The sequence below is a fragment of the Blastococcus sp. KM273128 genome (assembly GCF_021698975.1).
Lineage (GTDB): Bacteria > Actinomycetota > Actinomycetes > Mycobacteriales > Geodermatophilaceae > Blastococcus.
Genome location: NZ_SSXA01000006.1, coordinates 1 through 56949, shown reverse-complemented (window position 1 = coordinate 56949; position 56949 = coordinate 1). Strand labels below are relative to the sequence as shown.

The window sequence follows — 56949 nt, the reverse complement described above, 5'->3', positions numbered from 1 at the left end:
GGTGTCGGCCATGAGGTGGCCGTTGCGCCGGTAGGACTCGATGACCTCGATGACCCGGGCTTCCTTGTCGATCTGCCCCTCGCGCGTGATCCGCACGTCCGGCATCCAGCGCACCGGCTCGTAGGGGATCCGCAGCGAGCGGAAGACCTCGTCGTAGAAGCCGTCCTCACCCAGCAGCAGCGCGTGCAGCTTGCGCAGGAAGTCGCCGGACTCGGCGCCCTGGATGATCCGGTGGTCGTAGGTCGAGGTGAGCGTGATGATCTTCGAGACGCCCATCTCGGTGAGGACCTCGGGGCTCATCCCCTGGAACTCGGCCGGGTACTCCATGGCGCCCACGCCGATGATCGCGCCCTGGCCGGCGGTGAGCCGCGGCACCGAGTGGTTGGTGCCGATCGTGCCGGGGTTGGTCAGGCTGATCGTGGTGCCGGAGAAGTCGTCCATCGTCAGCTTGCCGTTCCGCGCGCGGCGGATGATGTCCTCGTAGCCGGCCCAGAAGCCGGCGAAGTCCATCTCCTCGGCGGCCTTGATCGAGGCCACCACCAGCGAGCGCGAGCCGTCGGGCTTCGGCAGGTCGATGGCCAGCCCGAAGTTGACGTGCTCGGGCTGCACCAGCACCGGCTTGCCGTCGACCTCGGCGAAGGCGCTGTTCATGTTGGGGAACGAGTCCAGCGCCCGGACCAGCGCGTAGCCGATCAGGTGCGTGAACGAGATCTTGCCGCCGCGCGCCCGGGCGAGGTGGTTGTTGATGACGATGCGGTTGTCGGCCAGCAGCTTGGCCGGGACGGCGCGCACGCTGGTCGCCGTCGGCACGGTCAGCGAGGCGTTCATGTTCTTGACCACCGCGGCGGCGGCGCCGCGCAGCGGGGACTGCTTGCCGTCGCCGGCCGGCGGCTTGGGCGCCGCGGGCGCGGGCTTGGCGGCGGGCTTGGCGGCGGGCTGGTCGGTCTTCTGCACGGGCTGGCTCCCCGTCGGCTGGGACCCGGCGGCCGGGCGCTGGACGTCGGGCTTCTTCGCGGCGGGCGCCGCGGGGGCGGGAGCCGCAGGAGCGGGGGAGGCCGGCGCCGGTGCGGCAGCCGCCCGGGCCGGCTCCGTCGCCGCGTTCCCCGAGGGCGCGTGCTCCCGGTCGCCACCGGCCGGCGGGCCGGGGCGGTAGTCGGCGAAGAACTCGTGCCAGGCCTGATCGACGCTGGACGGATCGGCGAGGAACTGCTGGTACATCTCCTCGACCAGCCACTCGTTGGTGCCGAACCCGGCGACCGGGGACGAGCTGGACGACGGTCGGGATGAACTCACGCTTGACACGGGGTCGAGTGCCTTCTTCGTCTCGGGGCTGCGGCTGAGGGGCGCGTCGCTGGACCGGGTGTCGAGTCTACGCCCGGTCCGGGGCGCCGACCGGGTGCGGAGCGGCGTCCGCGTGCCCGGCCCACCTGGTGGTCAGTGCGTGGCGCCGTGGGCGACGAGGAGTTCGACCAGCGCATCGTTGCCGCTGGCCTGGTCCTCGTCGGCCTTCCGGTGCCGGGCCGCCGCCACGCGGCTGATGTCGAGCGCGCTGGCGCCGTCGTGCGTCGTGGCGTTGACGTCGGCGCCGGCGTCCAGGAGCGCCCGGACGATCTCCGGGGCGTCGCCGGTCGCGCCCGCCGCCACGGCGGTGTGCAGCGGCGTGCGGCCGGTGTCGGCGTCGCGGCGGTCGACGTCGGCACCGGCGTCGAGGAGCAGGCGGACCAGCTCCGCGCTGCCCCCGGCGCTGGCCGCGTGCAGCGCGCCGCCGTCGGCGTCCGCGCCCCGGTCGAGCAGGAGCCGGGCGGTGCCGGCGGCCCCGCCGAAGGCCGCCCACGCCAGCAGGTCGACCCCGGTGGCCGGGTCGGTCAGCGCCGCGCCGCCGTCGAGCTCGGCGGCGAGCCGGTCGACGTCGTCGAGGTAGGCGGCGCTGGGCGCGTCGAGCACGGCGCCCAGCTCCACCAGCACCGGCACCAGCTCGGGTGCGTGCTCGAGCGCCACGTGCAGCGGCGTGCGGTGCTGGTCGGTGCGGGCGGTGAGGTCGGCCCCGGCGGTGGCCAGCACCCGGACGACGTCCGCCCGGTCGCAGGCGACCGCCAGGTGCAGGGGGGTCCAGCCACCGTGCCCGTCCCGCTCGACGACGCCCCCGAGCAGCTGCGGCGACTCGGCGACCGCCGACCGGACGGCGTCGGTCTCGCCGTCGACGACCAGCCGGGCGAGCCGTTGGACGGTCATGCGAGTGGTCACGCGTTCTCCGTTCTGCGTTCGGGGCTGCCCGGCGCGTGCGCTCGACCGGTGCAGGGAGGTGGCGGCGTCGGCCCCTCAGGCGATGTCGCGGCGGACCGCCAGGAAGGTGCCCAGCAGGGCCGCCAGGAGACCGTATCCGAGCAGCAGGAGGCCGCCCTGCCAGGCCTCGAGCAGGTCGGGGCCCTCGAAGGTCGCGGTGAGGGCCTCCAGCGCACCTCCCGGCATCCACTTGTACGCCCCCGAGGTGGCCGGGATCGACCGGATGATCGGCTCGATGACGAACAGGTAGACCAGCCCGCCGACGATGGCGCCGACCTGGTTGCGCAGCAGCGCGCCCAGCCCCACGCCGATGATCGCGTAGATGACCAGGGCCAGCCCGGCGCTGCCGAGCGTGCCCAGGTTGTCGGCGTCGAGCGCGGGAGCGGCACCGCGCGCGCCGGCGTGGACGGCGACGGCCGCGTAGTTGACGACCAGCACCACCAGCGCGAACAGCGCCGCCGCCACCGCGTAGGCCAGCAGCTTGGCGATCACGACGTTGCCCCGCCGCGGGGTGGTCAGGAAGGTCGGGGTGGCCGTCCGGTGCCGGTACTCCTGGGTCATGCCGATGATGCCCACGATCAGGAACAGCACGTTGACGTTGACCGCGTTGGCCATCGCCAGCTCCTCGTAGAGCGGCGTGCCCACGGCCGGGATGCCGGACTCCGGGTTGCCGGCGAACGCGGTGAGCAGGACGGCGAAGCCGATCACCATCACACAGGCGCCGAGCAGCAGGCCGAGCCAGACCCTGGTCGTGAAGAGCTTGGTCCACTCCGCGCGGATCAGGTCGGTCATCGCGAGCCCTCCGGGGACGTCGCACCGGCGGCGTACTGCTCCTGGCCGGCGGTGAGCTGGAAGTAGATCTCCTCCAGGCCGCTGGTGCGCGAGCGCAGCTCGTGCAGCTCCACCCCGGCGGCGAAGGCGCGGGCGCCGACCTCGGCGGTGGTGCGGCCGGCGACGGTCAGGCTGTCGTCGCCGTCGAGGGTGACGGGCATGCCGTCGGCGCGCAGCGACTCGGCCAGCCGCGCGACCTGCGGGCTGCGCACGAGGACCGTGCCGCCCCCCTCGGCGCCCGAGCGGAGCTGTGCCATCGACGCCTCGCGGACCAGCCGGCCGGCGCCGACGATGACGACGCGGTCGACGGTCTGCTCGACCTCGGAGAGCAGGTGGCTGGAGACGAGGACGGTGCGACCCTGCTCGTGGGCGAGGTGGCGGATGAACCCGCGCAGCCACTGGATGCCCTCGGGGTCCAGCCCGTTGGCCGGCTCGTCGAGCACCAGCACGGACGGGTCGCCCAGCAGCGCCGTGGCCAGCCCGAGCCGCTGGCGCATGCCCAGCGAGTAGCCGCCGGCGCGCCGTCGGCCGGCGTCGGCGAGGCCGACCTGCGCCAGGACGGCGTCCGCGCGCTCCACCGGCAGGCCGGCGGCGCGGCAGTAGACCCGCAGGTGGTTCCGGCCGGAGCGGGCCGGGTGGAACGCGGTCTCCAGCACCGCGCCCACGGTGCGGACCGGTTCCCGGAGGGAGGTGTACGGGGTGCCGTCGAAGGTGGCGGTGCCGGCGTCGGGCCGGACCAGCCCGAGCAGCATGCGCAGCGTCGTCGTCTTGCCGGCGCCGTTGGGACCGAGGAACCCGGTCACCGTGCCCGGCTCGACGGTGAAGCCCAGGTCGCTCACCGCCCGGACGGAACCGAAGGACTTGGTGAGCCCCCGGACCTCGACCCGCACGGGGCCGGTCGCGGGGGCGTGGGGGGTGGCGATGGCGCTCCTCCTCGTCTGGTGACGCGTGTCGCGACCATCCAAGCGCACCGGGGTGACGATGCGGGAGCCCGCGCGCGCATGTCGCCCGCCGTTCACCGCTCCGGTGCCCGTGACCCCGGGCACACCGCCGGCCGGCGTCGCCTAGAGTGCGCGCCGTGAGCGAGCCCGTGAACGCCTACTCCACGGTCGTCGTCGGCACCGACGGGTCGGAGTCCTCGCTGCGTGCCGTCGCCCGGGCCGGGGCTCTGGCCGGCGCCTGCGGCGCGACGCTCGTGGTCGCCTGCGCCTACCTGCCCGCGGAGAGCGACGACCGCGAGCTCGCCCGCGCCCGGGACGTGCTCGGTGACGAGGCGTACCAGGTCGTCGGGTCGCACCCCGCCGAGGAGACCGTCCGCACCGCCGCCGAGCGCGCGCTCGCCGCGGGCGCCGGCGACGTGCGCACCGTGGCCGTCACCGGCTCACCGGTCGAGACGCTGCTGGAGGTCGTCCGCCGCGAGAAGGCCGATCTGCTCGTCGTCGGCAACCGCGGGTTGAGCGGGATCAAGGGCCGGCTGCTGGGGTCGGTCCCGGCCGACGTCTCCCGCCGCTCGCAGTGCGACGTGCTGATCGTCCACACCACGGACTAGGTCCGCGACGGGCATGGACGATCCCGGGGCGGGCCCCGACCACGGCGCCCGCGAGGCGCTGGAGCGGCTGCTGCTCGGCGGCCCCCGCCGGTACACCCGCCTGGATGTCGGGCGGATGGCCGGGATGCCGCCGGAGCGGACCCAGCGGCTGTGGCGGGCGCTGGGTTTCCCCGACGCCGCCGACGACGACCCCGCCTTCACCGACGCCGACATCGCCGCCCTCGGCGTGCTGTCGACGCTGATCGACTCGGGCTTCGTCGACGCCGACAGCGAGGCCTCCATCGCGCGGGCGATGGGGCAGTCGCTGTCCCGGCTGGCCGACTGGCAGACCGACATGCTGGCCGACGCCCTGCTGCGGGGTGCCCGGGCCGGTGAGGACCCGGCCGCGACCACCGAGCGAGCGGTCGCCGCCGCCCAGGCGCTGCTGCCCCGGCTGCGGGAGGTGCAGGACTACGTGTGGCGCCGGCACCTCGTCGCCAACGTCGACCGGTTGCTCGCGGCCACCGGCTCCGGCGACCGGCGGGAGCTCGCCGTCGGCTTCGCCGACCTGGTCGGCTACACCTTCCGCAGCCGGGGCATGGGCGGCCGCGAGCTCGGCGCGATGGTCGAGGACTTCGAGAGCACCGCCGCGGAGGTGATCGCCCGGCACCACGGCCGGGTGGTGAAGACGGTGGGGGACGGCGTCCTGTTCACCGCGTGGTCGGCCACCGACGCGGCGGACATCGGCCTCGAGCTGCCGGACGCCTGGGCGGCCGAGGACCGGCCCCCGCTGCGGGTCGGCGCGGCCTACGGCGCGGTCCTGACCCGCCTCGGCGACGTCTACTCGCCGGTGGTGAACCTGGCCAGCCGGCTCACCTCGCTGGCCCGCCCGGGCGCGCTGCTGGTCGACCGCGAGCTCGCCGACCGGTTGCGCCCGCTGGAGGGCTACCGGGTCCGGCCGCTGCGGCGGGTGTCCGTCCGCGGCTACGACCACCTGCAGCCGTGGCTCGTGCGGCGCGGCCGGGCTGCCGCGGAGGACGCCGGCAGCGGCTACGACGAGGACGTCTTCGACGTCGAGGAGGACCCGCCGGCGGGCCGGGACTGAGCCCCGCCGGGCGGCTTGGCAGGCTGGAGGGGTGAGCGCCACCCTCGTCGCCCGCGGACTGGCGGCCGGTCACGGCGCCCGCGTGCTCTTCTCCGACCTCGACCTCGTCGTCGCCCCGGGTGACGTCGTCGGCCTGGTGGGGGTGAACGGCGCGGGCAAGTCGACCCTGCTGCGGACGCTGGCCGGGGAGATCCCCGTGGAGGCCGGCAGCATCGCGCTCAGCCCGCCCACCGCGACCCTCGGCTACCTGCCGCAGGAGCACGAGCGGCGCGCGGGCGAGACGGTCCTGGCCGCGCTGGCCCGGCGCACGGGCGTCGCCGCCGCGCAGGAGCTGCTGGACGCCGCCACCGAGGCGCTCGCGGCAGGGGCGCCGGGTGCCGACGACGCCTACGGCGACGCACTGGAGCGCTGGCTGGCGCTCGGCGGGGCGGACCTCGAGGAGCGCGCGTCCGAGGTGGTGGCCGACGTCGCCCCCGGGGTCGGGCTCGACGCGCCGATGACCGGCCTCTCCGGGGGACAGGCGGCGCGGGTCGGGCTGGCCTCCCTGCTGCTGTCCCGCTACGACGTCCTGCTGCTCGACGAGCCGACCAACGACCTCGACCTCGCCGGGCTGGAGCAGCTGGAGCGCTTCGTCGCCGGCTCCCGTGCCGGCGTCGTCGTGGTCAGCCACGACCGCGAGTTCCTCGCCCGCACGGCGAACCGCATCGTCGAGCTCGACCTCGCCCAGCAGCTGGTGCGGGTGCACGACGGCGGCTACGAGGCCTACCTGGTGGAGCGCGAGGTGGCCCGCCGGCACGCGCGCGAGGAGTACGACGAGTTCGCCGAAACGAAGGCGGGGCTCGAGGCGCGGGCGCGGATGCAGCGGAACTGGATGGCGAAGGGCGTCCGCGACTCGATCAAGAAGTCCAAGGACGGCGACAAGCACATCAAGGCGGCCCAGCGCGCGTCGTCGGAGAAGCAGGCGGCCAAGGCCCGGCAGACGCAGCGGATGATCGAGCGGCTCGACGTCGTGGAGGAGCCCCGCAAGGAGTGGGAGCTCCGCATGGAGATCGCCACCGCACCGCGCGCCGGCGCGGTCGTGGCGACGCTGCGCGGCGCGGTCGTCCGCCGGGGCGGGTTCACCATGGGCCCGGTGGACCTGCAGGTCGACTGGGGGGACCGGATCGCCATCACCGGGGCCAACGGCTCGGGCAAGTCGACCCTGCTGGCGGCCCTGCTCGGCCGGGTGCCGCTGGACGAGGGTGCGGCCACGCTCGGCCCGGCGGTGCAGGTCGGGGAGGTGGACCAGGCCCGCGGTCGCTTCCTCGGCACCGAGCAGCTCCTCGACGCCTTCGGGGCGGAGGTGCCCGACTGGCCGACGGCCGAGGTGCGCACGCTGCTGGCCAAGTTCGGCCTCACCGCCGACCACGTGCTGCGCCCCGCGGTCACGCTCTCGCCGGGGGAGCGGACCCGGGCGGCGCTGGCGCTGCTGCAGGCGCGCGGGGTGAACGTGCTGGTGCTCGACGAGCCCACCAACCACCTGGACCTGCCGGCGATCGAGCAGCTGGAGCAGGCGCTGGCGGGTTACCCGGGCACGCTGCTGCTGGTCACCCACGATCGGCGGATGCTCGCCGCCGTCGCCACCGACCGTCTCCTGGAGGTCGACGGCGGGCGGGTCGCCGAGCGCTGAGCGCGGTCAGCCGGCCGGCGCCCCCAGCTCGTCGGCGATGCCGACGCTGTCCATGCCCGCCCACGTGTCGGAGACGTGGTGGGCCAGCACCATGAGGTCGCGGAGCTCGCCGCTGCGGTCGCGGATGTGGTCCTTCAGCAGCGCCTCACCGGTGAAGCCGAGGTCGCCGAAGAGGGCGAGCGCCGGCCCCTGCTCGGCGACGACCTCGACGACGAGCTTGGACAGCCCCGAGGCGACCGCGCCCACCAGGGCCTGCCGCGCGAGTTCCCGGCCGAGGCCGCTGCCGCGGCTGGACGGCGCGACCACCAGGCGGATCTCCCCGACGTGGTCCGACCACCCCGGCAGCGGCCGGACGGCGACGTAACCGGTGACCTCGTCGCCCTCGACGGCCACCCAGCGCCCCCCGGCGGACTCCCCGGTGGCCCACGAGCGGACCGTCTCCGGGTCGGTGACCTCCTCCTTGATGAAGGTCAGGTCCCCCTCGGGAAGGTCGCCGAAGAAGCGCAGCAGCGCGTCGCAGCGCTCGGGGCCCAGTTCCACCACGGTCACGTCAGGCCTCCTGGAGCTTCTCGCCGGATTCGAGCAGGTCGCTGCGCCGGCGGACGAAGTCGATGATCGTGGGCACCGTCGTCCTCGCCGCGGTCCGCCCGACGACCAGCCCCATGTGGCCGGCGTCGAGGCGGAGCTCGTGCTTGTCGGGGGAGCCGACCAGGTCGATCAGCGGAGCCGTCGCCGCCGGCGGCACGATGTGGTCTCGGTTGGCCCGCACGGTGAGGAACGGCACCTGGATGTCGGCGAGGTGCACCGGGTCACCGCCCACGCTGAGCCGGTCGTTCACCATGCCGTTGGCCCGGACCAGCATCTCCGCCGTCTGCCGGGCCGCGGCGCCGGGGAAGGGCACGTGGTCGTCCGACCAGCCGGTCATGGCCTGGTAGGACGCCACGTACTCGTCGTTCCAGAGCCGTTCCCAGAGGGTCACGTAGCGGGTCACCTCCGCGGTCGGGGTCAGCGCCCGGAAGCCCTGGACGACGACCGACGGCGGGACGTTGCCGTCCGCGTCGAGGACCGACCCGACGTCCATGCCGCCGACGGCGAAGATGTCGGCGAGCGGGCCCATGTGCCGGAAGTCCACCGGGGTCGCCAGCACGGTGAGGCTGCGCAGCGGCGCGTCGGGGTGGTGCGCCGCGTAGAGCAGGGCGAGGTCCCCGCCGAAGCAGTAGCCGAAGAGGTTGACCTCGTCGGCCCCCGACAGCTCGAGGACCCGGTCGATGCCGGCGGGGATGTAGTCGTCGACGTAGTCCTCCAGCCCGTTGCCGGCGTCCCGCTCGTCCGGCTCGCCCCAGTCGAGCATGTAGACGTCGAACCCGGCCTCCAGCAGCTGCTCCACGAAGCTGTTGCCGGGCGTCAGGTCCAGGATGTAGCTGCGGCTCACCAGGCTGAACACGATCAGCAGCGGGGGCCCGTACCGGACGCCGCCGTGGGTGTCCGGGTCGTTGCGGTAGTGCCAGAGCTGGGTGCGGCCCCGCTGCCAGACGACGTCCTTGGGGGTCTGGCCGACCCCCGGCCGGTCGACGCCGGCGACGAGCTTGATGCCGTTACGGGCGCGGAGGGTGTTGCGCTCGACGTCGCGCCGGACGCGGTCGAGCACCGTCTGCGGGCTGGGCACCGTCGGCATCGCTGTCCTCCGTGGTCGGGGTCGTCGTCGGTCGCTGGGCGCGGGATCGCGCCGGGGCGTTGCGGCGCCGTTCCTGCTCCAGCTGGATGGTCAGCCGCCGCACCTCGCGGTCGAGGGAGCCCACCTGGGCGCGCAGCCGGCTGATGTCGCTGCCCGCGGGCAGGTTGAGCAGGTGCCAGGCGCGGGCGCTGAGCTGCTGGGCCGACCTGCTCGCCAGGGTCTGCGCCCGCCGCACCAGGGCGGTGCCGAGCGCGAAGTGCTCGGTGCGGACCAGGCTCTCCGCCCGCGGCGCCACGGCCCGCTCCGCCGCGTCGAAGGCCTGGCGCCACAGCGGGGCGCTCACCGGCCCACCTGCCGCACGGCGTCGCGCGGGGGCTGCGCGAGGTCGGTCATGGGTCGCCCCTCCCGGTCGTCGCTGGCTCGGACGGCGGGGTGCCTACCCGGCTCGGCCGGTGATCTACCGCACAGGGCCGATACGGTGGCCGGGCAGCCCGCCGACCGTAAGGAGACCCCCGCTCATGCCCGACCGCTCGATCCTCGACTTCTTCCGCCTCGACGACCGCGTCGCCATCGTCACCGGGGCCTCGTCCGGGCTGGGGGCGGTGTTCGCGCGCACGCTGGCCGAGGCCGGTTGCGACGTCGTGCTGGGTGCCCGCCGGGCCGACCGCCTCGCCGAGACGCAGCGGGCGGTGGAGGCGGCGGGTCGCCGGGCGATCAGCGTGGCCACCGACGTCTCCCGGCCGGAGGACTGCCAGGCGCTCGTCGACGCCGCCATGGCCGAGTTCGGCAAGGTCGACGTCCTGGTGAACAACGCCGGGGTGGGCACCGCGGTGCCGGCCACCCGGGAGACGCCCGAGCAGTTCCGGCAGGTCGTCGACGTCAACCTCAACGGCTGCTACTGGATGGCGCAGGCCTGCGGCCGGGTCATGCAGCCCGGCAGCTCCATCGTCAACATCTCCAGCGTGCTCGGGCTGACCACGGCCGGCCTGCCGCAGGCGGCCTACGCCGCGACCAAGGCGGGGCTGATCGGGCTGACCCGCGACCTCGCCCAGCAGTGGACCGGCCGCAAGGGCATCCGCGTGAACGCCCTGGCGCCGGGCTTCTTCACCTCGGAGATGACCGACCAGTACCCCGAGGGCTACCTCGAGTCGCAGCTGTCCCGGGTGCTGGTCGGGCGCAAGGGCGAGCCCGAGGAGCTCGCCGCCGCGCTGGTCTTCCTGGTCAGCGACGCCGGCGGGTACGTCACGGGCACGACGATCCCGGTCGAGGGCGGGATGCTCACCAGCTGACGGCCCCCTCGGCGGCAGCCGGCCCGGTGGGTGCCCACCTTGGCCGGCTGCCGCCGCACGGGCCGGGTCAGAGGTCCCGGCGGACGTTCTCCGCGCGCTGCTCCACGGCGCCGTGGCGCACCAGGCTGGTGACCGCCAGGGCCAGCCCGCCCCAGATGATCAGCATCGCCACGACCATCATCACGATCGCGCTGGCGCTCATCGCCGGCCTCCCTCGTCGTAGCCGCTGACCGAGCGGTCGCGGGCCGTGGTCCCCGCCACGGCTGCCCCGTCCAGCGGCGCCCCGGGGTCGGAGCCCGGTGGCGGGCCGTCCAGGTGCGTCCCGGCGCGCCACGGCAGCCGGGCGAGCAGGAAGCCGAGCAGCGGCAGGGCCAGGACGAGCAGCCAGCCGAAGCCCAGCAGGAGCCACGTGGGGTAGTCCCCGTAGGGCGTCTCGAGGTCGTCGCGCACCGCGAGGAAGAGCACGATGGCCAGCCCGACCGGGGCCACGACGCTGGTCAGCACCCGCCAGCCGCCGCCGAGCCGGGGGCGGCCGTGGACGTTGAGGTGGTCGGCGAGCCGGGGCAGCGCCCGGAGCCCCCAGGCGACGACCAGCATGCTCAGCAGCGCCACGACGAGGATGCCGTACTGGTTCACGAAGTGGTCGACGACGTCGAGCACGTAGATCCCGCTCGTCGTGCTGAAGAGCACCAGGCTCAGCACCGCGGTGGGGACCACGACCGCGAGGGTTGCGGTCAGCCGGCTGGTGTCGAGCTTGTCGCGGACGGCGGAGATCACCACCTCGATCACGCTGATCAGCGAGGTGATGCCGGCGATGACCAGGGAGCCGAAGAACAGGATGCCGATGAGCGCGCCTCCGGGGGCCTCGCTGATGATCGTCGGGAAGGCGACGAAGGCCAGGCCGATCCCGTCGTCGACGACATCGCCCACCGCGACCCCGCCGGCCTGGGCCATGAAGCCGAGGGCGGCGAACACGCCGATGCCGGCCAGCAGCTCGAAGCTGGAGTTGGAGAACCCGACGACGAGGCCGGAGCCGGTCATGTCCTCGCGGCGGCCGACGTACGAGGCGTAGGTGATCATGATGCCGAAGCCGATGGACAGCGAGAAGAAGATCTGGCCGAACGCCGCGGCCCAGACCCCGGGCTCGGCCAGCGCCGCCCAGTCGGGGGTGAACAGGGCGTCGAGGCCGGCGCCCGAACCCGGAAGCAGCAGGGCCTGCACCACCAGGACGGCGAAGGCGAGCACCAGCACCGGGATGAAGACCAGCGAGACCACGCCGATCCCGCGCTGGACGCCGAGCGCCATCACCACCAGCACGGCCAGCCAGACGACTGCCAGGGGCACCAGCACCCCTGGCACGACGTCGGCGGTCACCGCGACGTCACCGGCCTGCAGGTACTCCCCGAAGAAGAACGCGTTCGGATCGGCGCCCCAGGCCTGGTCGAGCGAGAAGAACGTGTAGCTCAGCGCCCAGGCCAGCACCGCGGCGTAGTAGACGGCGATCAGGAAGCAGATCGCCACCTGCCACCAGCCGAGCCCCTCGGCGCCGCGGCGCAGGCGGGCGAAGGAGAGCGGCGCGGAGCCGCGGTGGCGGTGGCCGATCGCGTAGTCGAGCAGGAGGAAGGGGATGCCGGAGGTGAGCAGCGCCACCAGGTAGGGCACCACGAAGGCGCCGCCACCGTTCTCGTAGGCGACGTAGGGAAACCGCCAGATGTTGCCCAGCCCGACGGCGGAGCCGATCGCCGCCAGGATGAAGACCCGCCGGGAGCTGAAGGCGCCGCGCCGGCGCTCCTGCTGGGCGGCGGCGCCCGCTGTCGAGCTCATCGGACCTCCTGCGTCGTGGTTGCGACCGGCCTGCGGGCACCTCGGCCACCGGGCGGTGCCGCTGCCCGGGCCTCATCAAACACCCGCCGCCGCCTGCGAACACCCCGAGCCGCCCGGCGGCCCGCCCACGACGAGAACAGGCCCCGCCGGCCCCCTGGTCGGGGTGCCGGCGGGGCCTGCTTCGCTCGCTCCCGCCGAACGGTCGCCGGGTCGTCCCGGTCCGGTTCGCGTGGTGCCCCCGGCAGGATTCGAACCTGCGCACCCGCCTCCGGAGGGCGGTGCTCTATCCCCTGAGCTACGGGGGCTCGGTGGTGGGGCAGGGGAGAAGTTACCAGGACGCCACCGGTGCCCGTGCGCCGCCTCCTGCGGCGCCGGTCACGGCTCGGGGAGAGGCGTCCCACCCCGGGCCGCGAGCATGCTCGTCATGGTCTCGACCTCGGCGCCCTGCGATCGCACCATCGACCGCGCGAGGTCCCGCACGGCCTGCACCTCGGCGTTCTCGGCCGCGTAGGCGGCCATGTCGAAACCGCCCTGGTGGTGGCGGATCATCAGCCGCAGGAACTCCACGTCGAACTCGGTACCGGACAGGCTGCGCAGCTCGGCGAGCTCCTCCTGGGTGGCCATGCCGGGCATCAGCGCGCCGCCCGCCATGTCGTGCCCGTCGTGCCCGTGGTCCGCCGGCATCCAGCCCATGGTGTCCCCGCCGGTGGGCGGGACGCCCCAGAGGGACAGCCACCCCTGCATGCGCCCGGCCTGGTTGGTCTGCGTGGCCGAGATGTCGAAGGCCAGCAGCTCGATCTCCGGGTCGTCGCTGCGGTCGGCGACGAGGTTGGCCATCTCGACGCCCTGCAGGTGGTGGCGCGACATGTCGCGGGCGAAGCCGGCGTCGACCGAGTCGGCCGCGGGCTGGGCGTCCCGCCCGACGCCCAGGGCGACGGCGAGCCCCCCGCCGAGGAGGAGCAGGCCGACGCCGATGACCGCGAGGAGGGCGGTGCGCAGCGGACTGCGCCGGGCGGGGTCCCCTGCGCTCACGGGGTCACCTCCTGGGGGACGTGGGTCGTCACTGCGTGGCCGCGGCGTCGTCGCTCTCCAGCAGCGGGTCGGCCAGGAAGGCGGGGCTCTCGCAGGTGGCGCCCGGCTCGGGGAAGCTGTCGGACTTGTAGGTCATCAGGTCGGCGAACTGCTGGATCCGCTCGTCGTCGGCGCTGTCGACCTTCAGCTGGTGCCCCCACGACTGGAGGCTGATCGGGGAGTCCAGCCCCTCGTAGGGGGAGAGCATCCGGCCGGAGACCCCTTCGACCAGCCCGGCCAGCGTCTCGACGTCGGCGTCGGAGACCTCGTCGGGGTCGTAGGTGATCCACACCGCGCCGTGCTCCAGGCTGTGCACCGCGTTCTCGTGCCGGATGTCGGCGTCGTAGACCGTGCCCGTGCAGTCGGCCCAGAGGTTGGCGTGCTCCCCGCCGACCGGCGGCGACTCGGTGTACTCGATGGGGCCGTCGTCGTGCAGCCCGCCCTCGTAGTCGTAGACCTGCGCGCCGGCGATCTCGTCGATCGAGTCGACCCGCAGCGCGTCGGCCTCCCGCACCTGCACGACGGCGTAGCCGATGACGGCCGCCGCGAACACGACGACGGCGATCGCGGCGGCGATCAGCCCCCACGGCCGCTGCTGCGCCACGACCTGCGTCGGCGGCCGGGTGCGGCCCCCTGCGCGCCCGCCGGACCGGGTGGCCCCACCCCCGGTGGCGCGGCTCTTGTCGGGCGTGCGGTCCTTGGCCAAGGCCTCTCCTCGTTCACGGGGCGCGTCCGCGCCGGTGCGGTGGGGGCCGGACGGGCCCCGCTCACCGGCCGGGAGTCTAGGTCGGCTCCCTGTGCGTCAGCTGGGAGCCGGGCGGGGGCGGCGGGGCGCCGTCGCCGCCATCAGTACGCTCGCCGGGTGACACCGGAGCAGCTCCAGGACGTCGTCCGCACCGCCGTCGCCGCGGTCGTCGGGCGCGGCGCGCTGCCCGTCGACGTCCCCGCGGAGGTCGTCGTCGAGCGGCCGAAGAACCCCGAGCACGGCGACTACGCCACGAACGTCGCCCTGCGCCTGGCCAAGCCGGCGGGCCGGCCGCCGCGCGAGGTGGCCGGGCTGCTCGCCGAGGAGCTGCGCGCGCACCCGGGCGTCGCCGCCGTCGACATCGCCGGCCCCGGTTTCCTCAACATCACCCTCGCGCGCGGCGCCCTCGGCAAGATCGCCGTCGACGCCGTGACCGCGGGGGAGGCCTACGGGCGCACCGCGGCCCTGGCCGGGCAGAAGCTCAACCTGGAGTTCGTCTCGGCCAACCCGACCGGTCCGGTGCACATCGGGGGCAGCCGGTGGGCCGCGGTCGGCGACGCGATCGGTCGGCTGCTCGAGGCCAGCGGCGCGGACGTCACCCGCGAGTACTACATCAACGACGCCGGGGCGCAGATCGACCGGTTCGCCCGCAGCCTGCAGGCCGCGGCCAACGGCCGGCCCGTGCCCGAGGGCGGCTACGGCGGCACGTACATCGCCGACATCGCCGCGTCGGTCGTCGCGCTGGAGCCCGACCTGCTGGGCCGGGACGACGCCGAGCAGGAGCGGGTCTTCCGCGAGCGCGGTGTGGCGCTGATGCTCGACGAGATCCGCCGGTCGATGCAGGGCTTCGGCGTGGACTTCGACGTCTGGTTCAGCGAGAAGTCCCTCTACGACAGCGGCGCCGTCGACAAGGCGCTGGCGACGCTGCGCGGGCAGGGGCACGTCTACGAGTCCGAGGGCGCGGTCTGGCTGCGCACCACCGACTTCGGCGACGACAAGGACCGCGTGCTGGTCAAGGCCGACGGCGAGACCACGTACTTCGCCTCGGACTGCGCCTACTACCTGGACAAGCGCGCCCGCGGCTTCGACCGCGTGGTGATCATGCTCGGCGCCGACCACTCCGGCTACGTCGGCCGGTACAAGGCACTGGTCGCGGCCACCGGCGACGACCCGGCCGAGCACCTGCAGATCCTGCTCGGGCAGCTGGTCAACCTGCTGCGCGACGGCGAGCCGGTGCGGATGAGCAAGCGCGCCGGGACCATCGTCGTCCTCGAGGACCTCGTCGACGCCATCGGCGTGGACGCGGCCCGCTACGCGCTGGCCCGAGCGTCGGTCGACCAGCAGATCGACATCGACGTCGAGCTGTGGAGCCGGAGGACCAACGACAACCCGGTCTTCTACGTCCAGTACGCGCACGCCCGCATCTCCTCGGTGCTGCGCAACGCCGCCGACCTGGGGATCGCGCTGGGCGAGGCCGCGGACGTCGACGTCGCCGAGCTGGTGCACGAGCGGGAGAACGACCTGCTGCGCGCCCTCGGGGAGTTCCCGCGGGTGCTCACCACGGCGGCCGAGCTGCGCGCCCCGCACCGGGTGGCCCGCTACCTGGAGGAGCTGGCCGGCACCTACCACCGCTTCTACGACGCCTGCCGGGTGCTGCCCCGCGGCGACGAGCAGGCCACGCCGCTCACCACCGCCCGGCTGTGGCTCTGCGCCGCGACCGCGGTGGTGCTGCGCAACGGGCTGGGCGTCCTCGGCGTGACCGCGCCGGAGCGGATGTGAGGGCGCACCCCGCGGGGCCGCTCCACGGGAACATCACCCCGCCCACGGCCGCCGGCGCCCCGCCGGAGGAGCTCGGCGCGCTCGACCCGCACGTGTGGCCGCGCTCGGCCACCCGCGTCGACGGCGAGCTGCACCTGGGCGGCCGGTCGGTCACCGACCTGGCCCGCGCGCACGGCACCCCGCTGTTCGTCCTCGACGAGGAGGACTTCCGCGGCCGCGCCGCGGAGTACGCGGGGGCCTTCGACGACGCCGACGTGCACTACGCGTCCAAGGCCTTCCTCTGCGGCCAGGTGGCCCGCTGGATCGCCGACGACGGCCTGCACCTGGACGCCTGCAGCGGCAACGAGCTGGCGCTGGCGCTGGCGGCCGGGTTCCCCGCGGAGCGGATCGCGCTGCACGGCAACAACAAGTCGCTGGTCGAGCTGCAGCTGGCCGTCGACTCCGGCATCGGCCACGTCGTCCTCGACTCCTTCGACGAGATCGAGCGGCTGGTCCCGATGGCCGAGAAGCGGGTGGCCGACGGCGGGGCGCCGGTGCCGGTGCTCATCCGCGCCACCGTCGGCATCGAGGCGCACACGCACGAGTTCATCGCCACCGCGCACGAGGACCAGAAGTTCGGCTTCTCCCTGGCCACCGGTGACGCGCTCACCGCCGCGGTGCGGGTGATCCGCGAGCCCGCGCTGCGGCTGACCGGGCTGCACAGCCACATCGGCTCGCAGATCTTCGACACCGCCGGGTTCGAGGCCGCCGCGCACCGCGTCGTCGGGCTGCTCGGGCAGGTGCACCAGGCCACCGGCGAGGTGCTCCCGGAGCTCAACCTCGGCGGCGGCTTCGGCATCGCCTACCTCTCCGAGGACGACCCGGTGACCCCGGCCGACGTCGCGACGCGGCTGCGCGCCGTCGTGGCCGCCGAGTGCGCCCAGCTGGGGCTGCCGGTGCCGCGGCTCGCGGTGGAGCCCGGCCGCGCCATCGCCGGGCCCGGCACGGTCACCCTGTACGAGATCGGCACGATCAAGCCCGTCCGGTTGGGGGCCAGCGGCGCCCCGGGGGCCCCGCTGGTGCGCAACTACGTGTCGGTCGACGGCGGGATGAGCGACAACATCCGCACCGCCCTCTACGACGCGGCCTACACCTGCGTGCTGGCCAACCGCGTCTCGGAGGCCCCGCCCGCGCTGTGCCGGGTCGTCGGGAAGCACTGCGAGAGCGGCGACATCCTGGTCCGCGACCTCTGGCTGCCCGCCGACGTCCAGCCCGGCGACCTGCTCGCCGTCGCCGCCACCGGGGCCTACTGCTGGTCGATGGCGAGCAACTACAACTACCTGCTCAAGCCCCCGGTGGTCGCCGTCCGCGACGGCGTCGCCCGGGAGATCGTGCGCCGCCAGACGCTGGCGGACGTCTTCGCCCTCGACGCGGTCCTCGCCGACCGCCCCGCCCCCTCGCCGGCGATCGACCAGCCGGCGCCCGAGCACCCCGCGGGAGCGACCTCGTGAACCGACCCCTCAAGGTGGCGCTGCTCGGCTGCGGCACGGTCGGCAGCTCGGTGCTGCGCGCGCTGCAGGAGCAGGCCGACGACCTCGGCGCCCGCGTCGGCCGCGCCGTGGAGGTGGCCGGCGTCGCCGTGCGCCGCCCGGACCACCACCCGGACGTGCCCGCGGAGCTGCTGACCACCGACGCCCACGGGCTGGTCACCAGGGACGACGTCGACCTCGTCGTCGAGGTGATCGGCGGCATCGAGCCGGCCCGCTCGCTGATGCTCGCCGCCTTCGAGGCGGGCAAGTCGGTGGTCAGCGCCAACAAGGCGCTGCTGGCCGAGGACGGTGTCGCCCTGCACGCGGCCGCGGCCAAGGCCGGCGTCGACCTCTACTACGAGGCGGCCGTCGCCGGGGCGATCCCGATCCTGCGCCCGCTGCGCGAGTCGCTGGTCGGCGACCAGCTGTCCCGCATCGTGGGCATCGTCAACGGCACGACGAACTACATCCTGTCGCGGATGGCCGAGACCGGCGCCGGCTTCGGCGAGGCCCTGGCGGAGGCAACCGAGCTCGGCTACGCCGAGGCCGACCCCACCGCCGACGTCGACGGCTTCGACGCCGCGGCCAAGGCCGCCATCCTCGCCTCACTGGCGTTCCACACCCCGGTCTCGGCCGCCGACGTGCACCGCGAGGGCATCTCGACGGTGACCGCCACCGACGTGGCCCGGGCCGCGGAGATCGGCTGCACGGTCAAACTGCTGGCCATCTGCGAGCGGGTGGACGGGAACGGGGACGGCGACTCGGTCTCCGTGCGGGTGCACCCGGCGATGATCCCGACGAGCCACCCGCTGGCGTCGGTCGGCGGCGCGTTCAACGCCGTCTTCGTCGAGGCGGAGGCCGCCGGGCAGCTGATGTTCTACGGGCAGGGCGCCGGGGGCGAGCCCACCGCGAGCGCCGTCCTCGGCGACCTGGTGGCGGTCGGGCGCAACCGGCTGGCCGGGGCCGCCGGTCAGGGGCCCTCCGGCTACGCCGACCTGGCGGTGCGGCCCATGGCCGAGACCCCGACGCGGTACCACGTGAGCCTCGACGTCGCCGACAAGCCGGGCGTGCTCGCCGCCGTCGCCCAGGAGTTCGCCCAGCACGGCGTGAGCATCTCCACCGTGCGCCAGACCGGCCGCGGCGACGCCGCCACGCTGGTCATCGTGACCCACAGCGCCCCGGACGCGGCGCTGTCGGCCACCATTGCGGCACTGCGGGAGATGCCCGCGGTCCGGGGCGTCACCAGCGTGCTGCGCGTGGAGGGTCTGCAATGACGGTCTCGTCGGTCGTGTCCCCGGGCTGGCCGGGCCTCATCGAGGCCTACCGGTCGCGCCTGCCGGTCTCGGACACCACCCCGGTGGTCACCCTGCAGGAGGGCGCCACCCCGCTGGTGCCCGCCCGCGAGCTCTCCCGGCGCACCGGCTGCGACGTCTACCTCAAGGTCGAGGGCGCCAACCCGACCGGCTCCTTCAAGGACCGGGGCATGACGATGGCGATCACCAAGGCGCTCGAGGAGGGGGCGCAGGCGGTCATCTGCGCCTCCACCGGCAACACCAGCGCCAGCGCCGCCGCGTACGCCGCCCGCGCCGGCATGACCTGCGCCGTCCTCGTGCCGCAGGGCAAGATCGCGATGGGCAAGCTGGCCCAGGCGCTGGTGCACGGCGCCAAGCTGCTGCAGGTCGACGGCAACTTCGACGACTGCCTCGCCCTGGCCAGCAAGCTGGCGATCGACTACCCGGTCAGCCTGGTGAACAGCGTCAACCAGTTCCGCATCGAGGGGCAGAAGACCGCCTCCTTCGAGATCGTCGACGTGCTCGGCGACGCACCCGACGTCCACTGCCTGCCGGTGGGCAACGCGGGCAACATCACCGCCTACTGGCAGGGCTACCGGGAGTACGCCGCGGACGGCACCGCCTCGCGGACCCCGCGCATGTTCGGCTTCCAGGCCGCCGGCGCCGCCCCGATCGTGAACGGGCAGGTGGTGGAGAACCCGAGCACGATCGCCACCGCCATCCGCATCGGCAACCCTGCCTCCTGGACCAAGGCGCTGGCCGCCCGCGACGAGTCCGGTGGGCGCATCGACGCCGTCACCGACCGGGCGATCCTCGCCGCCTACCGGCTGCTGGCCCGCAGCGAGGCCGTCTTCGTCGAGCCGGCCTCGGCCGCCTCGGTCGCCGGGCTGCTGCAGGTCGCCGAGGCCGGCGAGCTCGAGCCCGGCCAGCGCGTGGTCTGCACCGTCACCGGCAACGGCCTCAAGGACCCGGAGTGGGCGATCTCGGGGGCGCCGGCGCCCGTGACGGTCCCGGTCGACGCCGCGGTCGCCGCCGCCCAGCTGGGTCTGTGAGCGTGCTCGATCCGGACCGGGTGCGGGTGCGCGTGCCCGCCACCAGCGCCAACCTCGGGCCCGCGTTCGACTGCGCCGGCCTGGCGCTCGCCCGGCACGACGTCCTCGACTTCTCGGTGGAGCCGGCCGGCCTCGCCGTCGAGGTGCGGGGCGTGGGCGCCGGCGAGCTGCCCACCGACGGGTCCCACCTGGTGGTGCGCGCCTTCCGGGCCGCCTGCGCCGAGCTCGGCTGGACGCCGCCCGGGCTGCGGGTGGTCGCGGAGAACGCCATCCCGCAGGGGCGGGGGATGGGTTCCTCGGCCGCCGCCGTCGTCGCCGGTGCCCTGGCTGCGTGGGCGCTGTGCCCCGAGGTCGAGGGCGTCGACGGGAACGCCGTCCTCCGGCTCACGACGGAGCTGGAGGGGCACCCCGACAACGTCGCGGCGTGCCTGCTCGGCGGGCTGACCCTGTCCTGGACGGGGGAGGGGGGCGTGGGCGCCGACAGCCTGCCGGTGCACGAGGACGTGCTGCCGGTGGTGCTCGTGCCCGACGCCACCCTGTCGACGGAGGTGGCCCGCGGGCTGCTGCCCGAGGTGGTCCCGCACGCCGATGCGGCGTTCAACGCGGGGCGATCGGCGCTGCTGGTGCACGCCCTGACCTCCGGCGGGCTGCTGCTGGAGGCCACCGAGGACCGGCTGCACCAGCAGCAGCGCCGCGCGGCCATGCCGGCGTCGATCGACCTGGTCGGGCGCCTGCGCGCCGCCGGGCACGCGGCCGTCGTCTCGGGCGCGGGGCCGTCGGTCCTGGTGCTCGCCCGGCGCACCGTGCGCAGCGCCGACGGCGAGCCCGGCGCGGAGGAGGTCGAGGAGATCACCGCCCTCGCCGGCGGGGGCTGGTCGGTGCTGCCGCTGGCCGTCGACCCGACCGGCGCGCGGCTCGACCGCCCCGTGCGGCAGGTCTCTTCTCGGTAACGGGGAACACGCCGCGATCACCGGGTGTTGTCCTGCCCGTGGGCCGCGACTAGGCTCACGGCGTAGCCGCCCACGTGGGTGAGCCTCGCGCGGGGCCGAAGCAGCTGTCCGATCCTCTTCGCCGCTGATCCGCCCCGCACCTTTTCGACCTGTCTCCTGACGCGCACCCGCCCACCGGGCCGGTCCGCCGGGGACCGGGCACCCCCTGCGCTGAGACGCGCAGGTCACCGCAGGGAAGGACCTGTACGTGAGCGAAACCACCGACCTCGGCACGACCGGCGCGCCCGACGCCGCCGCCTCTGCCGAGGGCACTGCCGCTTCTGGGTCGGCCGGGCGTCCCCGCCGCCGCGGCAACGGCTTGTCGGGCATGCTCCTGCCCGAACTCCAGCGCCTCGCCGGCGAGCTGGGCATCCCCGGCACCGGCCGGATGCGCAAGAGCGACCTGGTCGCCGCCATCTCCGCCCGCCAGGTGGGTGCCGGCTCCGAGGGCGGCGCGCCCGCGCCGCGCACGGAGAGCGGTACCACCGGTGGCGCCGAGGCCGCGCGCGGTGCCGCCGCGTCGGCCGCGCCCCTCGAGGCCCCCGTCAGCGGCGGCGCCAACGGCGGCCCGGTGACCGGCGAGGCGCCTGCGCGCACCCGCCGCTCCGCCAGCCGCCCGGCCGGCTCGCCCGCCGTGTCGGCCGAGACCCCCGCGGCGGACGCCACCCAGGCCGAGACCCCCGCGCAGGACACGGCTCCCGCCGAGCCGCGCGAGGACGAGCAGCGCGAGGGTGAGCGGCCGCAGCGCAACCGCGGACGCAACCGCGCCGAGCGGGACGGCAACCGCGACGGCGGTGACCGCACCGGCAACCGCGACGGCGGTGACCGCACCGGCAGCCGCGACGGCGGTGACCGCACCGAGCGGGGCAACCGCGACGGCAGCCGGGACGGCGGCAACCGGGACGGCGGCAGCCGCGACGGCAACCGCGGCCCCGACGGGCGCAACGACCGGGGCGGCCGGCCGGACAACCGGAGCGACAACCGCACCGACGGCGGCCGCACCGACGGCGGTCGCAACGACCGCCCCGCCGACGACGAGGACGACGACTTCGAGGGTGGCCGCGGCCGCCGGGGCCGTCGCTACCGCGACCGCAACAAGCGCGGCGGCCGCGACCGCTTCGAGCAGGGTGAGCCGACGGTCAGCGAGGACGACGTCCTCCTGCCGGTCGCCGGCATCCTCGACGTCCTGGACAACTACGCCTTCGTCCGGACCTCGGGCTACCTGACCGGGCCGAACGACGTCTACGTCTCGCTGTCGCAGGTGCGCCGCTACGGACTGCGCCGCGGCGACGCCATCACCGGCGCCGTCCGCCAGCCGCGCGAGGGTGAGCGCAAGGACAAGTACAACGCTCTCGTCCGCCTCGACACGGTGAACGGACTGGACCCCGAGCAGGCGCGCAACCGCCCGGAGTTCACCAAGCTGACCCCGCTCTACCCGCAGGACCGCCTGCGGCTGGAGACCGAGCCGCACCTGCTGACCACCCGGGTCATCGACCTGGTCATGCCGATCGGCAAGGGGCAGCGCGCCCTCATCGTCAGCCCGCCCAAGGCCGGCAAGACGATGGTGCTGCAGTCGATCGCCAACGCGATCACCACGAACAACCCCGAGTGCCACCTGATGGTCGTCCTCGTCGACGAGCGTCCCGAAGAGGTCACCGACATGCAGCGCTCGGTGAAGGGCGAGGTCATCGCCTCGACCTTCGACCGGCCGCCGGCGGACCACACCACGGTCGCGGAGCTCTCCATCGAGCGGGCCAAGCGCCTGGTCGAGATGGGCCACGACGTCGTCGTCCTGCTGGACTCGATCACCCGCCTGGGCCGCGCGTACAACCTGGCGGCCCCCGCCAGCGGGCGCATCCTCTCCGGTGGTGTCGACTCCACGGCGCTCTACCCGCCCAAGCGCTTCCTCGGCGCGGCCCGCAACATCGAGAACGGCGGCTCGCTGACGATCATCGCCTCGGCGCTGGTCGAGACCGGCTCGACGATGGACACGGTCATCTTCGAGGAGTTCAAGGGCACCGGGAACGCCGAGATCAAGCTGGACCGCCGGCTGGCGGACAAGCGGGTCTTCCCGGCCGTCGACGTCAACGCGTCGGGCACGCGCAAGGAGGAGATCCTCATGTCGCCCGACGAGCTGGCCATCGTCATCAAGCTGCGCCGGGTGCTCGCCGCGCTCGAGCCGCAGCAGGCCCTGGAACTGCTGATCGACAAGCTGAAGAAGACGCGCAACAACGTCGAGTTCCTCATGCAGATCCAGAAGACGACGCTGGGTCCGCACGAGTAAGGGACCCCCTCGCCCCGCCACTCGCGAGCTCGCGTCGGGGCCCTGCAAGGGGGCCACGGCCGGCCGGTCTCCCGATCTGGGAGACTGGTCGGCCGAGCCCCGTCGGCGCGGCCGGAAATACCCGTCCGGCCCCCGGCGTTCTGACCGACCGAACGACCCAGACTTCGTAGAAGAGGCAGCAGCCATGAAGCCCGACATCCACCCGGCCTACAACGTCACCACCGTGACCTGCGGCTGCGGCAACACCTTCACGACCCGCAGCACGTCCCCGACCGGTCAGCTGACCGTCGAGACCTGCTCCGCCTGCCACCCGTTCTACACCGGCAAGCAGCGCATCCTCGACACCGGCGGCCGCGTGGCCCGCTTCGAGAAGCGCTTCGGCAAGCGCGGCGCCTCGGCCGACGCCAAGTAGCACCCCCGACGGCGCCCGTCCCACCCTCCGCGGTGGGGCGGGCGCCGTCGTCATGTCCGGAGCGACCGCCCCTCCGTGGCGTTATGTGCACATAGCGCCGGGGCGGTTCGTGCACACAACGCCCTCAGGAGGGACCGATGAGCAGCGAGACCGCCGCACCCGACCGGCTGGCCGGGTTGCTCGCCGAGCACGCCCGCCTGGAGCAGGAGCTCGCCGACCCGGCCGTGCACGCCGACCAGTCCCGCGCCCGGCGGATGGGCCGCCGGTACGCCCAGCTGGCGCCGCTGGTGGAGACCGCGCGCGGGCTGGAGCAGGCCCGGGACGACCTGAGCGCCGCCCGCGAGTTGGCCGCCGAGGACCCGTCGTTCGCGGCCGAGGCGACGGCGCTGGAGCAGCGGATCGCCGAGCTCACCGACCGGTTGCGCGAGCAGCTGCTGCCCAAGGACCCCGACGACGACAAGGACGTCATCCTCGAGATCAAGGCGGGCGAGGGTGGTGCGGAGTCGGCCCTGTTCGCCGGCGACCTGGTGCGCATGTACCTGCGCTACGCGGAGCGCCGCGGCTGGGCCACCGAGGTGCTGGACGCCGTCGACGCCGAGCTCGGCGGCTACAAGGACGTCGCGATCGCGGTGAAGTCCCGCACCGACGAGGGCATCTGGTCGCGGCTGAAGTTCGAGGGCGGCGTGCACCGCGTGCAGCGGGTGCCCGCCACGGAGAGCCAGGGCCGCATCCACACGTCGGCGGCCGGCGTCCTGGTGCTGCCCGAGGCCGAGGAGGTCGACGTCAGCGTTGACCCGAACGACCTGCGCATCGACGTCTTCCGCTCGTCGGGCCCCGGTGGGCAGAGCGTGAACACCACCGACTCGGCCGTGCGCATCACGCACCTGCCGACGGGCATCGTGGTCAGCTCGCAGAACGAGAAGAGCCAGCTGCAGAACCGGGAGTCCGCGCTGCGGGTGCTCCGCTCCCGCCTGCTGGCCGCCGCCCGCGAGGAGGCCGCCGCCGCGGCCAGCGACCAGCGGCGCAGCCAGGTGCGCACCGTCGACCGCAGCGAGCGGGTGCGCACCTACAACTTCCCGGAGAACCGGATCTCCGACCACCGCGTCGGCTACAAGTCGCACAACCTGGACCAGGTGCTCGACGGCGACCTCGACGGCGTGATCGACGCGCTGGTCGCCGCGCACACCGCCGAGCTGCTGGCGGCCGGCTCCTGACCGCGCGGTCGCTGCTGGCCGGGGCGGCCGCGCGTCTGGCCGAGGCCGGCGTGGAGAGCCCCCGGGTGGACGCCGAGCTGCTGCTGGCGCACACCCTGGGCGTCCCGCGCGCCCGGCTGCTCACGCTCGACGACGTCGCGGACGCGGCGGCCGCCCGGTTCGAGGCGCTGGTGGCCCAGCGCGCCGACCGGGTGCCGCTGCAGCACCTCACCGGCCGGGCGCCGTTCCGGTACCTGGAGCTCGCGGTCGGCCCCGGGGTGTTCGTGCCGCGGCCGGAGACCGAGCAGCTGGTCGGCTGGGCGCTGGAGCGGCTCGCCGGCGTCGCGGACCCCGTCGTCGTCGACCTCGGGTCGGGGTCCGGCGCGATCGCCCTGGCGCTGGCGCACGAGCACCCCGGCGCGCGGGTGACGGCGGTGGAGCGCGATCCCGGCGCGATCGCCTGGACGCGGCACAACGCGGGCGCGCGGGCGGCGGCGGGGGACACCCCGGTCGACGTCCTGGCCGGCGACATGACGGACCCGGGGCTGCTGCGGGAGCTCGACGGGCGCGCCGACCTGGTGGTCAGCAACCCGCCCTACGTGCCGGACGGCGCGCGGGTGCCCCGCGAGGTCGCCGACCACGACCCGCCGCTGGCGCTGTGGGGCGGTCCCGACGGCCTGGACGTCGTGCGCGGGCTGCTGGTCACCGCGGCGCGGCTGCTGCGCCCCGGTGGCTGGCTGGGCATCGAGCACGCCGACCAGCAGGGGGAGTCCCTGCCCGCCGTCGTCCGCTCGCACGGTGGGTTCACCGACGTCGACGACCACCCCGACCTGGCCGGCCGGCCCCGCTACACCACCGCCCGCCGCTCCGGCTGAGGTCTGCGGAAGACTGCTCGACCGTGGCCGACTTCTACGACTGCTCCGACCCGGAGGCGCGCGCCGCCGGCCTGGACGCCGCGGCGACGGCGATCGGCCGGGGCGACCTGGTGCTGCTCCCGACCGACACCGTCTACGGCGTGGCCGCCGACGCCTTCTCCCCGGCGGCGGTGCGCGGGCTGCTGGAGGCGAAGAACCGGGGCCGGGCGATGCCCGTCCCGGTGCTCGTCGGGGAGGCGTCCACCCTCGCCGGGCTGGTGCTCCGGACGCCGGAGGTGGCCACCCGGCTCGCCCAGGAGTTCTGGCCCGGGGGGCTCACCCTGGTGGTCGAGCACGCCCCGTCGCTGGCCTGGGACCTGGGCGACGCCGAGGGGACGGTGGCCGTGCGGCTCCCCGACGACGAGCTCGCCCGCGACCTGCTGCGCCGCACCGGGCCGCTGGCGGTCTCCAGCGCCAACCGCTCGGGCCGGCCGGCGGCGACCGACGCGCAGCAGGCGGTGCAGCAGCTCGGCCTGCACGCCGCGGTCGTGCTGGACGGGGGCCCGCGCACCAGCTCGGTGGCGAGCACCATCGTCGACTGCACGGGCCCGGCGCCGCGGGTGCTGCGCGTCGGTGCCGTGCCGGTCGAGCGGCTGCGCGAGGTCGTGCCCGACCTCAGCGACTGACGGAGGCGCCTCCCGGCCCCGGCCGCTCCTCGGGTCCCCTGCGCGCACGCGCCGGAGCGATACCGTGGAGCACTGACCGCCGCGGGACCCGAGCCGGGGAGCGCGGGCGCCCGCACCCACGCCCTGGAGCGCGACCGAGATGAGCACGCCCTACTGGGGACCGGACTTCGAGGCCCTGGCCGCCGTCGACCCCGACATCGCCGGCGTGGTCACCGGTGAGCTGGACCGGCTCCGCGGTGGGTTGCAGCTGATCGCCAGCGAGAACTTCACCAGCCCCGCCGTCCTCGCGGCGCTGGGGAGCACGCTGTCGAACAAGTACGCCGAGGGCTACCCCGGGCGCCGGTACTACGGCGGCTGCGAGGTCGTCGACCGTGCCGAGGAGATCGGCATCGAGCGGGCCAAGGAGCTGTTCGGCGCCGAGCACGCCAACCTGCAGCCGCACTCCGGCGCCAACGCCAACCTCGCCGCCTACGGCGCCTTCCTCTCGCCGGGGGACACCTTCCTGGGCATGGCGCTGCCGCACGGCGGCCACCTGACGCACGGCACGAAGGTCAGCTTCAGCGGCAAGTGGTTCCACGCCGTCCAGTACGGCGTCGACCCGGCGACCGAGCACATCGACTACGACCAGGTGCGCGACCTGGCTCGCGAGCACCGCCCCAAGCTGATCGTCGCCGGCGGCTCGGCGATCCCGCGGCTGATCGACTTCGCCGCCTTCCGGCAGATCGCCGACGAGGTGGGCGCGGTCTTCATGGTCGACGCCGCGCACTTCATCGGGCTGGTCGCCGGCAAGGCCATCCCCAGCCCCGTGCCGTACGCCGACGTGGTCACCTTCACCACGCACAAGGTGCTGCGCGGTCCGCGTGGCGGCGCCATCGTCTGCCGCGCCGAGCACGCCAAGGCGATAGACAAGGCCGCCTTCCCGATGATGCAGGGCGGCCCGCTCATGCACGCCGTCGCCGCCAAGGCGGTGAACTTCAAGGAGTGCCTGCAGCCCGCCTACCAGGCCTACGCGCGCCAGGTGGTCGCCAACGCGCAGGCGCTGACCGAGGGGCTGGCCGCCGAGGGGCTGCGGCCGGTCGCCGGCGGCACGGACACCCACCTGGCCCTGCTGGACCTGCGGGAGGCGGGCGTGACCGGCGCCGAGGCCGAGCAGCGGTGCGACGCCGCCGGCATCGTGCTCAACAAGAACGCGATCCCGTTCGACCCCCAGCCGGCCTCCGTGGCCTCCGGCATCCGCGTCGGCAGCCCGGCCGTCACGACCCAGGGCATGACCGAGCCGGACATGAAGTCGATCGCCTCCCTGATCGGCGCCGCCATCCGCGACGCCGACGGCAGCCGGACCGCCGAGGTCGCCGCGGGCGTGCGCGAGCTCGTCGGCGCCCATCCCGCGTACCCCGAGCCGGCGCGGACCGCCTGAGCCCGTGCGCGAGTACGTCGTCGTCCTGCTCACCGCGGCGCTGGTCACCTTCCTGGCCACGCCGGTGGTGCGCATGGTGGCGATCCGGCTGCGGATGATGGCCGCCCCGCGCGAGCGCGACGTGCACGTCATCCCGACCCCGCGGGGCGGCGGCGTCGCCATGTACCTGGGCGTGGTGGCCGCGGTCCTGGTGGCCTCGCGGCTGCCGGCCCTCCAGCGCACCTTCGACGACACCCAGGTCTACGCGGTCCTCGTCGCCGGCGGGCTCATCTGCCTGCTGGGGGTGCTGGACGACAAGTGGGGCCTGGACGCGCTGACGAAACTCACCGGGCAGATCGCCGCGGCCGGCGTCATGGTGCTGCTCGGCGTCCAGCTGGCGTTCCTGTTCCTGCCGGTTGCCGACATCGGGACGGTGTCGCTGGGCCCGGACGTCGGGGTCCCGCTGACCATCCTGCTGACGGTGTTCGCGGTCAACGCGCTCAACTTCATCGACGGGCTGGACGGCCTGGCCGCGGGCGTCTCGGCGATCGCCGCCCTGGCGTTCTTCGCCTACAGCTTCCACCTCGGGCTGACCGGCTACGTGGAGACGGCGAGCGCCCCGGCGCTGATCACCGCGGTGCTCGCCGGTGCGTGCCTGGGCTTCCTGCCGCACAACTTCAGCCCGGCGCGGATCTTCATGGGCGACTCGGGCTCGATGCTCGTCGGGCTGATGCTGTCGGCGGCCGCGGTGACGGCCACCGGGGGGGTGGACGCGCAGACGTTCGACTCGGCGGCCAGCCTGCTGCCGCTCACCCTGCCGCTGCTCGTGCCCATCGCGATCCTCTTCATCCCCTTCACCGACCTGGTGCTGGCCGTGGTCCGGCGCACCCGCCAGGGCCGGTCGCCGTTCGCGCCGGACAAGATGCACCTGCACCACCGGCTGCTCTCCATCGGGCACTCGCACAAGCGCGCCGTGCTCGTCATGTACTTCTGGGCCGCCCTGCTCTCCTTCGGCGCGGTCGGGATGTCGATCACCGGCGGGCGGGTCGAGCTGGTCGTCGCCGTGGCCGTCCTGCTCGTCGTGGGCGTGGTCGTGGTGCTCAGCCCGCGGGCCCGCCGGGCCGCCCGGGAGGCGCGCGCCGCAGAACTGGCCGCACAGCGCGAGCGCAGCCGCGCCGACCACCCCACCGCCCGCGGCGCCCGCGGCGCCGACCGATCCACCGACCAGACCACCGGGCCGGCCGCGCAGGCGGCGGTCCGGGCCGGCCAGGGAGCCCGATGAGCCAGCCAGATCCCGCCGAGGTCCCGTGGGACATCTCCTTCCTCCGGCCGGGCGCCCTCGTCACCGCCGGCCTGGCCGTCGTCGCCGCGCCCGTCGCCGGGGCCCTGGCCGGCTGGGACGCCGTCTGGGGCGTGCTGCTCGGGGCCGTGCTCGTGACGGCGTTCTTCGCCGCCTCCTCGGCCGCGGTGGCCTGGGCCGGCCGCATCGGGGACACCCTCACCCTCCCCGTGGCGCTGCTGGTCTTCGGGGTCAAGGCGACGGTGCTGTTCGGTGTGCTCAACGCACTGCCCGCCGACGGCTGGATCGACCGGCGGGCGCTCGCGTGGACCGTGGTGGCCGGCGCCCTGGTGTGGAGCGCCTTCCAGCTGCGCTGGGTCTGGACCCGCCAGCTGTACTACGTCCCGCCTCCCGCGCCGCCTCGGCCGGCGGCCGGGTCCCCCGGTCGGGCGGACCAGGAGCACCCCTCCCGACGCGGCTGATAGGGTCCCTGCCGATGGCCGAGGACACCTCCAGGACCGGGGGTGCCCGGCCGCGCCCTGCACCTCACGCTCGTCAGCCCAGCGGGGCCGACATGGGCTGGGGGGTCACCGGGACCTTGCTGTCCGGGATGGCCGTGTGGGGCGGGGTCGGGTGGCTGGTCGACCAGTGGCTGGACACACGCGTGTTCTTCCCGGTCGGGATCATCCTCGGCGTAGCAGTGGCCATCTACGTGGTCGTCGTCAAGTACGGAACCGTCGATCCGCCCCCCGGGTCGCGGAGCAGCCAGACTCCGGGCGGGCGAGGTAGCCGGTCCAGGACGCAGAAAGGACAACGGTGACCTTCAGCGCCCACGCGCTCGGCGACGTCCTCGCCGTGGAGAGCGATCCCGGCGGCGGGTTCGTCCCTCCGGGCGTCGGGGAGTTCTTCCCCGAGACGCTGTTCGGCTTCTCGGTCCTCGGCATCCAGTTCGACATCGACCGGATCATCCTGGCGCTGTGGCTGGCGACCGCGGTGATCCTGGTCTTCCTGGTGATGGCCGCGCGCAAGGCCGAGATCGTCCCGAGCCGCCTCCAGTTCGTCGGCGAATCGGGCTACTCGCTGGTGCGCGACGGCATCGCCCGCGACGTGGTCGGCCCCAAGGGCCTGCCCTTCGCGCCGTTCCTCGCGTCGCTGTTCTTCTTCATCCTCGCCAACAACGCGCTGGCGATCATCCCCGGCATCCAGATCTCGCCGATGGCGCGGTTCTCCTTCCCGCTGGTCCTGGCGCTGGTCTGCTGGGTCGTCTACATCGCCGTCGGGATCAAGAACCAGGGTCTGTGGCCCTACTTCCGGGACATCATGTTCCTGCCGGGTGTGCCGAAGGCCGCCTACATCCTGGTGACGCCGCTGGAGCTGCTGCAGAACTTCATCGTGCGGCCCTTCACCCTGGCGATCCGACTCTTCGCCAACCTGTTCGCGGGCCACATGCTCCTGGTGACGTTCGCCCTGGGGGCGGTCTACCTGTTCCAGGTCGGCAACTTCTCCGCGGTCTTCTTCCCGCTGTCGGCGCTCATGGCCATCGTGATGACGTTCTTCGAGCTGCTGATCATCTTCCTGCAGGCCTACGTCTTCACGATGCTGATGGGCACCTACCTCAACGGTTCCGTCGAGGCCGCGCACTGATCAGCCTCGTGGTGGCCGGTACGCCGGCCGTCCGCAAGCGCACCACCGCTTTCCACACCACCCCGCAAGCCGCCCGGCACCCGCTGGGCGACGACACAGGAGGAAACACCCGCAATGGATCTTCTGGCACAGGTCACCGGCAGCGTCGGGTCCATCGGCTACGGCATCGCCACGATCGGCCCGGGCATCGGCGTGGGTCTGGTCTGGGCCGCCTACATCCAGGCGACCGCCCGCCAGCCCGAGTCGGCCGGTCTCACCCGTACCTACGCCTTCCTCGGCTTCGCGCTCGCCGAGGCCCTGGCGCTCATCGGCTTCGTCGCCCCCCTCGTCTACGGCACCTGATCCGTACGCCGCCCGCGTACGGTCACCCATTCCAGACAGGGACGTTGAGAGCATGAGCATCCTGGCAGCGGAGAGCCCGAACCCGCTCATCCCGGTGGTCGGCGAGATCATCATCGGGACAATCGCATTCGCGGTCCTCCTCTTCGTGATGTGGAAGTTCGTCGCACCCGGCTTCGAGAGGGCCTACCAGGCGCGGCGGGCGGCGATCGAGGGCGGTATCGAGCGCGCCGAGGCCATGCAGGCCGAGGCCAAGGCGGCGCTGGACCAGTACCGGGCGCAGCTGGCCGAGGCCCGGAACGAGGCCGCCCAGATCCGCGACCAGGCCCGCGCCGAGGGCCAGCAGATCCTCGAGGAGCTGCGGGTCCAGGCGCAGGAGGAGTCGGCGCGGATCGTCGCCCGCGGCGAGGAGCAGATCGCTGCTGCCCGCCAGCAGGTGGTCAATGAGCTGCGCGGCCAGGTCGGCGGCCTCGCCGTCGAGCTGGCGGGCCGGGTCGTCGGGGAGTCCCTCGCCGACGAGGCGCGCCGGCAGGGCACGGTGGACCGCTTCCTCGACGAGCTCGACGGGATGGCCGCCGGCAGCCCCGACGGCCGCAGCGGCAGCACCGTCGCCGGGGGCACCCGCTGATGGACGCCTCGAGCCGTGCGGCGCTCCTCGCCGCCCGGGAGCGGCTGGACGAGCTGACCCGGGATCCTTCGGGGTTCCTGGGGAAGGCCAAGGACCGGCTCACCGGTCAGGCCCGCGCCACCGGCGCCGAGGAGCAGCTCGCGCTCGCCGAGGAGCTGTTCTCGGTGGCACGGCTGCTGGACGCCCAGCCCTCGCTGCGCCGGGCGCTCACCGACCCCTCGGGCAAGCCCGAGGAGCGGGCGGCGCTGGCGCAGCGGCTCTTCGCCAGCCGGCTCTCGCCGGTCGCCCTCGACGTCGTCGAGTTCAGCGTCCGGCAGCGCTGGTCGCGGCCGTCGGACCTCATCGAGGGCGCGACGTCCCTGGCCACCGAGGCGGCGTTCGACGCGGCCGGTGCCCGCGGCGAGCTCGACGGCGTGGAGGACGAGCTCTTCCGCTTCGGCCGGATCGTCGAGGGGGACCGGGAGCTGTCCCGGATCCTCAGCGACCGCAAGGCCCCGGCGGCGGGCAAGGCGGCCCTGCTCGACCAGCTGCTCTCGGGCCGGGTCAGCCCGGTGACCGAGCTCCTGCTGCGAAACGTGCTGACCAGCTCGCACGCCGGCACGGCGGGGGTCGCGGTCGAGCGGCTCTCGGACACCGCCAGCCGGCGCCGCGGCCAGTCCGTGGCGCGGGTGACGACGGCGGTGGCCCTCACCCCGGCGCAGGAGAGGCGGCTGGCCGACGTGCTCGGCCGCATCTACGGGCGCACCATCGGGCTGCAGGTGACCGTCGACCCGACGGTCCTCGGGGGCCTCCTCGTCCAGGTGGGCGACGAGGTCATCGACGGCAGCATCGCCCACCGGCTGGAAGCCGCCCGCCGGCAGCTCGCCGGCTGACCGCCCACCACCACAGATCACGACCCCGCAGGGAAGAGGACCAGAGCCATGGCCGAGCTGACGATCTCCGCAGAAGAGATCCGCAGTGCCATCCAGAACTACGTCACCGAGTACTCGCCTGACGTCTCCCGCGAAGAGGTCGGGATCGTCACCGAGGCCGGCGACGGCATCGCCCGGGTCGAGGGCCTGCCCTCGGTCATGACCAACGAGCTGCTCGAGTTCGAGAGCGGCGTCCGCGGTCTCGCGCTGAACCTGGACGTCCGCGAGGTCGGTGTCGTCATCCTCGGTGACTTCTCCGGCATCGAGGAGGGGCAGCAGGTCCGGCGCACCGGCGAGGTCCTTTCGGTCCCCGTCGGCGACGGCTACCTCGGCCGCGTCGTGGACCCGTTGGGCAACGCGATCGACGGCGCCGGCCCGATCGCCACCACCGGTCGGCGCGCCCTGGAGCTCCAGGCCCCCACCGTGGTGCAGCGCCAGTCGGTGCACGAGCCGATGCAGACCGGCATCAAGGCCATCGACGCGATGACGCCGATCGGCCGCGGCCAGCGCCAGCTGATCATCGGCGACCGCCAGACCGGCAAGACGGCGATCGCGATCGACACGATCATCAACCAGAAGCAGGCCTGGGCCACCGGCGACCCGTCGCAGCAGGTGCGCTGCATCTACGTCGCGGTCGGCCAGAAGGGCTCGACGATCGCGGCGATCCGGTCCGCCCTCGAGGACGCCGGCGCGATGGAGTACACCACCATCGTCGCGGCCCCCGCGTCCGAGGCCGCCGGCTTCAAGTACATCGCCCCCTACACCGGCTCGGCCATCGGCCAGCACTGGATGTACGAGGGCAAGCACGTCCTGATCGTGTTCGACGACCTGTCCAAGCAGGCCGAGGCCTACCGCGCCGTCTCCCTGCTGCTGCGCCGCCCGCCGGGCCGCGAGGCCTACCCGGGTGACGTCTTCTACCTCCACTCCCGCCTGCTGGAGCGCTGCGCCAAGCTCTCCGACGAGCTCGGCGCGGGGTCGATGACCGGCCTGCCGCTCATCGAGACCAAGGGCAACGACGTGTCGGCGTACATCCCGACCAACGTCATCTCGATCACCGACGGGCAGATCTTCCTCGAGACGGGTCTGTTCAACTCCGGTGTCCGCCCGGCCATCAACGTCGGCATCTCGGTGTCCCGCGTGGGTGGGTCGGCCCAGATCAAGGCGATGAAGTCGGTCGCCGGCCGCCTGCGCCTCGACCTGGCCCAGTACCGCGAGCTCGAGGCCTTCGCCTCGTTCTCCTCGGACCTCGACGCCTCCAGCCGCGCGACCCTGGAGCGCGGCCAGCGCCTGGTCGAGCTGCTCAAGCAGGGCCAGTACTCGCCGTACTCGGTGGAGCGCGAGGTCGTCTCGCTGTGGCTGGGCACCACCGGCAAGCTCGACCGCGTGCCGGTGTCGGACGTGCGCCGCTTCGAGTCGGAGTTCCTCGACTTCCTCGGCCGCGGTGACAACGCCGTCTTCACGTCGATCCAGCAGACCAAGAAGCTCGAGGACGACACCGTCGCCAGCCTCGAGCGGGCGGTGGAGACCTTCTACGGGCAGTTCACCACCTCCGAGGGGGAGTCGCTGGCGGGCAACGAGCCCGAGGCCGAGGCCATGGACGCCTCGGAGCGGGGTCAGGAGCGCGTCCAGGTCAAGAAGAAGGCCTGACGCGATGGCTGCCTCTCTCCGCGCGCTGCGGCGCCGCATCCGCTCCACCCAGTCGACGAAGAAGATCTTCTCGGCGCAGGAGCTGATCGCCGGTGCCCGCATCGTGCGCGCCCAGGCCCGGGTGGAGGCCTCCAAGCCCTACGCCCGGGAGATCACCCGCGTCCTGTCGGCGCTGGCCTCCTCGGCGTCGCTGGACCACCCGCTGCTGACCGAGCCGGAGAACCCGCGCCGGGCGGCCGTCCTGGTGATCACCTCCGACCGCGGGTTCGCCGGCTCGTACAACGTGAACGTCCTCCGGCGGACCGAGGAGCTGCTCTCCCTGCTCCGGCAGGAGGGCAAGGAGCCGGTGCTCTACGTGGTGGGCCGGAAGGGGGAGACCTACTACTCCTTCCGCAACCGCGAGATGGCCGAGACCTTCACCGGCTTCTCCGAGCAGCCGGGCTACGCCGACGCGCAGGGCGTGGGCGAGCAGCTGATCGCCGCCTTCACCGCCGGCCTCGACGACGAGGACGGTGACGCGGGCGCCGACGGCATCGTCGGCGTGGACGAGCTGCACATCGTCTACACCGAGTTCCGGTCGCTGCTCTCGCAGGTCCCGGTCGCCAAGCGGATGGCCCCGCTGGAGGTCGAGGAGGTCGAGGAGTTCGACTACGAGCGGGAGGAGCGGGAGCGGCAGGGCGACGGCGCCACCGAGATCGCGCCGTCGTACGAGTTCGAGCCCTCGGCCGAGGGGCTGCTCGACGCGCTGCTCCCGAAGTACATCACCACGCGCATCTACGCGGCGATGCTCGAGGCGGCCGCCTCCGAGTCGGCCTCGCGCCGCCGGGCGATGAAGTCGGCCTCCGACAACGCCGAGGAGCTGGCGAAGAACCTCTCGCGGCAGGCCAACCAGGCTCGCCAGGCGGAGATCACGCAGGAGATCAGCGAGATCGTCGGTGGTACCGACGCGCTGGTCTCGGCCGGCTCGAACGACTGACCCACCGAACAGCAGACCACCGAGCCCCAGGGCAGGAGAGCAGTACAGATGACCGTCACCGAGGACCGTCCGACCACCTCGCAGACCGCCGGCACCGGCCGGGTCGTGCGGGTCACCGGGCCGGTCGTCGACGTCGAGTTCCCGCGCGACGCGATGCCCGACCTGTTCAACGCCCTGAAGGTCGATGTCACGCTGGCCGACCTCAGCAAGACCATGACCCTCGAGGTCGCCCAGCACCTCGGCGAGAACGTCGTCCGCACGATCTCCATGCAGCCGACCGACGGCCTCGTCCGCGGCGCCGAGGTCACCGACACCGGCTCGGCCATCAGCGTGCCGGTCGGTGACGTGACCAAGGGGCACGTGTGGAACGCGCTGGGCGAGTGCCTCGACCAGCCCGGTTACGCCGCCGACGCCCCGCGCTGGGAGATCCACCGGCACGCGCCGCGGTTCGACCAGCTCGAGGGCCGCACCGAGATGCTCGAGACGGGCATCAAGGTCATCGACCTGCTGACCCCGTACGTGGCCGGCGGGAAGATCGGCCTGTTCGGTGGTGCCGGTGTGGGCAAGACCGTGCTCATCCAGGAGATGATCCGCCGGGTCGCCCAGGAGTTCGGTGGTGTGTCGGTGTTCGCCGGTGTCGGTGAGCGCACCCGCGAGGGCAACGACCTCATCACCGAGATGACCGAGTCCGGCGTCATCGAGGCCACCGCCCTGGTCTTCGGCCAGATGGACGAGCCGCCGGGCACCCGCCTGCGGGTCGCGCTCTCGGCGCTCACCATGGCCGAGTACTTCCGCGACGAGCAGAACCAGGACGTGCTGCTCTTCATCGACAACATCTTCCGGTTCACCCAGGCCGGCTCCGAGGTCTCCACGCTGCTGGGCCGCATGCCCTCGGCCGTGGGCTACCAGCCGACCCTGGCCGACGAGATGGGCGAGCTGCAGGAGCGGATCACGTCGACCCGCGGCCGCTCGATCACCTCGCTGCAGGCGATCTACGTGCCCGCCGACGACATCACCGACCCGGCGCCGCACACCACCTTCGCCCACCTCGACGCGACGACCGTGCTCTCGCGGCCGATCTCGGAGAAGGGCATCTACCCGGCCGTGGACCCGCTGGACTCCACCAGCCGGATCCTCGACCCGCAGTACGTCGGCAACGAGCACTACGACATCGCCCAGCGGGTGAAGCAGGTGCTGCAGCGCTACCAGGAGCTGCAGGACATCATCGCGATCCTCGGTATCGACGAGCTGTCCGAGGAGGACAAGGTCACCGTCAACCGGGCCCGTCGCGTCGAGCGCTTCCTGTCGCAGAACATGTTCGTGGCCGAGGCCTTCACCGGTCAGCCGGGTTCGTTCGTCCCGCTTTCGGAGACGCTGCAGGCGTTCAAGGCCATCACCGAGGGCGAGTACGACAACGTCCCGGAGCAGGCCTTCTTCATGTGCGGTGGCCTCGAGGACCTCGAGAAGAACGCCGCGAAGCTCAAGCGCTGACACGTCCGCGCAGCACCGCCACGAGGCCGGGTCCCTTCTTCGAGGGGCCCGGCCTCCGGCGTCCGTGGCGGGTGACCTGGTCCCCCGTCGGGGTGAATTCCGGCCGTCGCGCCTGCGCTGCCGGCACCGGCCTGCCGACCATTCCTCCAGGCGCGCCCGGTGCACGGGTGCCGGTGCGAGGGGCGACGTGGAGCGGGACAGCGCGGTGGTGCCGTGCGGGGGCCGTGAGGCGCTGGACTGGAGCTGGCCGCCGTACGCAGCGGTGGAGGTCCGCACCGCGGACTTCGACACGGAACGCTGGGCGTCCGCGACGTGCGTCCGCCACCCGTGGGTGCGCGTCGGGCGCTGGACGCTGCTCTACCGCCGCGCCGCCTGAGCAAGGAACCGGCACCTGGCGGTCGCCCGTACGGGTCCCTGCAGCAGGCCCGGCGGCGGTACGTCGCTACAGTGAGCGGGATCCGTCCGTTCAACCGAGGAGTGTCGTGGCGACCCTGCAGGTCGAGTTGGTGGCCGTCGAGCGCAAGATCTGGTCCGGCGAGGCGACCAGCGTCATCGCCCGCACCACGGAGGGCGAACTCGGTGTCCTCCCCGGCCACGCCCCGCTGCTGGGCCAGCTGGCCGAGGGCGGCGTCGTGACGATCCGCACCGAGACCGGCGAGGACATGGTCATCGCCGCCCACGGCGGCTTCCTCTCCATCACCGAGCGGGGCGTCTCCATCCTCGCCGAGACGGCGGAGATCTCCAGCGAGATCGACGTGGAGCGCGCGCGTGAAGCCCTCCGCCGCGCCGAGAGCGAGGGCGACGACCCCGACGCGGTCGCCGCCGCGCGCCGCGCGCAGTCGCGGCTGAGGGCGGCCGGCGCGAGCGACTGACCCCGACGGCGAGCGCGCGGGATGACCACCGCCCTGTGGGTGCTGATCGGCGTCCTGCTGCTGCTCGTCGTGGTGGTCTTCCTGCTGCGCCGCCGCTTCCTGCTCTCGGGGCTCGGCGCGGTGACGATGTGGTTGCGCCCCGAAGGCGCGTCCCGGTGGTCGGTCGGCGTCGCCTGGTACGGCGACGACGCCCTGCTCTGGTACCGGGCCCTCTCGCTGTCGGTCCGGCCGCATCAGCGGCTCAGCAGGGCCGGCTTCCGGGTGCTCGCCCAGCGGCCGGCGCACCGGGACGACCTCGCGCTGCCGGGCGACGTGCACGTGCTCGAGTGCAGCACCGCCCAGGGACGGCGGGAGCTGGCGATGGACCGCTCGACGGTGACCGGCTTCCAGTCCTGGCTGGAGTCGGCCCCGCCGGGCAGCTGAGCGGCTCCTAGTCCTGCGGCGCCGCGGCGGCGCGCTGCGCGTGCACGCCGCTGTGCGCCCCGGGCTCCCAGAGGATGTCGCCGTCGGGGTTGGCCATGCGGCCGAGGATGAACACCAGGTCCGACAGCCGGTTCAGGTAGCGCGCCGTCTCGGGGTTGGTGCGCTCGGCGTCGCTCTCCAGCAGCGCCCAGACGCTGCGCTCGGCCCGGCGGACGACCACCCGCACCTGGTGCAGCAGGGCGGCCAGCGGCGTGCCCCCGGGGAGGATGAAGCTGTCCAGCTTCGGCAGCGTCTCGTTGTAGGTGTCGCACGCCGCCTCGAGCCGCTCGGTGTAGGCCGCCGTCACCCGCAGCGGCGGGTACTGCGGCTCCGGGACGATCGGCGTGCAGAGGTCGGCCCCCACGTCGAACAGGTCGTTCTGGATGCTGCGCAGGAGGTCGGTCAGCGCCGGCTCCGGGGAACCGAGGGCGATCGCCACGCCGATCGCGCTGTTGGCCTCGTCCACGTCGGCGTAGGCGACCAGCCGCGGGTCGGTCTTGGCCACCCGGCTCATGTCACCCAGGTGGGTCTGACCGGCGTCGCCGGTCTTCGTGTAGATGCGCGTGAGCCGGACGGTCATGCAGCGAGCCTAGAAGAAGGACCCTCCTGCCCCCCACACCTCGCTGACGCTCGGCGCGGGTCCCTGCGGCGGGGCCGTTCCAGCACGTCGCCCGCGGCGGGTCCTCGCAGGAGGGCCGGTCCGGCACGTCGCCCGCGGCGTGCGGTGGGGCGGGGGCGCGGCGTCACCGTAGGGTGTTCCGGTGCAGTGCTTCGAGGTGACCGGGGGAGCGAGGCTCGCGGGCCGGGTGCGGGTCACCGGTGCCAAGAACAGCGCCCTGAAGCTCATGGCGGCGGCGCTGCTGGCGCCCGGGCGCTCGACCATCGACGAGGTGCCCGACATCCTCGACGTGGCGATCATGAGCGAGGTGCTGCGCCGGCTGGGCTGCGGGGTGTCCTACGAGCGGGTGCCCGGCAGCGGCGGCGGCCGGCTGACCATCGACGTCCCGGACGCGCCCTCGACCGAGACCGACTACGACCTCGTCCGACGGATGCGCGCCTCGATCAGCGTCCTGGGCCCGCTCGTCGCCCGCTGCGGGAGCGCGCGGGTGGCGCTGCCGGGGGGTGACGCCATCGGCTCCCGCGGGCTGGACATGCACATCTCCGGCCTGGAACGCCTCGGGGCCACCATCGTCAGCGAGCACGGCTTCCTCGTGGCGACGGCGCCCCGGCTGACCGGCACCTCGATCTGGCTGGACTTCCCCTCGGTCGGCGCCACGGAGAACCTGGTGATGGCCGCCGTGCTGGCCACGGGGATCACCGTGGTCGACAACGCCGCGCGCGAGCCCGAGATCGTCGACCTGTGCCGGATGCTCGGCGAGATGGGGGCGCGCATCGACGGCGCGGGCACCTCCACGATCACCGTCGAGGGCGTCGACTCCCTGCAGCCGGTCGAGTACACGACCGTGCCCGACCGCATCGTGGCGGGCACCTGGGCGATCGGGGCGGTGATGACCCGCGGCGACGTCGTCATCGAGCGGGGCGTCGCCGAGCACCTCACGGTCGCCCTGGACAAGCTGACCGACGCCGGCGCCGTCGTCGAGGCGCTGCCCGGCGGCATCCGGGTGGCCATGGAGGGCAGGCCGCGCTGCGTCGACGTCGTCACCCTGCCCTTCCCCGGGTTCCCCACCGACCTGCAGCCGATGGCGGTGGCGCTGGCCGCCGTCTCCACGGGCACGGCGCTGATCACCGAGAACGTGTTCGAGGGCCGGTTCATGTTCGTCAACGAGCTGGTGCGGCTGGGCGCCGACGTGCGCATCGACGGCCACCACGCCGTCGTCCGGGGGCGCGAGCGCTTCTCCAGCGCGCCGGTGCTCGCGACCGACATCCGCGCCGGTGCCGGGCTGGTGCTGGCGGGCCTGTGCTCCGACGGCGTCACCGAGGTGCAGGACGTGCACCACGTCGACCGCGGCTACCCCGACTTCGTCGACCAGCTGGTGGGCCTGGGTGCGGTCGTGCGGCGCACCGAGCGCCCGGGCTAGGAACCGCCGCCGAACGAGGTGGCCAGCTGGCGCGCCCGGTCGGCGTCCTCGGGGAACACCAGCACCTCGGCGCGGTGAGCCGCGGGGAACCGCACGGTCGACCGGATGCCCGCGTCGGAGAGCAGCGCGCGCAGCGCCAGGGCGGACTCGCGGCGGCTCAGCGTGGCGACGCGGGTGAGCAGCCCGTCGTCGGCCGGCCCGCGGTGCCGGCGACCGCGGTCGCTGCCGAAGGCCCACCGGGTGAACAGCGCGATCAGCGCGAACGCCGCCAACGCGATCACCGGCCCACCCGCGTGCAGCAGGCTGTCCGCGACCGCCACGGCTCTCCCTCCCTCCAGGTTCACCCGTCTGCGAGTGTGCCACCGCACACATCGGCGGGCGGGGCTGCTACCGGTGGGTAACCGCCCTACACTCCGCCGGTATGCCGTTCCCGCAGAAGCCGGAGGAGCGTGACCGTCCCTGGGTCATGCGCACCTACGCCGGCCACTCCTCGCCGGCCGAGTCCAACGCCCTCTACCGCCGCAACCTGGCGAAGGGCCAGACCGGTCTCTCGGTCGCCTTCGACCTGCCGACGCAGACCGGCTACGACCCCGACGACGAGCTCGCCCGCGGGGAGGTGGGCAAGGTCGGCGTCCCGGTGTCCCACATCGGCGACATGCGCGCGCTCTTCGACGGCATCCCGCTCGACGAGATGAACACGTCGATGACGATCAACGCCACGGCGATGTGGCTGCTCGCGCTCTACCAGGCGGTCGCCGAGGAGCACGGCCACGACGTCGCCAAGCTCGCGGGGACGACGCAGAACGACATCATCAAGGAGTACCTGTCGCGGGGTACCTACGTCTTCCCGCCGGCGCCCTCGATGCGGCTGATCACCGACATGGTCGCCTACACGGTGACGGCGATGCCGAAGTGGAACCCGATCAACATCTGCAGCTACCACCTGCAGGAGGCCGGGGCGACCCCGGTGCAGGAGATCGCCTACGCGATGAGCACCGCGATCGCGGTCCTGGACTCCGTCCGCGACTCCGGCCAGGTGCCGCAGGAGCGCTTCGGCGAGGTGGTCGCGCGCATCTCCTTCTTCGTCAACGCCGGGGTCCGGTTCGTCGAGGAGATGTGCAAGATGCGGGCCTTCACGCAGCTGTGGGATGAGCTGACGAAGGAGCGCTACGGCGTCGAGGACCCGAAGCACCGCCGCTTCCGCTACGGCGTCCAGGTCAACTCGCTCGGCCTCACCGAGGCGCAGCCGGAGAACAACGTGCAGCGCATCGTGCTCGAGATGCTCGCGGTCACGCTGTCCAAGGACGCCCGCGCCCGTGCGGTGCAGCTGCCGGCGTGGAACGAGGCCCTGGGCCTGCCCCGGCCCTGGGACCAGCAGTGGTCGCTGCGGCTGCAGCAGGTGCTGGCCTACGAGACCGACCTGCTCGAGTACGACGACCTGTTCACCGGTTCGGTCGTCGTCGAGAAGAAGGTCGCCGAGCTCGTCGAGGGCGCCCGCGCGGAGATCGCCCGGGTGCAGGAGATGGGCGGCGCCGTGGCCGCGGTCGAGTCCGGCTACATGAAGGGCGAGCTGGTGGCCTCGCTGGCCGAGCGCCGCCGGCGGATGGAGAGCGGCGAGGACGTCGTCGTCGGGGTCAACAAGTTCGACACCACCGAGCCCAACCCGCTCACCGCCGACCTCGACACCGCCATCATGGTGGTCGACCCCGCCGTCGAGGCCCAGGCCCGCGAGGCGGTCCGGAAGTGGCGGGCCGAGCGCGACCAGGCGGCCGCAGACCGGGCGCTCGCCGCCCTCCGCGAGGCGGCCGCAGGCGACGCCAACCTCATGGCCGCCACGCTGGACTGCGCGCGCGCCGGGGTGACGACGGGGGAGTGGGCCGGCGTCCTGCGGGAGGTGTTCGGCGAGTACCGGGCACCCACCGGGGTCGCCGCCGCCACGGGTGGCGGGGAGGCCGACGAGACGCTCACCGGGGTCCGCGACCGGGTCCGCGCCACGGGCGAGGAGCTGGGTGGGCGGCTGCGGTTCCTGGTCGGCAAGCCGGGGCTCGACGGCCACTCCAACGGTGCCGAGCAGATCGCCGTGCGCGCCCGCGACGCCGGCTTCGAGGTCATCTACCAGGGCATCCGGCTGACGCCGTCGCAGATCGTGAGCGCCGCCGTCGAGGAGGACGTGCACGTGGTCGGCCTGTCGGTGCTCTCCGGTTCCCACCTGCAGGTGGTGCCGGCGGTCCTGCAGGGGCTCAGGGAGGCCGGTCTGGACGACGTCCCGGTGGTCGTCGGCGGGATCATCCCCGACAGCGACGCCCGGCGGCTGCGCGAGCAGGGCGTCGCCCGGGTGTTCACGCCGAAGGACTTCGGGCTCAACGACATCATGGGACAGGTGGTCGACGTGGTCCGCGAGGCCAACGGCCTCCCGGACCTGGTCCCCGCGCCGGCCTGACGACCGGGCGTCGATCGTCGTTGCCGTCCGCGCCCGCGCGTGGTGGGGTCGGGGCATGGCTGACGGCGCACCCCGGGTCGAGCGCGACGGCGACGTCGTCCGCATCACGATGACGCGCGCGGCGAGGCGCAACGCGCTCTCCCGCGAGCACCTGGCGCAGCTGCTCGCCGCCGTCACCGAGGCGGGCCAGAGCGACGCCGCGGCGATCGTGCTCGGTGCGGAGGGGCCGGTGTTCAGCGCGGGTCACGACTTCGCCGACGTCGCCGGGGCCTCGCTGCCCGAGGTGCGCAGCCTGCTGCAGCTGTGCACCGAGCTGATGCGGACCGTGCAGGAGGTGCCTCAGGTCGTCGTGGCGCGGGTGCACGCCCTCGCCACGGCGGCGGGGTGCCAGCTGGTGGCCTCGTGCGACCTGGCCGTCGCGGCGGAGTCCGCGGGGTTCGCCGCGCCCGGCGGCAAGGGTGGCTGGTTCTGCCACACGCCGATGGTGGCCATCGCCCGGAACGTCGGCCGCAAGCGGGCGATGGAGCTCGCGCTGACCGGTGACGTCATCGACGCCGCGACGGCGCTGGACTGGGGGCTGGTCAACCGGGTGGTGCCCGACGCGGAGCTCGACGCCGCCGTCGACGACCTCGTCGCGCGCGCCACCCGCGGTTCGCGGGCCAGCAAGGGCTGGGGCAAGCAGACGATGTACGCCCAGCTGGACCGGCCCGAGCGGGACGCCTACACGACCGCGATCGAGGTCATGGCGGCGGCGAGCCAGCTCCCCGGCGCGGTCGAGGGCATGTCCGCCTTCCTGGAGAAGCGGCGCCCCGTCTGGCCCGACTGAGAGAGGACCCCGTCCTCCTCACCCCTCGCAGGCTCGGGGCGAGCCTCCGGACGGGGCCGGGGTGAACCCGGCCACAGGGCGGAATGCGCGGGGCCGCGGGAGGACTGAGCTACCCGTGCAGAACGTCTGGGGGCTGACGCGACGGCGCACCGTCGACTTCGGCCGCGTGACGGTGGAGCGCTGTCGGGGCTGACGCGCCCCCACCCGCTCGTCCACCACCCCCAGAACGGAACCACCCTCGTGCTCGCTCGTCTCCGCCGCGTGCCCTTCGCGGCGCAGGTGCTCCTCGGCCTCGTCGTGGGCGTGGCCCTCGGCTTCGTCGCCCGCGAGATCGGCCCCGTCGCCGACGGCTCGCCCAACTGGCTCACCAGCACCCTCCAGACCATCGGCAGCACCTTCGTCACGCTGCTGAAGACCCTGGTCCCGCCGCTGATCGTCACCGCGGTGATCGTCAGCATCGCCAACCTCAAGCAGGTCTCCAACGCCGCGCGGCTGGCCGGGCAGACGCTGCTGTGGTTCGCCGTCACCGCGCTGATCGCCGTCGGCATCGGCATCGGGCTGGGCCTGCTCACCGAGCCCGGCCGCAACAGCTCGGTCGACGCCGCCGCGCAGGCCGACCCGACCCGCACCGGCTCCTGGTTCGACTTCCTGGGCGGCATCGTGCCCGGCAACGTCCTCGGCCTGCAGGGCTCCGCCGAGGGGGCGCTGTCGTTCAACGTCCTCCAGCTGATCGTCATCGCCGTCGCGATCGGCGTCGCGGTGCTCAAGGTCGGCGAGCCGGCCGAGCCGTTCCTCGGCGTGGTCCGCTCCGCGCTGGCCGTCGTCCAGAAGGTGCTGTGGTGGGTCATCCTGCTCGCGCCGCTGGGCACGGTCGGCCTGATCGGCAACGCCGTCGCCAGCTACGGCTGGGAGTCCCTGGGGTCGCTCGGCGTCTTCGCCGGCGCCGTCTACGCCGGTCTGGCCCTGGTGCTGTTCGTCGTCTACCCGGTGCTGCTCCGGCTGCACGGCCTCTCGCCGCTGCGGTGGTTCGCCGGTGCGTGGCCCGCGATCCAGCTCGCCTTCGTCTCGCGCTCGTCGATCGGCACGCTGCCGGTGACCGAGCGGGTGACCGAGCAGAACCTGGGCGTCCCGCGGTCCTACGCCTCCTTCGCCGTCCCGCTCGGCGCGACGACGAAGATGGACGGCTGCGCGGCGATCTACCCGGCGCTGGCGGCGATCTTCGTCGCCCAGTTCTTCGGGGTGGACCTGGGGCTGACCGACTACCTGCTCATCGCCCTGGTGTCGGTCGTCGGCTCGGCGGCTACCGCCGGTGTCACCGGCGCGGTGGTCATGCTGACCCTCACGCTCTCCACCCTGGGCCTGCCGCTGGCCGGCGTGGGCCTGCTGCTGGCGGTCGACCCGATCCTCGACATGGGCCGCACCGCGGTGAACGTGGCCGGCCAGGCCCTCGTGCCGACGATCGTGGCCAAGCGGGAGGGCATCCTCGACCTCGAGCGCTACCGGTCGACGCGGACCGTCGACCCGCTGGCCCCGGTCGAGGAGCGCGCCGGCGTCGACGCCGACCTGCGGCAGCCCGCCACCGCCTGAGAGAGCACCCAGCCGGGCCCGGACCTCACCCGAGGTCCGGGCCCGTCGCTCACCGGTCGGTGAGGTCCGCGCAGCCCGACTCGTGCGGCAGCAGCGGCCGGAGCACCACCGACCACCGCGACCCGTCCTCGCCGACCCAGGGGGTGGCCGCGTTGCCCTCCGCGGCGGCCGCCAGCACGGCCTGCGCCTGCTCCCCGGTGGCCGTCACGCACGTCGTCCCCGGTCCGATCGGCTCACCCGGCAGCGCCGGGCCGGGCCACGGCTGCTCCGCCTGCGGCGGGTCGACCTCGACGTAGGGGCTCACCACCGCGGCGACGGACTCCGGCTCGTAGGGCTCAGGGCCGCTCACCCGGTCGGCACCCAGGGCGGCGACCGGGTCGCGCAGCGCCTCGGCCAGCTCCGACAGCCGGGCCCGGGCGGCGGCCTGCTCCTCGGTGATCCCCGGCTCCGGCTCGCCCCGGGGCCCGGCGCCCATGCCCAGGGCGTACACCTCGCGGGTGATCGTCTGCCCGCCGGTGCGGACGGTGAAGCGGGTGCTGGTCACGTCGGCGACCGGCGGGCTGCCGAGGTCGCCGGTCCCGGTCACCCCGGCGGCGACCGCGCGGTCGACCAGGTCGCGCACCCCGCCGTCGCCCAGCCGGTGCACCTGCAGGTTCGGCAGCGCCGGAGCCGGCCAGATGGCGATCACCGGGCCGTCGGTGATCAGCCGGCCGTCGGCGTACAGGGTCGCCGACGGCACCCGCCCCGCCAGCATCGCCGGTGTGGTGAACCCGCCGACCTCTCTGACCTGGAGCACGACGGTGGCGTCGTCGCCGGCCGCGGACGACGGCTCCGGGGCGGGCTCACCGCCGCCGCCGGTCGTGCCGGCGCAGGCGGTCAGGAGCAGGGCCAGGGCCAGCAGGCCGGCGGTGCACAGGGGACGGGTGCTCATACCCCTGACGACGGGCCGGGGTGGCCGGCAGGTTCCCGGGCGGGCTCAGCCGGGCGATCCGCCGAGCACCTCGGCCGCCGGTCGCGGGCGGCCGAGGAGGTAGCCCTGCCCGTAGCGGACCCCGCGGGCGACGAGGACGTCGCGCTCGGCGGCGTGCTCGACCCCCTCGGCCACCAGTCGCGCGCCGGTCTCGTCGGCGAACGCCACCATCGCCGAGGTCATGGCCTGCCGGGCCGGGTCGGTGTGCAGGCCCATCACCAGCCCGATGTCGAGCTTGATGACGTCGGGGTCCAGCCGCAGGATGTGCCGGAGGCTGGCGTAGCCGGCGCCCGCGTCGTCCACGCTCACGGCGACGCCCGCGCGGCGGAGCCCGCGGGTGACCGCGACGACCGCCTCGTAGTCGTCGACGCGGCTGTGCTCGGTGATCTCCACGGCCAGCGGGCAGCCGGCGTGGTCCAGGAGGGCGTCGACGACGGACGGGCAGAGCAGGGCGTCCGGCGAGAGGTTGACCGCCAGCGTCAGCCCGCCGGGCAGCCGGCCGGCCCCGGTCAGCGTCGCGCGCAGCGCCACCTCCTCGAGCTCCACGCCGACCCCGACCGCCGCGGCCTCGGCGAACAGCGCCGCGGGCCCGTCCCCGCCCCAGCCCGGGAAGCGGCTGAGCGCCTCGTACCCGGCGGTCCGCCCGGTCGTCATGTCCACCACCGGCTGCAGGTGGACCTCGACCGCGCCCTGCCCCAGGAAGGCGCGCACCCGGGCGCGGCGGGCGGCGAGGTCGGGCGCGGTGACCGCGCCGGCCTGCCGGAAGTGGTCGCTGATCAGGTCGGCCAGGAGCTCGACCGTGCGCACGGACTCGCCGTCCAGCTGCGCGCCGGCGTCCCGGCTCAGGCAGCACAGCATCCCGATCGGGCGCGCGTCGGGCCCCCGCACCGGAGCGCCGACGTAGGAGCCGATGCCCAGGTCGCCGGTCACCTCCAGATCGCGCGTCCGGGGGTCGCGCCCGGCCCCGGTGACGACGGCGGGCAGCTGGCCGCTGAGGACGCGCACGCAGTAGGAGCCCTCCAGCGGCGCCCGCATGCCCTCCTGCACGTTCATGGCGTCGAGGTCACCGGTCGCGGCGGTGATGAGCTGGCTGCCCTCGGTGAACAGCGACACCCAGGCGACCTCCATACCCAGCCGCGTGCGGGCCGCGTCGAGCAGCCAGTGCACCCAGTCGCCGGCCAGCGGGTCCGCCTGGGGGGTGCCGGTCGCCGCCGCTGCGCTCACCCACCCATTCTGGGACGCCGGCGGCCCGGAGGACCATGTTTCGCACCGGCTTCTTTCCGGAACTCGGTACCGACCCGGCCGTCCGGCGCGGCGCGGTAGCGTCGGCGCTCGTGCGCCTGGTCATCGCCCGCTGCTCCGTCGACTACGTCGGTCGGCTCACCGCCCACCTCCCGATGGCGACCCGCCTCCTGCTGGTCAAGGCCGACGGCTCGGTGTCCATCCACGCCGACGACCGCGCCTACAAGCCGCTCAACTGGATGACGCCGCCCTGCTCGCTCAAGGACGAGCTCGTCGACGGCAGCGGCACGTGGACGGTGACCAACAAGGCCGGCGAGCAGCTGATCATCACGATCGAGGCCGTCGAGCACGACCACGCGCACGACCTCGGCGTCGACCCGGGGCTGCAGAAGGACGGCGTCGAGGCGGAGCTGCAGCGGCTGCTCGCGCTGCACGTGGAGACCTTCGGGCAGGGGTGGTCGCTGGTGCGCCGCGAGTACCCGACCGCCATCGGTCCGGTGGACCTGCTCTGCCGGGACGCCGACGGGGGCACCGTCGCCGTCGAGATCAAGCGCCGGGGCGAGATCGACGGCGTCGAGCAGCTGACGCGGTACCTCGAGCTGCTCAACCGCGACCCGCTGCTGGCCCCGGTCAAGGGCGTGTTCGCCGCGCAGGAGATCAAGCCCCAGGCGCGGGTGCTCGCCCAGGACCGCGGCATCGACTGCGTGACCGTCGACTACGCCGTCCTCAAGGGCACCGACGACCCGTCCCAGCGCCTGTTCTGACCAGACCCCCGGCAGAGGGGCCGGGGACCGCCGACCGCCGTGATGAGAGACTTCCCGCCATCACCGGCGATGGGAGACGGCAACGTGGCCAGGGAACTGAACGAGGTCGGCGTCGTGGGGCTGGGCACCATGGGTGCCGGCATCACGGAGGTGCTCGCGCGGGCGGGGCTGTCGGTCACCGCCGTCGAGACCGGTGACGAGGCGCTGGCCCGCGGCCGCGGCCACGTCGAGCAGTCCACCGACCGGGCGGTCGCCCGCGGCAAGCTCGACCCCGCCGACCGTGACGCGATCTTCGAGCGGATCCGCTTCTCCACCTCCCTGGAGGACCTGGCGGACGCGGAGCTGGTGATCGAGGCCATCCCGGAGCGGATGGAGCTCAAGGCCGACGTCTTCACCAAGCTCGACAAGATCTGCCCGCCGGACACGATCCTGGCGACCAACACCTCCAGCCTGTCGGTGACCGAGCTCTCCGTGGTCACCGGCCGGCCGAGCAAGGTCATCGGGATGCACTTCTTCAACCCGGCGCCGGTCATGAAGCTGGTCGAGGTGGTCCGCACCGTCGTCACCGAGCCCGAGGTCGTCGAGACGGTCGAGGCGCTGGCCGACCGCCTGGGCAAGGTCGACGTGACGATCGGCGACAAGGCCGGGTTCATCGCGAACGCGCTGCTGTTCGGCTACCTCAACCACGCCGTCTCGATGTACGAGAACCGCTACGCCTCGCGCGAGGACATCGACGCCGCCATGCGCCTGGGCTGCGGCCTGCCCATGGGCCCGCTGTCGCTCATGGACCTCATCGGCATCGACACCGCCTACGAGATCCTCGACACGATGTACAAGCAGTCGCGGAACCGGCTGCACGCCCCGAGCCCGGTGATCAAGCAGATGATGACCGCCGGCCTGCTGGGCCGGAAGTCCGGCCGCGGCTTCTACACCTACGCCGAGCCCGGCTCGGCCGAGGTCGTGGCCGACGAGCGGACGCCCACCCCGGGTGGTGCCGCGGCCGGCGCCCGCGACGTGCGCACCGTCGGAGTCGTCGGCTCCGGCACGATGGCCACCGGGATCATCGAGGTCGTCGCCAAGAATGGCTACGACGTGCGCTTCGTCGCCCGCTCGCCCGAGAAGGTCGAGGCCGTCACCACGGCGCTGGGCAAGTCGCTGGACAAGCAGGTCGTGCGCGGCCGCCTCGAGGAGGCCGCCAAGGCGGAGATCCTGGGCCGGGTCTCGGGGACGACGTCGCTGGACGACCTCGCCGACCGCGACCTGGTCATCGAGGCGGTCGTGGAGTCGCTCCTGGTCAAGGAGGCGCTGTTCGCCAACCTCGGCGAGATCGCCAAGCCGGGCGCGGTGCTGGCCACCACCACCTCCAGCCTCCCGGTCATCGAGTGCGCCAAGGCCAGCGGCCGCCCGGCCGACGTCGTGGGCATGCACTTCTTCAACCCCGCGCAGGTGATGAAGCTCGTCGAGGTCGTCTCCACGATCTCGACCGCCCCCGACGTCGCCGCCACCATCCACGCCGTGTCGGCGCAGCTCGGCAAGCACGCCGTCTCCTGCACCGACCGCGCCGGCTTCATCGTCAACGCGCTGCTCTTCCCGTACCTCAACGACGCGGTGAAGATGCTCGAGGCGCACTACGCCACCGCCGACGACATCGACGCCGCGATGAAGGTCGGCTGCGGCTACCCGATGGGGCCCTTCGAGCTGCTGGACGTCGTGGGCCTGGACGTCTCGCTCGCGATCGAGAAGGAGCTCTACACGGAGTTCCGCGAGCCGGGCTTCGCACCGGCGCCGCTGCTGGAGCACCTGGTCACCGCCGGCTACCTCGGCCGCAAGACCGGCCGTGGGTTCCGGGACTACGCCAACCGCTGACGGGTGCCCCGTCGCCGTCCCCGGACCGGCTCCCGGCCTGCTGGTCGCGAGCCGGTCCGGCGCCTCGACCCGGTGGAGGAGGCCGCCGACGGCGACTGGGTCGTCCGGCCGATCACCGGTGCCGCCACCGGCAAGACCTACCGCTGCCCGGGCTGCGACCAGGAGATCCGCCCGGGGACGCCGCACGTGGTCGCCTGGCCGGCCTACGTCCGGGACTCCGACCTGGACCCGTGGGACGTGGACTCGGCGGCCGACCGGCGGCGGCACTGGCACACCGCGTGCTGGCGCTCGCGCGACCGGCGGCGGTGACGAAGGCCCCCGCTGCCCCCCACGCCTCGCGAGCTCGGCGCGGCCCCTGCAGCGGGGCCGTTCCATCAGCTCACCAGGCGGGCCGAGACCACCACGTTGTCCCGGTAGCTCCCCGTCCCCGCGTCGAACGCGCCGCCGCAGGTGATCACGCGGAGCTCCGCGGCCGGCGTCGGGGCGTAGACGGCGTCACCGGGGAACGCGTCCTTCGCGTACCGGTCGACGGCGGTCACCCGGTAGCGGGTCAGGCCGCCGTCGGACCCCTCCACCAGCACCTCGTCGCCGGGGACCACCCGGTGGAGACTGCCCAGCGCACCGGAGCGCCCCGCCCGGTCCACGTGCCCGGTGAGCACCGCGGGCCCGGGAGCGCCGGGTCGCGGGCCCCCGGTGAACCAGCCGACGAGGTCCGGGTCCGCGGGAGGGACGAGCGCGCCGCCGTCGTCGAGCCCCGCACCGACCAGGGGTGCGTCGATGCCTGCGGCGGGGACCCGCAGGCGCACCGGCGCCGCCGGCGCGGGCCGCGCGGCAGCCACGGGCGCCTCCACCGCGGCGGAGGCGGCTCGGAACAGCACGCCGGCGAGGGGGCCGGCCGGGTCTCCGCCGGCCTCGACCCCGCCCACCGGCCGCACGGCGGGGCCGGTGGCGTCGGCCACCACCCGTAGCTCCACGCCGCCCCCGGGGCGCGCCAGGACCAGCACCGTCCGCACCGACCCCGCGGGCAGGTCGATCCCGGCGACGTGTCCGGTGGCCGGGACGAGGGCGCGGTAGCGGCCGCCGGGAACGGTCACCGGGGTCGCGGCTCCGCGGGACCGCAGGTCCGCGGCGAGCGGTGGGCCGCCGTCGAGCCGGACGTCGAGCGGGCCGCCGCCGGGCGCCGCGCCGAGCACGCGCACCCGTGCCGCACCGGCGGGCGGCGGGCTGAGGTCGTCGTCCAGCGGCTGGAGGGCGAGCTCGGCGAAGGTGCCGGCGAGCGTCACCGTGCGGGCCTGCCCGGGCGAGAGCTCGAGCCGCACGGACAGCACCGGCGGCGTGGTCGCCGTGGAGCCGGCGGCTCGGACGCTCAGCGCGTAGGCGCCCGCGGGCAGCTCGCCGTAGGAGCTCACCGCTCCGTAGCCGAGCCCCGTGACGAGGTCGGGGCCGGGATCGGTGAGCACCTCACCGCGCGGCGCCGCGGGCGTCAGCGAGACGTCGACCGCCGGGCTGTCGGGGGAGAGGTGGGCCACCCGCAGCAGCCCGGTCCCCGGCTCGCCCGGCGCGGCGTGTGCCGGCGCGGCGAGGACACCCAGCAGTAGCGCCAGCGCGAGGAGGGCGAGGACCGGGAGCCGGCGCGCCGAGGAGCTGACCTGCGTCAGGAGCGGCCGACCGGCTCGTCGACCGACTCGTCGGACTCCTGCCCGGCGGGGGCCGCGCCGGTGGTCGGCCGCGGCGGCAGGGGCAGCGCGCGGGTCGTCGGCTCGGCGCGCTGGACCGCCGGGAAGGTGGCGGTCACCGGGTCGGAACGGGTGGGCTGGCGGGCCGCGGCGGCCTCGCCATCACCTCGGGACGCCTGCACCGCGGGCTGCTGCCCCGTCTGGGGCCCGGCGACCGGTGCCGGCGCCTCGGGGCGCTCGGGCTCCGCGGCCCGGACCGGCTGGGGGGCGGTGGCCGGCTGCTGGGCGGCGGCCTGCTGGGGAGCCGCCTGCTGGGGGGTCTCCGGGGTGCGGGCGCCCGGCTGCGGGCGTCGCTCGGTGCCGGCCTCGGCACGCGCTTCGCCGCGGGGCTCCTGCGGGCGGTCGCCGAGGTCGGGCAGGTCGTCCAGCAGGCGGCGGGCCTGGACCAGCCGGCTGGTGAGCTCGTCGCGGACCTCGCGGATCGCCTCGGCGCGCGCCTCGGCGTCGGCCACGAGCTCTGCTGCGTGCTGCTCCGCGGCGGCGATGCGCTGGCGGGCGGCCTGGGTGGAGACGCGCTCGCGCTCCTCCTCGGCCCGCGCCGCCTCGGCGCGCCGGGCGCGCTGGGCGATGTCGAAGTCCTCCTCGACCTTGGCGCGGCGGGCCTGGGACTCGGCGTCGAGCCGGGCGACCCGCTCCTGGGCCTTGGCGACCAGCTCGTCGGCCCGCTGCTGCGCCTTCTGCGCGATCTGCTCGGCGCTGTGCCGCGCCTCGGCGATCATGCGCTCCACCTCCGCCTGCCCGGCGGCGTGGCGCTCCAGCAGCGCCCGCTCCTCGGCGGCGGTCTGCTCGCGCACGGCCATGGCGTCGGCCTCGGCGGCGCGGCGGATCTCCGCGGCCTCCTCCTCGGCCAGCTGCAGCATGTGCTGGATGCGCTCGCTGATGTTCTCGAACGTGGGGGCGGCGGCGTTCGCGGCCTTGCGGCGCAGCGTCTCGATCTCGCCGTGGAGCGCCGACAGCTGGCTGGCCAGGTCCGAGGAGCGCGCGACGGCGGCGTCGCGGTCGGCCAGGGCGATGCGGAAGTCCGCCTCGAGCCGCTCGATCGTGTCGGCGACCTGGCTGCGGTCGTACCCCCGCAGGACCACGTCGAACGAGTGCTGGGCCTCGTGCGCCGGCATGTCGCGGCGGGGGTCGTTCATGGGTTCCATCCTCGCAGAAGGGCAGGGGCTCGTCACCGTCCCGGGCGGGGTGCGTCCCAGATGCCCCGGGCGTCCCAGCCGACACGCCGGGTGGTCCGCACCGGGGGCCGGGCCGCGCCCGCGGCCCGGCCCCTGGTGACGCACTGGAACGGCCACCCTTCAGGGACCCGCGCCGAGCGTGCGAGGCGTGGGGGGAAGGGTGGTCCTTCTTCAGACGCCGCGGAAGCGGTTGATCGCCTCGATGTGCTTGGCGCGCTTCTCGGCGTCCTTGACGCCCAGCCCTTCCTCGGGGGCGAGGGTCAGGACGCCGACCTTGCCCTGGTGGGCGTTGCGGTGGACGTCGAGGGCGGCCTGGCCGACCTGCTCCATCGGGTAGACCTTCGACAGGGTCGGGTGGATCAGGCCCCGGTCGATGAGCCGGTTGGCCTCCCACGCCTCCTTGTAGTTGGCGAAGTGCGAGCTCAGGATCTTCTTGAGGTTCATCCACAGGTACCGGTTGTCGTACTCGTGCATGTAGCCGGTGGTGGAGGCGCAGGTGATGATCGTGCCGCCCTTCTTGGCCACGTAGACGCTGGCGCCGAAGGTCTCCCGGCCCGGGTGCTCGAAGACGATGTCGACGTCCTCGCCGCCGGTGAGCTCGCGGATCTTCTTCCCGAAGCGCTGCCACTCCTTCGGGTCCTGGGTGTCCTCGTCCCGCCAGAACTGGTAGCCCTCCGCGGAGCGGTCGATGACCAGGTCGGCGCCCATCCGGCGGACGATCTCCGCCTTCTCCGGGCTGCTCACCACGCACACCGGGATGGCGCCGCCGTTGAGCGCCATCTGCGTGGCGTAGGAGCCCAGGCCGCCCGAGGCGCCCCAGATGAGCACGACGTCGCCCTGCTTCATGTCGGCGCCGTTCTTGCTGACCAGCTGGCGGTAGGCGGTGGAGTTGACCAGGCCGGGGCTCGCCGCCTCCTCCCAGGAGAGGTGGGCGGGCTTGGGCATGAGCTGGTTGCTCTTCACCAGCGCGAGCTCCGCGAGGCCGCCGAAGTTGGTCTCGAAGCCCCAGATGCGCTGCTGCGGGTCCATCATCGTGTCGTCGTGGCCGGCCGGGTCCTCGAGCTCGACCGAGAGGCAGTGCGCGACGACCTCGTCGCCCGGCTTCCACTTGTTGACCCCGGGCCCCACGCGCAGGACGACGCCGGCGAGGTCCGAGCCCACCACGTGGTAGGGCAGGTCGTGCCGCTTGGTCAGCTCGGAGACGCGGCCGTAGCGCTCCAGGAAGCCGAAGGTGGAGACCGGCTCGAAGATCGACGTCCAGACGGTGTTGTAGTTCACCGACGACGCCATGACGGCCACGATCGCCTCGCCCGGGCCGAGCTCCGGCGTCGGCACCTCCTCCACGTGGAGGGACTTGCGCGGGTCCTTCTCCTTCGTGGGCAGGCCCACGAACATGTCCTGCTCGTCCTTGCGGACCAGCACGGCGCGGTAGGACTCCGGCACGGCCAGGCCGCCGAGGGCGTCCAGCTGGTCGGCGAGGATGGCGTCCCTGATCTCGTTCACGCGTTCTCCCGGGTCATCGGTGGCCGTGGTCGGCCGGCTCGGAGGGCGGTGCGGGTGCGGAGAGGTTACCGGTGGGTAACCGCGCGGCTCGGGGTGGTCAGTGCTCGGTGGTCGCGGCCGGCTCGACGAGCTCGACCAGGACGCCCCCGGCGTCCTTGGGGTGGACGAAGTTCACGCGGCTGTCCGACGTCCCGCGCCTGGGGGTGTCGTAGAGGAGTCGCAGGCCGCGCTCGCGCAGCGTCGCGCTGACCGCCTCGACGTCGTCCACGCGGAAGGCGAGCTGCTGCAGGCCCGGGCCGGAGCGGCCGATGAACTTGGCGATCGTGGACTCGGGGGTGAGCGGCGCCAGCAGCTGGATCCGGGTCTCCCCGGAACCGACCGCGAGCATGGCCTCGCGGACCCCCTGCTCCTCGTTGGTCTCCTCGTGCACCGAGTGCACCCCGAAGGCGCGGGCGTAGAAGGAGATCGCCTCGTCCAGGTCGGGGACGGCGATGCCCACGTGGTCGATGGTCGTCAGCAGGCCCTCGGGCAGCCCGGGGCGCTCGGCGTCGGTGCTCACGCAGGCATAGTGCCGTCAAGACGTCTGAGACGACAGGTCGGTGTGGCGGGCCTCACGTCGGCGACGTGACCTCGACCACTCGTGCGGCCCTGCCGCCCGTCGGAGCGCCGTCCTATCCTTCCCGGAAGGCCTGACGCCGCGCCGGCACCACCGCCGCGGTGCGTCCCGACAACGTGGTCGCCACCGGCGGCGGCCCGGCACTGGAGGCAGCATGTCCCGCTCGGTCATCGTCAGCGGCGCCCGGACCCCGATGGGCCGCCTGCTCGGCTCGTTGAAGGACTTCTCCGCGGCCGACCTCGGCGGTGTCGCCATCAAGGCGGCACTGGAGCGGGCCGGCATCTCCGGCGACCAGGTCGACTACGTGATCATGGGCCAGGTCATCCAGGCCGGCGCCGGGCAGAACCCCGCCCGCCCGGCCGCGGTCGCCGGCGGTATCCCGATGTCGGTGCCGTCGCTGACCATCAACAAGGTCTGCCTCTCCGGCTTGAACGCGATCGCCCTGGCCGACCAGCTGATCCGCGCCGGCGAGTACGACGTCGTCGTCGCCGGTGGCATGGAGTCGATGACCCAGGCGCCGCACCTGCTCGCGGGCTCGCGCACCGGCACCAAGTACGGCGACACGACGCTGATCGACTCCATGGCCCACGACGGGCTGTCGGACACCTTCGACCAGGTGGCGATGGGCGCGCTCACCGAGCAGGCCAACAGCCGCTACGACCTGACCCGCGAGGAGCAGGACGAGTTCGCCGCGGCGAGCCACCAGAAGGCCGCCCGCGCCGCCAAGGACGGCATCTTCGACGAGGAGATCACCCCGGTCCTCATCCCGCAGCGCAAGGGCGACCCCATCGAGTTCCGCGAGGACGAGGGCATCCGCCCCGACACCACCGCGGAGAGCCTCGCGAAGCTCAAGCCGGCCTTCGCCAAGGACGGCACGATCACCGCCGGTACCGCCTCGCAGATCTCCGACGGCGCGTGCGCGGTCGTGGTGATGAGCGCGGAGAAGGCCGCGGAGCTGGGCTGCACCGTCATCGCCGAGATCGGCGCCCACGGCGTCGTCGCCGGCCCGGACGCCACGCTGCAGAGCCAGCCGTCGCGGGCCATCCAGAAGGCCTGCGAGCGCGAGGGCATCGACCCGACGTCGCTGGACCTGGTCGAGCTGAACGAGGCCTTCGCCGCCGTCGGCATCGTCTCCACGCGCGAGCTGGGCATCGACCCGGAGAAGGTGAACCCCAACGGCGGCGCCATCGCCCTGGGGCACCCGGTCGGCATGAGCGGCGCCCGCATCGTGCTGGACCTCGCGCTCGAGCTGCGCCGCCGCGGTGGCGGGGTCGGCGCCGCGGCGCTCTGCGGCGGCGGCGGCCAGGGCGACGCCCTGATCCTGCACGTGCCCGCGAAGGCGTGACAGAGGGTCTCGCCGTCCAGCCCGACGCCCCGGCCGGCCCGCGTGGACAGGTGCCCACCCGTCGCTCCCGCCGGGCCGTCGACGTCCCCGCCCTGGTCGAGCGCGCCCGCGAGGGCGACGCCCGCTCGGTGGCCCGGCTGATCTCGCTGGTCGAGGACGCCAGCCCGGCGCTGCGCGAGGTCGCGGCGGCGCTGGCGCCGCACACCGGCCACGCCCAGGTCATCGGCCTCACCGGGTCGCCCGGCGTCGGGAAGTCGACGTCGACCACCGCGCTGGTGCGGGCGCTCCGGCAGGCCGGCAAGCGGGTCGGCGTGCTCGCCGTCGACCCCTCCTCGCCCTTCTCCGGGGGTGCGCTGCTGGGCGACCGGGTGCGCATGCAGGACCACGCCGGCGACAGCGGCGTCTTCATCCGGTCGATGGCCTCCCGCGGGCACCTCGGCGGCCTCTCCTGGGCCACCCCGCAGGCGCTGCGCGTGCTCGACGCGGCCGGGTGCGACGTCGTGCTGATCGAGACCGTCGGGGTGGGGCAGTCGGAGCTCGAGATCGCCTCGCTCGCCGACACCACGCTCGTGCTCGTCGCCCCGGGCATGGGTGACGGCATCCAGGCGGCCAAGGCCGGGATCCTCGAGGTCGCCGACGTCTTCGTGGTGAACAAGGCCGACCGCGACGGCGCAGACCAGACCGTGCGGGACCTGCGCTACATGCTGTCCCTCGGCGGGCGGCACTCCGAGGCCGGGCACTGGCGCCCGCCGATCTGCCGCACGGTCGCCGCCCGCGACACCGACAACGGCGTCGACGAGGTGCTGGCGCGGATCGAGGAGCACCGGCAGTGGCTGGAGTCCTCGGGCGAGGGGCACCGCCGGCGCAGCGAGCGGGCCGCGCGCGAGATCGAGGCGATCGCGCTCGCCACGCTGCGCGAGCGGATGGGCGACGTCCGCGGGTCGGCGGCGCTGGGTGCGCTGGCCGACGCGGTCGTGGGCGGCGGGACCGACCCCTACCGCGCCGCCGACGAGCTGCTCGGCCAGCTCTAGCTGTAGCGACCAGACAGGTTGTTCACGCGGCGAGGCGGCTGATCGGTGGCTGACCTTCGAGGGCGGAGTGGCTGCGGGCAGTGTTGTAGTGCTTC

General features: G+C 74.0%; 55 protein-coding genes and 1 tRNA gene (1 of these 56 only partly in view). 36 read left to right on the top strand and 20 right to left on the bottom strand.

What is annotated here, in order from left to right:
- The 4 genes from E9529_RS03145 to E9529_RS03130 all read right to left on the bottom strand — a co-directional run.
- Nucleotides 1-1302 carry the 5' portion of a multifunctional oxoglutarate decarboxylase/oxoglutarate dehydrogenase thiamine pyrophosphate-binding subunit/dihydrolipoyllysine-residue succinyltransferase subunit gene (locus E9529_RS03145; RefSeq protein ID WP_374201305.1) on the bottom strand. Its footprint begins 2484 nt before the window's first position, so 1302 of the gene's 3786 nt are visible here — the first part of the coding sequence; the start codon lies at nt 1300-1302; the stop codon falls past the left edge of the window.
- 132 nt (nt 1303-1434) lie between these two features.
- On the bottom strand, nt 1435-2244 hold the full coding sequence (locus E9529_RS03140) for an ankyrin repeat domain-containing protein (RefSeq protein ID WP_236829646.1): 810 nt from the start codon (nt 2242-2244) through the stop codon (nt 1435-1437).
- A 75-nt stretch (nt 2245-2319) separates the two neighbouring features.
- Nucleotides 2320-3075: an ABC transporter permease gene (locus tag E9529_RS03135; protein ID WP_236829645.1), complete on the bottom strand. Its 756-nt coding sequence runs from the start codon at nt 3073-3075 to the stop codon at nt 2320-2322.
- Nucleotides 3072-3953 carry an ATP-binding cassette domain-containing protein gene (locus tag E9529_RS03130; RefSeq protein WP_236829644.1) on the bottom strand — a complete coding sequence of 294 codons (882 nt, stop codon included), beginning with the start codon at nt 3951-3953 and terminating at the stop codon, nt 3072-3074. The genes E9529_RS03135 and E9529_RS03130 overlap by 4 nt, the downstream gene beginning before the upstream one ends.
- A gap of 239 nt (nt 3954-4192) precedes the next feature.
- On the opposite strand from E9529_RS03130, the gene E9529_RS03125 reads away from it, so the two are divergent.
- From E9529_RS03125 to E9529_RS03115, 3 genes are read left to right on the top strand one after another with little or no spacing between them, the layout of a single operon-like run.
- The gene (locus E9529_RS03125) at nt 4193-4663 is read left to right on the top strand and encodes a universal stress protein (protein ID WP_236829643.1); all 471 of its coding nucleotides are present in this window, start codon (nt 4193-4195) and stop codon (nt 4661-4663) included.
- A 13-nt stretch (nt 4664-4676) separates the two neighbouring features.
- Nucleotides 4677-5747 carry an adenylate/guanylate cyclase domain-containing protein gene (locus E9529_RS03120; protein ID WP_236829642.1) on the top strand — a complete coding sequence of 357 codons (1071 nt, stop codon included), beginning with the start codon at nt 4677-4679 and terminating at the stop codon, nt 5745-5747.
- Nucleotides 5748-5778: 31 nt separating this feature from the next.
- Nucleotides 5779-7416 (top strand): ABC-F family ATP-binding cassette domain-containing protein, encoded by a 1638-nt coding sequence (locus E9529_RS03115; protein ID WP_236829641.1) that lies wholly within the window; start codon nt 5779-5781, stop codon nt 7414-7416.
- Nucleotides 7417-7422: 6 nt separating this feature from the next.
- Here E9529_RS03115 and E9529_RS03110 read toward each other — a convergent pair whose 3' ends face one another.
- The 3 genes from E9529_RS03110 to E9529_RS03100 are packed head-to-tail and all read right to left on the bottom strand — an operon-like array spanning nt 7423 to nt 9434.
- Nucleotides 7423-7965, bottom strand: coding sequence for a GNAT family N-acetyltransferase (locus E9529_RS03110; protein ID WP_236829640.1), 543 nt, complete (start codon nt 7963-7965; stop codon nt 7423-7425).
- Nucleotide 7966: 1 nt separating this feature from the next.
- A complete protein-coding gene (locus E9529_RS03105; protein WP_236829639.1) occupies nt 7967-9091 on the bottom strand; it encodes an alpha/beta fold hydrolase in 1125 nt (374 codons plus the stop codon).
- On the bottom strand, nt 9012-9434 hold the full coding sequence (locus E9529_RS03100) for a hypothetical protein (protein ID WP_236829638.1): 423 nt from the start codon (nt 9432-9434) through the stop codon (nt 9012-9014). Before E9529_RS03100 ends, E9529_RS03105 begins: the two co-directional genes overlap by 80 nt.
- 175 nt (nt 9435-9609) lie before the next feature.
- Here E9529_RS03100 and E9529_RS03095 point away from each other — a divergent pair, with 175 nt between their 5' ends.
- A complete protein-coding gene (locus E9529_RS03095) occupies nt 9610-10380 on the top strand; it encodes an SDR family NAD(P)-dependent oxidoreductase (protein WP_236829637.1) in 771 nt (256 codons plus the stop codon).
- A 67-nt stretch (nt 10381-10447) separates the two neighbouring features.
- Here the strand turns inward: E9529_RS03095 and E9529_RS03090 are convergent, their stop codons facing one another.
- From E9529_RS03090 to E9529_RS03070, 5 genes are all read right to left on the bottom strand, one after another.
- Complete coding sequence (locus E9529_RS03090) at nt 10448-10582, bottom strand: methionine/alanine import family NSS transporter small subunit (RefSeq protein WP_236829636.1); 135 nt, start codon at nt 10580-10582, stop codon at nt 10448-10450.
- Nucleotides 10579-12204 carry a sodium-dependent transporter gene (locus E9529_RS03085; RefSeq protein WP_236829635.1) on the bottom strand — a complete coding sequence of 542 codons (1626 nt, stop codon included), beginning with the start codon at nt 12202-12204 and terminating at the stop codon, nt 10579-10581. The genes E9529_RS03090 and E9529_RS03085 overlap by 4 nt, the downstream gene beginning before the upstream one ends.
- Before the next feature lie 230 nt (nt 12205-12434).
- Nucleotides 12435-12509: transfer RNA gene (locus E9529_RS03080), tRNA-Arg, on the bottom strand.
- Between the two features lie 70 nt (nt 12510-12579).
- Nucleotides 12580-13236 (bottom strand): DUF305 domain-containing protein, encoded by a 657-nt coding sequence (locus E9529_RS03075; RefSeq protein WP_236829634.1) that lies wholly within the window; start codon nt 13234-13236, stop codon nt 12580-12582.
- Between the two features lie 28 nt (nt 13237-13264).
- Nucleotides 13265-13981, bottom strand: coding sequence for a DUF3105 domain-containing protein (locus E9529_RS03070; RefSeq protein ID WP_236829633.1), 717 nt, complete (start codon nt 13979-13981; stop codon nt 13265-13267).
- 156 nt (nt 13982-14137) lie between these two features.
- On the opposite strand from E9529_RS03070, the gene argS reads away from it, so the two are divergent.
- The 23 genes from argS (at nt 14138) to E9529_RS02955 (ending at nt 37675) form a co-directional block, all read left to right on the top strand.
- On the top strand, nt 14138-15799 hold the full coding sequence (argS, locus tag E9529_RS03065; protein ID WP_236829632.1) for an arginine--tRNA ligase: 1662 nt from the start codon (nt 14138-14140) through the stop codon (nt 15797-15799).
- The gene (gene lysA, locus E9529_RS03060) at nt 15796-17289 is read left to right on the top strand and encodes a diaminopimelate decarboxylase (protein ID WP_236829631.1); all 1494 of its coding nucleotides are present in this window, start codon (nt 15796-15798) and stop codon (nt 17287-17289) included. The genes argS and lysA overlap by 4 nt, the downstream gene beginning before the upstream one ends.
- Complete coding sequence (locus E9529_RS03055) at nt 17286-18581, top strand: homoserine dehydrogenase (RefSeq protein WP_236829630.1); 1296 nt, start codon at nt 17286-17288, stop codon at nt 18579-18581. The genes lysA and E9529_RS03055 overlap by 4 nt, the downstream gene beginning before the upstream one ends.
- Nucleotides 18578-19651, top strand: a complete 1074-nt coding sequence (thrC, locus tag E9529_RS03050) for a threonine synthase (RefSeq protein WP_236829629.1) — start codon at nt 18578-18580, stop codon at nt 19649-19651. The genes E9529_RS03055 and thrC overlap by 4 nt, the downstream gene beginning before the upstream one ends.
- Nucleotides 19648-20601, top strand: coding sequence for a homoserine kinase (gene thrB / locus E9529_RS03045; protein ID WP_236829628.1), 954 nt, complete (start codon nt 19648-19650; stop codon nt 20599-20601). The genes thrC and thrB overlap by 4 nt, the downstream gene beginning before the upstream one ends.
- Before the next feature lie 367 nt (nt 20602-20968).
- Complete coding sequence (rho, locus tag E9529_RS03040) at nt 20969-22924, top strand: transcription termination factor Rho (protein ID WP_255708119.1); 1956 nt, start codon at nt 20969-20971, stop codon at nt 22922-22924.
- A gap of 184 nt (nt 22925-23108) precedes the next feature.
- Entirely contained in the window at nt 23109-23336 is a 228-nt protein-coding gene (gene rpmE / locus E9529_RS03035; protein WP_236829626.1) for a 50S ribosomal protein L31, read from the top strand.
- 137 nt (nt 23337-23473) lie between these two features.
- Nucleotides 23474-24550, top strand: coding sequence for a peptide chain release factor 1 (gene prfA / locus E9529_RS03030; RefSeq protein WP_236829625.1), 1077 nt, complete (start codon nt 23474-23476; stop codon nt 24548-24550).
- On the top strand, nt 24547-25404 hold the full coding sequence (gene prmC / locus E9529_RS03025; protein ID WP_255708118.1) for a peptide chain release factor N(5)-glutamine methyltransferase: 858 nt from the start codon (nt 24547-24549) through the stop codon (nt 25402-25404). The genes prfA and prmC overlap by 4 nt, the downstream gene beginning before the upstream one ends.
- A 23-nt stretch (nt 25405-25427) precedes the next feature.
- Nucleotides 25428-26069, top strand: coding sequence for an L-threonylcarbamoyladenylate synthase (locus E9529_RS03020; protein WP_236829623.1), 642 nt, complete (start codon nt 25428-25430; stop codon nt 26067-26069).
- A gap of 139 nt (nt 26070-26208) precedes the next feature.
- A complete protein-coding gene (gene glyA / locus E9529_RS03015; RefSeq protein WP_236829622.1) occupies nt 26209-27486 on the top strand; it encodes a serine hydroxymethyltransferase in 1278 nt (425 codons plus the stop codon).
- Between the two features lie 4 nt (nt 27487-27490).
- Complete coding sequence (locus tag E9529_RS03010) at nt 27491-28747, top strand: glycosyltransferase family 4 protein (RefSeq protein WP_236829621.1); 1257 nt, start codon at nt 27491-27493, stop codon at nt 28745-28747.
- Nucleotides 28744-29226 carry a hypothetical protein gene (locus E9529_RS03005; RefSeq protein WP_236829620.1) on the top strand — a complete coding sequence of 161 codons (483 nt, stop codon included), beginning with the start codon at nt 28744-28746 and terminating at the stop codon, nt 29224-29226. Before E9529_RS03010 ends, E9529_RS03005 begins: the two co-directional genes overlap by 4 nt.
- Before the next feature lie 334 nt (nt 29227-29560).
- The gene (gene atpB, locus E9529_RS03000; RefSeq protein ID WP_236829619.1) at nt 29561-30388 is read left to right on the top strand and encodes a F0F1 ATP synthase subunit A; all 828 of its coding nucleotides are present in this window, start codon (nt 29561-29563) and stop codon (nt 30386-30388) included.
- 114 nt (nt 30389-30502) lie between these two features.
- Nucleotides 30503-30730, top strand: a complete 228-nt coding sequence (atpE, locus tag E9529_RS02995; RefSeq protein ID WP_236824674.1) for an ATP synthase F0 subunit C — start codon at nt 30503-30505, stop codon at nt 30728-30730.
- A 52-nt stretch (nt 30731-30782) separates the two neighbouring features.
- Nucleotides 30783-31355, top strand: coding sequence for a F0F1 ATP synthase subunit B (locus E9529_RS02990; protein ID WP_236829618.1), 573 nt, complete (start codon nt 30783-30785; stop codon nt 31353-31355).
- Nucleotides 31355-32227, top strand: coding sequence for a F0F1 ATP synthase subunit delta (locus tag E9529_RS02985; RefSeq protein WP_236829617.1), 873 nt, complete (start codon nt 31355-31357; stop codon nt 32225-32227). The genes E9529_RS02990 and E9529_RS02985 overlap by 1 nt, the downstream gene beginning before the upstream one ends.
- A gap of 48 nt (nt 32228-32275) precedes the next feature.
- Nucleotides 32276-33913 (top strand): F0F1 ATP synthase subunit alpha, encoded by a 1638-nt coding sequence (gene atpA, locus E9529_RS02980; protein WP_255708093.1) that lies wholly within the window; start codon nt 32276-32278, stop codon nt 33911-33913.
- 4 nt (nt 33914-33917) lie between these two features.
- On the top strand, nt 33918-34889 hold the full coding sequence (locus tag E9529_RS02975) for a F0F1 ATP synthase subunit gamma (RefSeq protein ID WP_236829616.1): 972 nt from the start codon (nt 33918-33920) through the stop codon (nt 34887-34889).
- Between the two features lie 48 nt (nt 34890-34937).
- Nucleotides 34938-36380, top strand: coding sequence for a F0F1 ATP synthase subunit beta (atpD, locus tag E9529_RS02970; RefSeq protein ID WP_236829615.1), 1443 nt, complete (start codon nt 34938-34940; stop codon nt 36378-36380).
- A gap of 187 nt (nt 36381-36567) precedes the next feature.
- Nucleotides 36568-36756: a hypothetical protein gene (locus E9529_RS02965; protein ID WP_236829614.1), complete on the top strand. Its 189-nt coding sequence runs from the start codon at nt 36568-36570 to the stop codon at nt 36754-36756.
- A 106-nt stretch (nt 36757-36862) separates the two neighbouring features.
- Nucleotides 36863-37252 (top strand): F0F1 ATP synthase subunit epsilon, encoded by a 390-nt coding sequence (locus E9529_RS02960; protein WP_236829613.1) that lies wholly within the window; start codon nt 36863-36865, stop codon nt 37250-37252.
- Nucleotides 37253-37273: 21 nt separating this feature from the next.
- Nucleotides 37274-37675 (top strand): DUF2550 domain-containing protein, encoded by a 402-nt coding sequence (locus tag E9529_RS02955; RefSeq protein WP_236829612.1) that lies wholly within the window; start codon nt 37274-37276, stop codon nt 37673-37675.
- 7 nt (nt 37676-37682) lie between these two features.
- Here E9529_RS02955 and E9529_RS02950 read toward each other — a convergent pair whose 3' ends face one another.
- On the bottom strand, nt 37683-38294 hold the full coding sequence (locus E9529_RS02950; RefSeq protein WP_236829611.1) for a cob(I)yrinic acid a,c-diamide adenosyltransferase: 612 nt from the start codon (nt 38292-38294) through the stop codon (nt 37683-37685).
- Nucleotides 38295-38475: 181 nt separating this feature from the next.
- On the opposite strand from E9529_RS02950, the gene murA reads away from it, so the two are divergent.
- The gene (gene murA / locus E9529_RS02945) at nt 38476-39753 is read left to right on the top strand and encodes a UDP-N-acetylglucosamine 1-carboxyvinyltransferase (RefSeq protein ID WP_236829610.1); all 1278 of its coding nucleotides are present in this window, start codon (nt 38476-38478) and stop codon (nt 39751-39753) included.
- On the opposite strand, the gene E9529_RS02940 is transcribed toward murA, so the two are convergent.
- Nucleotides 39750-40073, bottom strand: a complete 324-nt coding sequence (locus tag E9529_RS02940; RefSeq protein WP_236829609.1) for a hypothetical protein — start codon at nt 40071-40073, stop codon at nt 39750-39752. The genes murA and E9529_RS02940 overlap by 4 nt on opposite strands.
- A 101-nt stretch (nt 40074-40174) precedes the next feature.
- On the opposite strand from E9529_RS02940, the gene E9529_RS02935 reads away from it, so the two are divergent.
- The 3 genes from E9529_RS02935 (at nt 40175) to E9529_RS02925 (ending at nt 44606) form a co-directional block, all read left to right on the top strand.
- Nucleotides 40175-42193 carry a protein meaA gene (locus E9529_RS02935; protein WP_236829608.1) on the top strand — a complete coding sequence of 673 codons (2019 nt, stop codon included), beginning with the start codon at nt 40175-40177 and terminating at the stop codon, nt 42191-42193.
- Nucleotides 42194-42248: 55 nt separating this feature from the next.
- A complete protein-coding gene (locus tag E9529_RS02930; protein ID WP_236829607.1) occupies nt 42249-43019 on the top strand; it encodes an enoyl-CoA hydratase-related protein in 771 nt (256 codons plus the stop codon).
- Between the two features lie 261 nt (nt 43020-43280).
- Nucleotides 43281-44606 (top strand): dicarboxylate/amino acid:cation symporter, encoded by a 1326-nt coding sequence (locus tag E9529_RS02925; RefSeq protein WP_236829606.1) that lies wholly within the window; start codon nt 43281-43283, stop codon nt 44604-44606.
- A gap of 49 nt (nt 44607-44655) precedes the next feature.
- Here E9529_RS02925 and E9529_RS02920 read toward each other — a convergent pair whose 3' ends face one another.
- Both E9529_RS02920 and E9529_RS02915 read right to left on the bottom strand, forming a co-directional pair.
- Nucleotides 44656-45537 carry a hypothetical protein gene (locus E9529_RS02920; protein WP_236829605.1) on the bottom strand — a complete coding sequence of 294 codons (882 nt, stop codon included), beginning with the start codon at nt 45535-45537 and terminating at the stop codon, nt 44656-44658.
- A gap of 45 nt (nt 45538-45582) precedes the next feature.
- Nucleotides 45583-46800, bottom strand: a complete 1218-nt coding sequence (locus E9529_RS02915; RefSeq protein WP_236829604.1) for an EAL domain-containing protein — start codon at nt 46798-46800, stop codon at nt 45583-45585.
- A 110-nt stretch (nt 46801-46910) separates the two neighbouring features.
- Here E9529_RS02915 and nucS point away from each other — a divergent pair, with 110 nt between their 5' ends.
- The 3 genes from nucS (at nt 46911) to E9529_RS02900 (ending at nt 49757) form a co-directional block, all read left to right on the top strand.
- Nucleotides 46911-47582 (top strand): endonuclease NucS, encoded by a 672-nt coding sequence (gene nucS, locus E9529_RS02910; protein ID WP_236829603.1) that lies wholly within the window; start codon nt 46911-46913, stop codon nt 47580-47582.
- Between the two features lie 84 nt (nt 47583-47666).
- Nucleotides 47667-49448 carry a 3-hydroxyacyl-CoA dehydrogenase family protein gene (locus E9529_RS02905; protein ID WP_236829602.1) on the top strand — a complete coding sequence of 594 codons (1782 nt, stop codon included), beginning with the start codon at nt 47667-47669 and terminating at the stop codon, nt 49446-49448.
- A 72-nt stretch (nt 49449-49520) separates the two neighbouring features.
- The gene (locus E9529_RS02900; RefSeq protein ID WP_236829601.1) at nt 49521-49757 is read left to right on the top strand and encodes a hypothetical protein; all 237 of its coding nucleotides are present in this window, start codon (nt 49521-49523) and stop codon (nt 49755-49757) included.
- A 65-nt stretch (nt 49758-49822) separates the two neighbouring features.
- Here the strand turns inward: E9529_RS02900 and E9529_RS02895 are convergent, their stop codons facing one another.
- The 4 genes from E9529_RS02895 to mce form a co-directional block, all read right to left on the bottom strand.
- Nucleotides 49823-50977, bottom strand: a complete 1155-nt coding sequence (locus E9529_RS02895; RefSeq protein WP_236829600.1) for a DUF4397 domain-containing protein — start codon at nt 50975-50977, stop codon at nt 49823-49825.
- Between the two features lie 125 nt (nt 50978-51102).
- Complete coding sequence (locus tag E9529_RS02890) at nt 51103-52320, bottom strand: hypothetical protein (protein WP_236829599.1); 1218 nt, start codon at nt 52318-52320, stop codon at nt 51103-51105.
- A 210-nt stretch (nt 52321-52530) separates the two neighbouring features.
- Entirely contained in the window at nt 52531-53862 is a 1332-nt protein-coding gene (gene ccrA / locus E9529_RS02885; RefSeq protein ID WP_236829598.1) for a crotonyl-CoA carboxylase/reductase, read from the bottom strand.
- A gap of 97 nt (nt 53863-53959) precedes the next feature.
- The gene (gene mce, locus E9529_RS02880) at nt 53960-54421 is read right to left on the bottom strand and encodes a methylmalonyl-CoA epimerase (RefSeq protein ID WP_236829597.1); all 462 of its coding nucleotides are present in this window, start codon (nt 54419-54421) and stop codon (nt 53960-53962) included.
- 211 nt (nt 54422-54632) lie between these two features.
- Between mce and E9529_RS02875 the strand changes: the two genes are divergently transcribed.
- Together E9529_RS02875 and meaB are read left to right on the top strand one after the other, a co-directional pair.
- A complete protein-coding gene (locus E9529_RS02875; protein ID WP_236829596.1) occupies nt 54633-55823 on the top strand; it encodes an acetyl-CoA C-acetyltransferase in 1191 nt (396 codons plus the stop codon).
- Between the two features lie 50 nt (nt 55824-55873).
- Nucleotides 55874-56854, top strand: coding sequence for a methylmalonyl Co-A mutase-associated GTPase MeaB (gene meaB / locus E9529_RS02870; RefSeq protein WP_236829595.1), 981 nt, complete (start codon nt 55874-55876; stop codon nt 56852-56854).
- Nucleotides 56855-56949: the final 95 nt, after the last annotated feature.

Excerpts from the sequence above, each read along its gene's own strand:
- E9529_RS03135 (WP_236829645.1), bottom strand. The coding sequence starts at position 3,075 with ATGACCGACCTGATCCGCGCGGAGTGGACCAAGCTCTTCACGACCAGG.
- E9529_RS03120 (WP_236829642.1), top strand. The coding sequence starts at position 4,677 with ATGGACGATCCCGGGGCGGGCCCCGACCACGGCGCCCGCGAGGCGCTG.
- E9529_RS03105 (WP_236829639.1), bottom strand. The coding sequence starts at position 9,091 with ATGCCGACGGTGCCCAGCCCGCAGACGGTGCTCGACCGCGTCCGGCGC.
- E9529_RS03095 (WP_236829637.1), top strand. The coding sequence starts at position 9,610 with ATGCCCGACCGCTCGATCCTCGACTTCTTCCGCCTCGACGACCGCGTC.
- E9529_RS03090 (WP_236829636.1), bottom strand. The coding sequence starts at position 10,582 with ATGAGCGCCAGCGCGATCGTGATGATGGTCGTGGCGATGCTGATCATC.
- E9529_RS03085 (WP_236829635.1), bottom strand. The coding sequence starts at position 12,204 with ATGAGCTCGACAGCGGGCGCCGCCGCCCAGCAGGAGCGCCGGCGCGGC.
- thrC (WP_236829629.1), top strand. The coding sequence starts at position 18,578 with ATGACGGTCTCGTCGGTCGTGTCCCCGGGCTGGCCGGGCCTCATCGAG.
- rho (WP_255708119.1), top strand. The coding sequence starts at position 20,969 with ATGCTCCTGCCCGAACTCCAGCGCCTCGCCGGCGAGCTGGGCATCCCC.
- rpmE (WP_236829626.1), top strand. The coding sequence starts at position 23,109 with ATGAAGCCCGACATCCACCCGGCCTACAACGTCACCACCGTGACCTGC.
- prfA (WP_236829625.1), top strand. The coding sequence starts at position 23,474 with ATGAGCAGCGAGACCGCCGCACCCGACCGGCTGGCCGGGTTGCTCGCC.
- glyA (WP_236829622.1), top strand. The coding sequence starts at position 26,209 with ATGAGCACGCCCTACTGGGGACCGGACTTCGAGGCCCTGGCCGCCGTC.
- E9529_RS03005 (WP_236829620.1), top strand. The coding sequence starts at position 28,744 with ATGAGCCAGCCAGATCCCGCCGAGGTCCCGTGGGACATCTCCTTCCTC.
- atpE (WP_236824674.1), top strand. The coding sequence starts at position 30,503 with ATGGATCTTCTGGCACAGGTCACCGGCAGCGTCGGGTCCATCGGCTAC.
- E9529_RS02990 (WP_236829618.1), top strand. The coding sequence starts at position 30,783 with ATGAGCATCCTGGCAGCGGAGAGCCCGAACCCGCTCATCCCGGTGGTC.
- E9529_RS02985 (WP_236829617.1), top strand. The coding sequence starts at position 31,355 with ATGGACGCCTCGAGCCGTGCGGCGCTCCTCGCCGCCCGGGAGCGGCTG.
- atpA (WP_255708093.1), top strand. The coding sequence starts at position 32,276 with ATGGCCGAGCTGACGATCTCCGCAGAAGAGATCCGCAGTGCCATCCAG.
- E9529_RS02975 (WP_236829616.1), top strand. The coding sequence starts at position 33,918 with ATGGCTGCCTCTCTCCGCGCGCTGCGGCGCCGCATCCGCTCCACCCAG.
- atpD (WP_236829615.1), top strand. The coding sequence starts at position 34,938 with ATGACCGTCACCGAGGACCGTCCGACCACCTCGCAGACCGCCGGCACC.
- E9529_RS02955 (WP_236829612.1), top strand. The coding sequence starts at position 37,274 with ATGACCACCGCCCTGTGGGTGCTGATCGGCGTCCTGCTGCTGCTCGTC.
- E9529_RS02950 (WP_236829611.1), bottom strand. The coding sequence starts at position 38,294 with ATGACCGTCCGGCTCACGCGCATCTACACGAAGACCGGCGACGCCGGT.
- E9529_RS02935 (WP_236829608.1), top strand. The coding sequence starts at position 40,175 with ATGCCGTTCCCGCAGAAGCCGGAGGAGCGTGACCGTCCCTGGGTCATG.
- E9529_RS02930 (WP_236829607.1), top strand. The coding sequence starts at position 42,249 with ATGGCTGACGGCGCACCCCGGGTCGAGCGCGACGGCGACGTCGTCCGC.
- E9529_RS02920 (WP_236829605.1), bottom strand. The coding sequence starts at position 45,537 with ATGAGCACCCGTCCCCTGTGCACCGCCGGCCTGCTGGCCCTGGCCCTG.
- E9529_RS02890 (WP_236829599.1), bottom strand. The coding sequence starts at position 52,320 with ATGAACGACCCCCGCCGCGACATGCCGGCGCACGAGGCCCAGCACTCG.
- E9529_RS02875 (WP_236829596.1), top strand. The coding sequence starts at position 54,633 with ATGTCCCGCTCGGTCATCGTCAGCGGCGCCCGGACCCCGATGGGCCGC.